Below are 57,671 nucleotides of genomic sequence, written 5' to 3' on the forward strand. Positions count from 1 at the left end.
CGACGAGTGCCTCAACGAGCACTGGTTCGAGACGCTGGCGCAGGCCCGGGTCGTGATCCAGGCCTGGGTACAGGACTACAACGAGGTGCGGCCGCATTCGAGCATCGGCCGCATGCCACCCAGGTGCTTCGCACGCCTTCAACGGCAGCAGGCTGTCGAGGAAGGTTCAGCTTCAACCGCCGCACTGGCGATACCCTTGACCCCCAGGGCTCCCTCGCAATGACTGGTACGGCGATTGGGGGCAGGTCAGAGCGACCCGGCTCCCGACTGCAATTGTTTCGGAGCCTGCGACGTGGCGCCGGCGTCGGGTGCGCCGTTTGCTGGCAGGGTGGTCGGTCGGACTGCGAGCGCATCGGGGCGGTCTTGCCGGGCCAGTTCAATCTCGCGAAGGGGTCGTAGCGAGGCCCGGTCAGAACGAGTGCGTCATGCCCGCGCCGTAGACCTCTTTGGTACCGGTGCCGAGCAGGCGCTTGGAGGCCAGGTCCGCATACACCGTGGTGCGCTTGGACAGGCTGTAGCCGGCGCTCACCGAGACCATCTTCTCCTTCTTCAGGCCGTCCACGTCGGCCTGGCCCCAGCCTGCCTTCAGCGTCGTGGCGCCCATCACATAGACCGCGCCCAGCGTCGTCACCTTGGCCTTGGAGCCGGCGACGGATTCGCTGACGTTGTACATGCCCATCAACGACAGCATGCCGAAGGCGGCACGCACGCCGACCGAGGTCTCGGTGGCGCCGGCGCTGTTCTTGCCGCTGCCCAGCATCATGCGCAGCTTGCCGTCGTTGTAGAGCAGGGTGGCGGCGCGCGTCTTCGCCACGGCGCCTGCGGGCGACTCGGGAGAGGCGCTGACGTGCAGCGAGACGTTGGCGAACTTCGGCGAGTCGTAGAAGACCGCGTTGGCCACGCGGCCAGAGCCGCCACCAGTCGGGTCTGCCGAGTAGTTCCAGTGCCACAGGTCCCAGGCGGGCGAGACGATGCGGTCGTAGTTGCTCCAGGCGTCGAAGGCCCAGTCCTGCGCCTGGATGGCGTCGAGCGCGCGGCCCAGGCGCAAGGCGCCGAAGCCGCCCTTGATGCCGACGGTCGATTCGCCGTGCCAGAACGGCCTGCCCGTGCCGGCCTCCGACGCGCCGGTGTCCGCGTCGAAACGGTGGCGCAGGCGAAAGGTCGCCGCCAGGCCGTCGCCAAGGTCCTCGCTGCCCGAGAACTCAAGGTGGCTGCGCTGGATGGTGCCGACGTTGGTGCGGCCGGCGGTGTCGCGGAACACACCGGCGTCGATGCTGCCGCTGATGGTGACGTTGGATTGCGCGTGGGCAACGCCGCCGCACAGGGCGGCGCCTGCGACGGCGAGAAGGCGGATACGGGTGAAAGCTGTCATGGATTCCCTCTTGTTGGTGGCTTGTCGGCGACGACGAGGGGCTGCAACTTCGAACCGGAAGCCGCACCGCTCGGTGCCAGGGCATTCCAGCACCGGGGGCTTTGCAAAGCTTCGCGTTGTGGCCGTCTGCAGCGGCACGAACTGCGGTTGTGATGGGCGCCAGCAGCGTGGTCTGCGCCGATGCCGAAACCGCGCGCCGGGCGCGTGATTGCTGCGGTTGGGAGGGGTGTCGCCGGCAGCGTCTGCGGCGTCGTCACGGTGCCGGCGCTGCAAAAAGAAACAGGCCCGCGGATGCGGGCCTGTGTGAATACGGGTGCGCTCAGCGCGTTTCGTGGAACAGCTTCTCGATCGGGCAATGCGTCTTCAYGAACGGCGACTTGATGACGATGTAGCTGAAGTACTTCTCGATGCCGATGTTGCGTTCGAGCAGGCCCTCGATGAYCTSCTGGTAGTGGTTSACRCCGCGYGTCAKGAAGCGCARCAGGTAGTCGTAGCCGCCGCTGACGAGRTGGCAYTCRAGGATCTCGTCGACCTCGCGGATSGCSGYCTCGAAGCGSRTGAAGTCYTCGCGGTGGTGGTCGGWSAGCGTSACTTCGGTGAACACCGTCAGCGTATCGCCCAGTTTCTCCAGCCGCAGGTGGGCACCATAGCCGCTGATGTAGCCGGCCTGTTCCAGCCGCTTGACGCGGATGAGGCAGGGGCTCGGTGACAGCCCGACCGCATCGGCGAGATCGACGTTGGTGATGCGGCCGTTCTTCTGTAGCTGGGCCAGGATGCGCAGGTCCAACCGATCGAGTTTGAGAGCTTCTGCCATGGTGGGTGCCCAAAGGTTGGCGAATGGCGCGATTGTGTGGCGCCGGTGTTCAGCCGCCGGCCATCGCGGCGCGTACGTTGGGCGCTTCCAACGCATCGTCCAGCACGCGGCGCAGGCGCGCGAATAGCTCATCGAGCTCGACCTCGGTGATCGTCAGCGCGGGCGCGAAGCCGAGCACGTGGTCGCCGAAGCTGCGGAACACCAGGCCGCGCTGGTAGCCGAGGGCGAACAGCCGGTCGGCCAGGCCGAGCGCGGGGTCGAACCCGCGCCGGCTGGCTTTGTCGCTCACCAGTTCCAGCGCGCCGAGCAGGCCGCGGTAGCGAACGTCGCCCACCAGCGGGTGCGAGCGCAAGGCCTCCAGCCCGGCGGCAAAGCGTGCGGCAACGCGCTGGGCGTTCGCGAGGATGCCGCCTTCCTCGTAGAGCCGGATCACTTCGAGCGCGACCGCTGCCGACACCGGATGCGCCGAGTAGGTCGCGCCGTGGCCGATCGGCTGGCCGGCCGGGGCGCCGTCGGCAATGCCGGCGTAGACCCGTTCGGACATCATCGTCGCGCCCATCGGCACATAGCCCGAGGTCAGCCCCTTGGCCATGGTCATCAGGTCGGGCTGCACGCCTTCGGCATCGCAGGCGAACATCGTCCCGGTGCGGCCGAAGCCGGTGATGACCTCGTCGACGACGAACAGGATGTCCAGCTCGCGCGCCGCGTCGGCCATGGCCTTCAGCCAGCCCGGCGGCGGCACGATGACGCCACCCGAACCCTGCACCGGCTCGCAGAAGAAGGCGGCGACGTTCTCCGCCCCCAGCTCCGCGACCTTGGCGCGCAGCGAGGCGACGGATGCGGCGATCAGGCCTGCGGCGTCACTGCCGTTTTCATGTCGATAGGGGTTGGGCGATGGGATGTGGTGCTGCGTGGCCAGCGGCAGGTCGAAGCCGCGGTGGAAGACCTGCAGCGCCGTCAGCCCCGCGCCGGTGGAGGACGAGCCGTGATAGCCCTTTTCCAACGCAATGAAATGCTTCTTSGMCGGSCGGCCKGTGKYGTTGTRGTACTGCACGATGAAGCGCACCGCGGCGTCGACSGMCTCCGAGCCGCCSAGCGTCAGGTAGGCGCGGGTCAGCGAGGCCGGCGTGATCTCGACGAGCTTGGCCGCCAGGCGGATGGCCGGCTCGCTGGCGAAGTGGAAGTAGCCGGTCGCATAGGGCAGGCGGCGCATCTGCTCGACGGCGGCCTGCACGACGCTCTCCTGGCCATAGCCGACGTTGACGCACCACAGGCCCGCGAAGGCGTCCAGCAGCTCTCGACCCTGGGCATCCTGCAGCCACACGCCGTGGCCGGAGCTCAGCACCATCGGGCCGCGCTCCTCGTGCCGGCGCCACGGCGCCACGGGGTGGATGAGATGCGCGCGGTCCAGGCCGGCCAGCGCGGCCTGCTGTTCCGGGGTGGCGATGGCGGCGCGGTCAGCGGTTTGGGCGAGGGGGAGGGCGGTCATGGGCGGCGTGTTGCAGTGGATGGCTGACGCTCAGTTTGGGCGTTCGGCCTCGCCGGCGGGTGCTGCATTGGCCGCTCGCGGCAGCGTCTTGCGCTGAACTGCGGGCCGCCACGGCAGAAGCTGCCGCTCGCGCTCAATAGCCTTTGCTGCGGTCCACCAAGCCCACCAGCTGTAGCCCCGCTTCGAAGCGCCGAACGTTGTCCAGCACCACCGCGGCCGCGGTGTCCGGCTGCGTCATGCTGGCGATGTGCGGCGTGATCTGCACGTGCGGATGGCGCCACAGCGGGACGTCCGCCGGCAGGGGCTCGGGATCGGTCACGTCGAGCACGGCTTCGCCGAGACGGCCGTCGTCGAGGGCGTGCAGCAGGTCGGCGCTCACCAGCTGCGGGCCGCGGCCAACATGAACCAGCGATGCGCCGCGCGGCAGTTCGTCGAACAGCGCGCTGTTGAGCAGGCCGCGCGTCGCGTCGGTCAGCGGCAGCAGGCAGATGAGGATGTCGCTGCGGCCGAGGAACTCGCCTCGCTCCGCTTCGCCGGCAAAACACCGCACGCCGTCGATGCTGTGCCGGCTGCGGCTCCAGCCGGCACAGTCAAAGCCCAGGCCATGCAGCGCGTGCAGCACGGCTTCGCCAAGTGAGCCCAGCCCCAGCACGCCGACGCGGCATTGCGCCGCGGTACGCACAGGCAGCGGCCGCCACTGCCTTTGGGCCTGCTGGCGCCGGTAGGCGGGCCGGTCGCGGTGCAGGTCCAGCACGGCATGCAGCACGTACTCCACCATGCCCTGCACGATGCCGGGCTCGACCATGCGCACCAGCGAGACGGCCGGCGGCAGCGAGGCGAGGTTGAACTGATCCACGCCGGCGCCGATCGAGAACAACAGCTTCAGGTTCGGGAAGCGCCGGGCCAGCTGCTCGGGCTGCTGCCAGGTGGCGAGGTATTGAACTTGGGCTGGATCGCCCACGTCCGGCCAGAGCCGGAAGTCCAGCGTTGGCGCGCCGCGCCTGAACAGTTCGCCCCAGCGCCGGCCGCGCTCGGCGTCGGCCATGTAGAGGAAGGTGGCCATCGGTGCTTCAGCCCAGGGCCTGCGTGACGATGGCGTAGCTCTTGGGCGCACCCGGCGCCGCCGGCTGCGCGGTCGGGCCGCGCTCCATCATCACTGGCGCGTCGACGCGCAGCAGGCCCATCGCTTCCAGCCATTCGGCCAGGCCGCTGTCCAGGTCGATGTCGATGCGCGTGAAGCGGCCGGCGTTGGTGCCGGCCAGATGGGCGATGAGCGCCTTCGCGCCTTCATCGTCCGGCGCGACGACCGGCCCGATGGCATGGCCGCGGCCGAAGCGGCGCAGCAGGCCGAAGCCGCGCACCGTGCCGCCGTCGTCCAGCACGACGGTGGACTCCGCCTCGGCCAGCAGTTCGTCCAGCAACGCATCGCGCGGCATGCCGCAGGCTTGCGCGTCGAGCGCCTTCAACACCGGCGCATCGGAAGCGCCTGCCGGCCGCAACCGCCAGCCGCTGTCCAGGGCCACCAGTGGCGCAGGTTGCGCGATGCCCTGGTGCTGGCGCAGCTCGCCGACGCGCACGAAGCCCAGGCGCTCGTAGAGGCCGCGCCCTTCGAGCGTGGCGTTGAGCCGAACGCGGCAATCCTGCAGCCCGTCGAGCACCGCGCTCATCAGGCGGTGGCCGATGCGCCGGCCCTGCTGCGCCGGCGCGACGATGACCAGGCCGATGGTCGCGTCCTGCGCCCCCCAGCGAAAGCGCAGGGCGGTGCCGACGATCTCGCCGTCGCGCTCGGCGACGACGCCCTCGGCGTGGTGGAAGACCTGCTTCCAGTCGGCCAGGCGGTGGGGCCAGCGCAGCGTGTCGGACAGGTCGTGAGCGGCCGCAAGATCGGCGGCGCTCATCTTGCGCAGCCGCACGCCGTCGTCGGCGGGAGCTGCATTCGTGGTGGCGGGGGCACCCATGTGGCGGGTTCTCCTGAAGGGCAAGGGGTTGCCGATGTTGCGGCCTTTCGCGGGTGCCGCGCCAGCCCAAATACGGCTTGCCACCCATTTCGGCAGCTTGCGCTGTGAGGCCCGCCGCGCACGGCATTCAATGCTGCGGCGGGCCAGTCTGCGATCACAAATTTCGCGGCGCCGTCCCTACCATCAGCGCCCATTCACCCATGACATCGCAGGTCAATCGCATGCAAGTCGCCCAGCCGCATTCGCCAATGCCCGCCCGTACTCCCGGGTTGCGCAGGGCCGATTTGCGGTCCCGCATTTGCGCCACCGGCTGGTGCCTCCAGGGTTCCATTGAAGGGCGTCCGTCCCCGTCCGAGTGCACGCCGCAGGGCATGCCGCCGAGCCGCCTTCGAACGGCAGTTTCAGCGCCTGCGACAGCCCGTTTTCCCCACAAACCACTTCACTGCACATGCTGCAATGAAGCCCTGATGACAACCCACTGAGCGAGACGCACGACATGAGCATCCGACCCAAGTACATCACCTTCGACTGCTACGGCACGCTGACCCGCTTCCGCATGGCGGAGATCACACGGGATATCTTCTTCGACCGCGTGCCGGCCGAGCGCATGGAACAGTTCATCGCCGACTTCACGGCCTACCGTTTCGACGAGGTGCTGGGCGACTGGCAACCGTACGACGTGGTGCTGAAGAACGCGGTGCGCCGGCTGTGCCGCAAGTGGAAGCTGCAATACCTTGACGCCGAGGCGCAGCGCTACGTCGATGCCGTGCCCACCTGGGGGCCGCACGACGACGTGCCCGCGGGCCTGGCCAAGGTCGCCAAGGAAATCCCGCTGGTGATCCTGTCCAACGCGATGGACCATCAGATCCAGTCCAACGTCGCCCTGCTCGGCGCACCCTTCCACCGGGTCTACACCGCCCAGCAGGCCCAGGCCTACAAGCCGCGGCTGAAGGCCTTCGAGTACATGATCGATTCGCTCGGCTGCAACCCCGAGGACCTGCTGCACGTGTCGTCCAGCCTGCGCTACGACCTGATGTCGGCCGACGACATCGGCATCGTCAACAAGGTCTTCGTCAACCGCGGCCATGGCCCGGGCTGCCCGGGCTACCGCTACACCGAGATCGCCGACATCGGCGGCCTGGCCGGCGTGGTCGGTCTCTGAACGTCGATAGCGGCCAGGCCATGAAACTCGATGCCTACTGGACCGACAGCGTGCCGGCGTTCGTGCCGGCGGCGCGCGAGCTGCCGCAGCGCGTGGACGTCGCCATCGTGGGCGGCGGCTTCAGCGGCCTGTCCGCCGCCCTGGCGCTGGCCAAGCGCGGTGCCACGGTGGCCGTGCTGGAGGCCGGTGCGCGCGTCGCGTCCGAAGCCTCGGGGCGCAATGGCGGCCATGTGAACAACGGCCTGGCGGTCGACTATGCGGAAGCCGCCGCGCGCCATGGCCGCGAGCGGGCAGCCGCCTGGTACCGCGCCTACGACGACGCCGTCGACACCGTGGCGCAGCTGGTGCAGCAGGAAGGCATCGCCTGCGATTTCAGCCGCACCGGCAAGCTCAAGCTGGCGACACGGCCGGCGCAGCTCGACGCGCTGCGCCGCAGCGTGGAGCGCCTGCATGCCGACGGCGTCGACACCGACACCGAGATCCTCGACGCGGCCGCCGTGCGCGCCGAGGTGCGCAGCGAGCGTTTCCACGGCGGCATGCTCTACAGGCGCAGTGGCCAGATGCACATGGGTCGCTTCGCCAACGGCCTGGCCGAGGCCGCCGAGCGCCAGGGCGCAGGCATCTTCACCGGCACCTGCGTGCAGCGGCTGGAGCGCACCCACGGCCACGCCCACCGCCTGCACACCACGCGCGGCACCGTGGCGGCGGCCCAGGTGCTGCTGGCCACCGGGGCGTCGCGCCACGGCGGCTACCGCAGCTTCGGCTGGCTGCGCCGGCGCATCGTGCCCATCGGCAGCTTCATCGTCGTGACCGAGCCGCTCGGCGCGGAGCGCGCGGCCGCGCTGCTGGCGGCGCGCCGCACCTACACGACGGTGGCCAACATCCACCACTACTTCCGGCTGACGGCCGACCACCGGCTCGTCTTCGGCGGCCGCGCGCGCTTCGCCATCAGCAGCCCGCAGCAGGACGCCGCCAGTGGCGAGGTGCTGCGCGCCGGCCTGCTGGAGACCTTCCCGCAACTGGCCGGCGTGCGGCTGGACTACTGCTGGGGCGGCCTCGTCGACGTGACGCAGGACCGCCTGCCCCATGCCGGCGAGCGCAACGGCCTGTACTACACGATGGGCTACAGCGGCCACGGCACGCAGATGTCCGTGCTGATGGGCCAGCGCATGGCCGCCGTGATGGGCGGCGATGCGGCCGCCAACCCGTGGGCGGACCGTGCCTGGCCGGCCATTCCCGGCCATGTCGGCCCGCCCTGGTTCCTGCCCGCCGTCGGCCTGTACTACCGGCTGAAGGATCGCCTCGCCTAGCCTGGAGCGGGCGCGGTCCCTCAAGACCCGCCCCGAACTCGTCAACCCCACAGAACACTGAACGAGAAACACACCATGAGCCATCGCCAACCCCTCGAAGCCCTTGTCGGCCCGCACGACAGCCAGCGCTTGTTCGAAGCGCTGAAACGCGGCGCCAGCCGCCGCGACATCCTCGGCCTGCTCGTTGGCGCCGGCATGCAGGCGGGCCTCGCCGGCACGCTGGCCGGCACGGCGATGACGGCCCATGCGCAGGCGCCCAGACGCGGCGGCAAGCTGCGCGTGGCCGGCGCCACGGCCGCGGCCAGTGACACGCTGGATCCGGCCAAGCAGTCCAACCAGGCCGACTACTCGCGCTGCAACATGCTCTACAACGGGCTCACGTCACTGGACGGCAGCCTGACGCCGCAGCCGGCCCTGGCTGAGCGCTTCGACACCAAGGACGCCAAAACCTGGGTGTTCACACTGCGCAAAGGCGTCACCTTCCATGACGGCAAGGCGCTGACCCCGGCCGACGTCGTGTTCTCGATCTCGCGCCACAAGGACCCCGCCACCGCCAGCAAGGCCAAGGTCCAGACCGACCAGATCGAGAGCATCAAGGCCAGCGGCCCGAACGAGGTGACCATCGTGCTGACCTCGCCGAACGCCGACCTGCCGGTCATCCTGGGCACCTTCCACTTCCACATCGTCAAGGACGGCACGACCGACTTCAACGCCGGCATCGGCACCGGCCCCTACAAACTCAAGGAGTTCAAGCCCGGCGTGCGTTCGGTCGTGGTGCGCTACGAGGCCTACTGGAAGCCCGGAAAGCCCTATCTGGACGAGATTGAGTTCGTCGGCATCAGCGACGAGAACGCCCGCGTCAACGCGCTGCTGTCGGGCGGCATCGACCTTGTCGGCGCCGTGAATCCGCGCTCGCTGGCACGCATCGCCGGCACGCCGGGCTTCGCCGTGTTCAAGACGCAGTCGGGCCAGTACTCCGACCTCACCATGCGGCGCGACACCGGCCCTGGCGCCAACCCCGACTTCGTGCTGGGCATGAAGCATCTGTTCGACCGCGAGCAGATGAAGAAGACCATTGCGCTGGACCAGGCCGTCATCGGCAACGACCAGCCCATCGACCCCACCAACCGCTTCCACTTCGCCGGCCTGCCGCAGCGCGCCTTCGATCCGGAGAAGGCGAAGTTCCACCTGAAGAAGGCCGGTGTGTCCAGCGCGGTGCCGGTGGTGTGCTCACCCGCAGCGCTGTACTCGGTCGAGATGGCGCTGATGCTGCAGCAGACGGCCAAGGAGGTGGGGCTGGACATCGACGTCAAGCGCATGCCGGCCGATGGCTACTGGTCCAACCACTGGCTCAACAGCGCCGTCGGCTTCGGCAACGTCAACCCTCGGCCGAGCGCCGACATGCTGCTGACGCAGTTCTTCAAGTCGGATGCGCAGTGGAACGAGTCGCGCTGGAAGAACGAGAAGTTCGACCAGCTGCTCGTTGCCGCACGCGGCGAGACCGACCTCGCCAAGCGCCGCCAGATGTATGCCGACATGCAGACGCTGATCCACCAGGAGGCCGGCATCGGCATCCCGTTGTTCCTGGCCAGCCTGGACGGCCACAGCACCAAGGTCAAGGGCCTGTCGCCGATCCCGCTGGGCGGGTTGATGGGCTACAACTTTGCCGAGAACGTCTGGCTCGCCGCCTGACACCCCCACCGCACAAGGCATCCTATGAACGGGATCATCCTCAAGCTGCTCGCGCAGCGCGTCGCGTTGTCGCTGCTGTCGCTGCTGGCGGTGTCGGTGATCGTCTTCGCCGTCACTGCGGTGCTGCCCGGCGACGCCGCCCAGGAGCAGCTCGGCCAGGACGCCACGCCCGAGGCGCTGGCGGCACTGCGGGCGCAGATGGGCCTGGACGCCTCGGCCCCTACGCGCTACCTGCGCTGGCTGGGCGGCCTGGCGCGCGGCGACTTCGGCAAGTCCGTCACGGCCTACCAGCCGGTGGCTGAACTGATCGGCTCGCGGCTGCCCAACTCGTTGCTGCTGGCGGCCATCACGGCGCTGTTCTCGGTGCCSATYGCGCTSGCGSCCGGCRTCGCGTCGGCGGTGTGGCGGGGCTCGTGGTTCGACCGYGCCGCGTCCACGGCCTCGGTGGGCATCGTCTCGGTGCCGGAGTTCCTGATCGCGACGCTGGCGGTGCTGGTGTTCGCGGTGCAGCTGCGCTGGCTGCCGGCGTTGTCCTATGTCAACGACATCGAATCGATGGGCCAGCTGCTGAAGGCCTTCGCCATGCCGGTGCTGACGCTGACCTGCGTGATCGTCGCCCAGATGATGCGCATGACGCGTGCGGCGGTCATCGACCAGCTGGAGGCGCCCTATGTGGAGATGGTTCGCCTGAAGGGCGCCTCGTCGCTGCGCATCGTCATGTGCCATGCGCTGCCGAACGCCGTCGGCCCGATCGCCAACGCGGTGGCGCTGAGCCTGTCCTACCTGCTGGGCGGCGTGATCATCGTCGAGACGATCTTCAACTACCCGGGCGTGGCCAAGCTGATGGTCGACGGCGTCGCGCAGCGCGACACGCCACTGGTGCAGGCCTGCGCCATGCTGTTTTGCAGCGGCTATCTGATCCTCGTCACGGCCGCGGACATCTGCGGCATCGTCGCCAACCCGCGGCTGCGTCACCGCTGAACGGAGCACAGGCATGACCGTCATTTCCATTCCCCTGCCGGCCGGGCGGCCTGCGGCCTGGCGCCGCCGGCTCGCGCAGTTCGGCCCGTCGGGTCTGCTCGGCCTCGTGGTCCTGACCTTCTGGGTCCTGGCCGCACTGTTCGGCCCCGCGCTGCTGGCCCGCACCGGCGCCCAGGGCGGTGGTGCCGTGTTCGCACCCATCAACGCTCATCACTGGCTGGGCACCGACTACCTCGGCCGCGACATGCTGGCCCGCGTCATCGAAGGCGCCCGCTACACCGTCGGCGTGGCGCTGGTCGCCACACTGCTGGCCAGCGGCACGGGCACCTTGCTGGCGCTGCTGGCGGCCGCCAGCGGGCGTTGGATCGACGGGACCTTGAGCCGCCTGCTGGACACGCTGACGGCCATTCCGAGCAAGATGTTCGCGCTGCTGATCGTGGCCGGCTTCGGTTCGTCGGTGCCCGTGCTGATCCTGACGGCCGCCGTCATCTATGTGCCGGGCGCCTACCGCATCGGCCGCTCGCTGGCCGTGAACATCAATGCGATGGACTACGTGACCGTGGCCCGCACGCGCGGCGAGGGCACCTGGTATGTGATGCGGCGCGAGATCCTGCCCAACATCCTCGGCCCGATGCTGGCCGACCTGGGGCTGCGCTTCGTCTACGTCGTGCTGCTGCTGGCGTCCTTGAGCTTTCTCGGCCTGGGCGTGCAGCCGCCGATGGCGGACTGGGGTTCGCTGGTGCGCGAGAACATCGGCGCGCTGGCCGATGGTGGCGCCTCGGTGATTGCGCCGGCCGGGGCAATAGCCAGCCTGACCATCGCCGTGAATCTGGTGATCGACAACCTGCCGGGTCGCAAGGCCCGCGAGAGGGGAGCACGCTGATGGGCAGCCTTGTTGAAGTGAGCAATCTGACGGTCACAGCCGGCGACGCGACGCTGGTCGACGCGCTATCGTTCACGATCCACCCCGGTGAAGTGCTGGCGCTGATCGGTGAGTCCGGCTCGGGCAAGACGACCACGGCGCTGGCCCTGATGGGCTATGCGCGTCAAGGCTGCCGCATCGCGGCGGGGCAGGTCCGCATCGGCGATGTCGACGTGCTCAAGCTCGACCCGCGCCAGCTGCGCGGCCTGCGCGGCCGCAAGGTCACCTACATCGCGCAGAGCGCGGCGGCGTCGTTCAACCCGTCGCGCACCATCCTCGACCAGGTCGTGGAGCCGGCGACGCTGCACGGCACGCTGTCGCGCCCGGCGGCTGAACTGAAGGCGATCGCGCTGTTCCGCGAGCTGGCGCTGCCCGACCCGGAAGGCATTGGCGCGCGCTACCCGCACCAGGTGTCAGGCGGCCAGCTGCAGCGGCTGATGGCGGCGATGGCGCTGATCACCGACCCCGATGTTGTCATCCTCGACGAGCCGACCACGGCGCTGGACGTGACGACGCAGGTGGAGGTGCTGCGCGCCTTCAAGCGGGTGGTGCGCGAGCGCCAGGTCACGGCGGTCTACGTCAGTCATGACCTGGCGGTCGTGGCCCAGATGGCCGATCACATCCTGGTGCTGCGCGGTGGCTGCATGCAGGAGCTGGGTGGCACCGACCGTGTGATCAGCCAGCCAGCGCATGAGTACACCCGCGAACTGCTGGCCGCCGCACGGCCGGTGGCGCGCGATGCGGGCCATGACGCCGGCAGCACGCCGACGCTGCTGGAGGTCAGCGGCCTGAGCGCCGGCTACGGCGCGCGGGATGCCCAGGGCCGGCCGCGGGTGTGCATCCTGCAGGACATCGACCTGCGGCTCGAGCGCGGCCAGGCCGTGGGCGTCATCGGCGAATCGGGCTCCGGCAAGACGACGCTGGCCCGCGCCGTCGCGGGCTTGCTGGGACCGAGCGCCGGCACCATCCGTTTCGACGGCCGGCCCCTGGCGCCAACGCTTGGCGCACGCAGCAAGGAGGACCTGCGCCGCATCCAGATCGTCTTCCAGTCGGCCGACACGGCGCTGAACCCGTCGCAGACCATCGAAAGCATCCTCGCGCGGCCGCTGCAGTTCTACCGCGGCATGAAAGGTGCTGCCCTGCAGCGCCGCATCGCCGAGCTGCTGGACCTGGTGAAGCTGCCGGCCAACGTCGCTGGCCGCCTGCCCGGCGGGCTGTCGGGCGGCCAGAAGCAGCGTGTCAACCTGGCGCGGGCGCTGGCCGCCGAGCCTAAGCTGCTGCTGTGCGACGAGGTCACCTCGGCGCTGGACACCGTCGTCGGCGCCGCCGTGCTCGACCTGATCGCCGAGCTGCGCCGCGAGCTGGGCTTGTCCATCCTGTTCATCAGCCACGACCTGCACACGGTCCGCGCGGTCTGCGACGAGATCGTCGTGATGCGGCATGGCTGCAAGCTGGCCCAGGTGGCGCGGGCCGACTATGACCGCGGGCCGCACCACCCCTACTACGAGCAGCTCGCGCGAGCCGTACCCGAACTGCGGCGCGGCTGGCTCGAGGAACTCGACCCGCCACGGCCCGTGCTGGTCGCCTGACAACGATGAAGAAAGGAAAGCTCATGATGAACACGTTCCGAATCGCCGCCATCGCCGGCGACGGCATCGGCAAGGAAGTGATGCCCGAGGGCCTGCGCGTGCTGAAGGCGGCGGCGGAGCGCTTCGGTTTCGCTCTCGAACTGCGCGAGTTCGACTGGGCCAGCTGCGACTGGTACGCGCAGCACGGCCAGATGATGCCGGACGACTGGAAGCAGCAGCTGGCCGGCGTCGACGCCGTCTATTTCGGCGCCGTCGGCTGGCCGGCGACCGTGCCCGACAACGTCTCGTTGTGGGGCTCGCTACTGAAGTTCCGGCGCGAGTTCGACCAGTACATCAATCTGCGGCCGGTGCGACTGTTCGACGGAGCGCCGTGCCCGTTGGCTGGGCGCAAGGTCGGCGACATCGATTACGTTGTCGTGCGCGAGAACACCGAGGGCGAGTACACCAACCTCGGCGGCGTGATGTTCGCCGGCACCGAGCGCGAAATCGTCATTCAGGAGTCGGTGTTCTCGCGCCACGGCGCCGACCGCGTGCTGCGCTACGCCTTCGAGTTGGCGAACTCGCGCAAGCGCAAGGCGCTGACCGTGGCTACGAAGAGCAACGGCATCGCCATCAGCATGCCCTGGTGGGATGGGCGCACCGACGAGATGGCGCGCCAGTATCCGGAGGTGCAGGTCGACAAGCAGCACATCGACATCCTGTGTGCCCGCTTCGTGCTGCAACCGCAGCGCTTCGACGTCGTCGCCGCTACCAATTTGTTCGGCGACATCCTCAGCGACCTGGGTCCGGCAACCACCGGCACCATTGGCCTGGCGCCAAGCGCCAACCTCAATCCGGAACGCCAGTTCCCATCGCTGTTCGAGCCGGTGCACGGTTCGGCACCCGACATCTATGGCCGCCGCATCGCCAACCCCATCGCCATGATCTGGTCGGGTGCGCTGATGCTCGACTTCTTGACGCAAGGGCAAGGTGCCGGCCGCGCAGCGCACGACGCCATCGTTCGCGCCATCGAGGACGTCATCCGAAGCGGGCCGCGCACGCCCGACCTCGGCGGCGACGCCCATACCGAAGACGTCGGCCAGGCAATTGCCAATCGAGTGAAGGAATTCTGAAATGCCATTGACGATTCAACATGACGACCTGCTCCCCGGCCGTAACTTCATCGCGGGACAATGGCGCGAGGCGCAGGAGGGCCAACGTTTCGGGGTGACCGACCCGGCGACCGACGCGGTGTTCGCCACCGTGCCGGACAGCGGTGCTCTCGACGCCGCTGCGGCGCTTGAGGCGGCCCACGCGGCGTTTCTGATCTGGCGTGCGGTGCCGGCCAAGCAACGGGCGCAGATCCTCAATCGCTGGAACGCACTGATCCTCGCGCACCAGGACGACCTCGGCCGTCTGATCTCGCGCGAGCAGGGCAAACCGCTGGCCGAAGGGCGAGGGGAGGTCGCCTACGCTTCGAGTTATGTGGAATGGTTCGCTGCCGAAGCCACGCGTGCCAACGGCGACGTGATCCCCGCGTCGGTGCCCGGCCGGCGCATGTTCGCGCTGAAGGAACCGGTCGGCGTGGTCGCCGCGATCACGCCCTGGAATTTCCCCGCGGCGATGATCGCCCGCAAGATCGCCCCTGCGCTGGCCGCCGGTTGCACCGTGGTCTGCAAGCCGGCCGAGGACACGCCGCTGACCTCGCTGGCGCTGGTCAAGCTGGCCGAGGAGGCAGGCGTCCCCGCGGGGGTGCTGAACATCGTGACAGCTTCGCGTGAACGCACGCCCGAGGTCGTCGATGTCTGGCTCGACGACCCGCGCGTGCGCAAGATCACCTTCACCGGCTCCACACCAGTGGGCAAGCATCTGGCGCGCCGCGCCGCCGACACGCTCAAGCGGCTGTCGCTGGAGCTGGGTGGCAACGCGCCTTTCATCGTCTTCGAGGACGCCGACCTCGATGCCGCCGTCGAGGGCCTGATGGTGGCCAAGTTCCGCAACGGCGGGCAGACCTGCGTGAGCCCGAACCGGGTGTTCGTGCAATCGCCCGTGCACGACGCCTTCGTCGAGAAGCTGGCCGCTCGCATCTCGGCGCTCAAGGTCGGCCCGGCCAGCGACCCGGCCTCACAGATCGGGCCGATGATCAACGCGAGGGCCGTCGACAAGATCGAGCGCCATGTGCAAGACGCCGTCGCGCGCGGCGCGGCCACGCTGGTCGGCGGCGCGCGGCTGCCGGCCCTCGGGCCGAACTACTTCGCGCCGACGCTGCTGGTCGGCGCTGACGGCGGCATGGCCTGCGCCTGCGAGGAAACCTTCGGGCCGCTGGTGGCCATCACGCGCTTCGAGACCGAAGCCGATGTGATCCGCGCGGCGAACGACACACCCTTCGGTCTGGCGGGCTATTTCTATGCCACCGACGTGCGGCGCATCTGGCGCATGGCGGAGGCCCTGCAGACCGGCCTGGTGGGCGTCAACGAAGGCGCGCTAGCTGCCGAGGCGGCACCGTTCGGCGGCGTCAAGGAGTCAGGCTATGGGCGCGAGGGCTCGGTGCACGGCCTGGACGACTACATGCACCTGAAATACGTGTGCCAGGGGCAGCTTTGAGGTCATACCTTTTCTGCAAGGCCGCCTTTCAAATGCTGTGTCCGGTGACGCCGGCACTGGCCGCAAAGATCAACGTGGTGCGTCTTTGCTCGAACGCCGCAGGAAGGTTTGCTATGGGCAGCAGCGCTCCTGCATGTAGCTGATCTGCAAGCGGCAGCAGCGTGGGCGGGGACGTGTTCCGATCGGCCGCGAGGGTGTTGTCTACCGCCCATGTCCCTGCGCGTCGATGAACTCGACGGCTTTGCCGACGCGGACGTAGTCCAGGACGGGTACCCGCCGTCAGGGTCGCAGCGAGGTGGCGTCTGGCCCGGGGAAGTCGGCCGGCAGCTGGGTGTCGGGGTTGCGCCCCGCCAGCCATTTCAAGGCACGCGGCATGACGGTCTGGAAGGCGGCGCAGCGCATGCCCGGCGATGCGCCATGGCCGAACCAGACATGCCCGTAGGCGGACACGAAGACGCGGCCCCGGCCGTACCTCACGGTCCATTCGACGGGGAACTGCCGGCCGTCCACGCCGTCGTGTGCATAGGCGATCACGTCGACGTTGCGGGCCGGGCCGCGGGCGTAGCGGTAGACCTCCATGTCGGCGGCCCGCCAGCTGCGCGGCAGGCCGGCATGGATGGGATGCTGGCCGCGTTGGTGCACGAGCGTGTCGGTGCGATCGCCGTGCCAGGTGTCGTCGCCGTCACCGGCCGGTACGGTCTGCAGTGTCTCGTCCTCGCGCACCAGCAGCGCCGAGCCGAAGTGCTTGTCGCGCCAGCCCAGGCCGATCATCTCGTTGTACTGGGGCCACTCGGCGAAGGCATTGTTCGCCTCGTGGTAGACGTAGAAGCCACCACCGCCGCGCACGAAGGCCTCGAAGGCGCGCTGCACTTCGGCCGGCCAGCCCGGCTTGCCGCCGAGGTTGTTGTAGCCCGACAGCACCACGTCGTAGTGCGTGAAGTCGGGCCGCCAGCGCGCCCAGGCTGCGGGGTCGCTTGCATCCGGTGGCGTGATGGAGACGTTCACCTCGAACGAGCCGTCGCGGGCGAGGATCTCGCGCACCAGTGCCAGCCGGCGTGGCCAGTCGTGGTTGCTGATGCCCTCGATGATGAGCACCCGGATGCGCGGGGCTTCGGCGGCGCGCGTCAGCAGTGGCAGGCCGGCCGCTGCCAAGGCCAGTGCGGTGAACAGGAAGGTCCTTCGGTCACGTCCCATGGAAGCACCCGACGGCCGCGCTAGAAGCGGTCGAAGAAGGCCTTGGTCTCGGCTGCCGAGAAGCCGGGCGGCCAATGCCCGCCGGTCGCGTGGCCGCACCAGACGACCGGCTTGCCCGCGCTGCAGCCCTGGTACTCCACGCAGCCGTTGGTGCCGATGGGCTTGGTCGTGGCGCTACAGCTGTTGCGGGCCAGGAAGGTGTTGCGGGCATCCTCGCCGGCAGAGTAGGGCACGACGTTGTCATCCATGGCGTGGTCGAAGATGGCGGCGACGCGATGCGCCGAGCTGCCGCATCCACTCCACAGCGAGCCGGACAGCGGGGCGATGGCTCGCACCACGTCACCCATCTGGCAGCCGATGGCGTTGGACATCATGCCGCCGAAGCTGAAGCCGGTGGCGAACACCCGTTGCGGGTCGGTGCACACGCCTTGCTGGACCTGGCTGATCATGCTGCGCATGAAGCGGATGTCGCGGTCGCCGTCGTTGGCCCAGCCGGCATCCAGGCCTTGCGGGGCGATGAAGATGGCGTTGTCGCCGTACAGCGGCTTCAGTCCGAAGAAACCGCCCCAGGTATAGACATCGTTGGCGCTGCCGCCGCGCCAGTGCAGGCCGATGACGACGGGATAGGTCTTGTTGCGGTCGTAGCCGGCCGGCATCTCGATCCAGTAGCTGCGCTGGACGTTGTCCGACGTGATCGACTGGAGGCCGGTGCTGAACTTGGCCGTGATGCCGCAGCCGGCGCTGCCGGTGGCGACTGGTGCCGGGGGTGGTGGCGTGGGCGTTGGCGTCGAGGAACTCTCGGACGCCGAGCCACCGCCGCAGGCGGCGAGCGCGCAGAGGAGCAGTAAGGCGCCCAGCACTCGCCGCGCCACCGTCGAATGCAGCCGTCTCATGGCTTGACGGGCTCCACCGTCACCAGCGCGATGTCGTTGCTGCGCATGGTCAGCTTCCACTGCAGCTTGCCGTCCTTGCCGACCTTGACGATGCGGTCCGCCTCGGGCTGGTCCTCGGTGAGGCTTTGCAGCTGGGCCAGCTGTTCGGCGCTCAGGTCCTTGGGAGCACCCATTTCGAGGTAGGCGGTGTAGGCGTCGTTGAGCTTGTGGCCGGTGCGGCGCACCAGCACGCGGTAGTTGCCGGCGCTGACGTTGCGCAGGTTCAGCGTGACGGCGGGTGCTGGGCCGTTGGGCACCGGCTTGCCGAAGAAGACGCCGTTGCTGTTCTTCTTCTGGTCGGGATGCTGCCAGTCCCAGACCACCACGGCGGCCTTGCCGCCATCCACGGCAGCCAGCACCTTGTCGTCCTTGCTGGGCACCTCCTTGCCGCGCAAGGCGTTGAGGTATTTGTAGGCGAACCACGCCGGCTTGCGCACGCCGTCGCGCGTCATCAGGCCGAAGCCGCCATGGAAGGCGCGGTCCGGCGGGCCCGGCTCCTCGAACAGGTCGCTGTAGGTCCAGTAGCTCATCGCCTGCGCGTAGCCGCGCGTGCCGCGCAGCTTGGTCAGGATCCACGGCGCGCTGATGTAGCTGTCGTGCACCTTGTCGCGCGGGTTGTAGCTGGTGCTCCACTCCGTGATGTACAGCGGGATGCCGGGGAAGGCCGAGGCCTCGATCTCGCTGCGGTTGCGGCGCACGTCGCCAATGATGGAGTTGGCGTCGGGGGCCAGGATGCGGTCGGATTGGCCGTATTCGTCGAGGAAGCCCTCGGTCACGCCGTAGGTGTGGGTGGTGACGAAGTCCACCGGCACGCCTTGCTGCTTGGCATAGGCCAGCAGCTCGGGCACCCAGGCCGCGCCGGCAGTGGACGGGCCGCCCACCTTCAGCGCCGGGTCGACCTTCTTGAGGGTGCGCGCCGTGTTGGCGTAGAGCTCGAAGTAGGCCTTCTGGTCGGCCTTCTCCCAGAAGCCGTCCAGGTTGGGTTCGTTCCAGACCTCGAACGGCCACTTGCGCACTTCTTCGGCGCCGTAGCGCTGGATCAGATGGCGCGCGAAGGCATCGATCAGCTCGGCCCAGGGCCCCGGCTGCGGGTGCGAGGTGTTGCCCTTCCAGTGGAAGATGGTGAGGTTGGAGGTCGTCATCACCTTGGGCGAGAAGCCCAGTTCGATGAAGGGCTTGATGCCGCGGACGAGCAAGGCGTCGTACACGCGGTCAATGCCGCTCCAGTCGAACACCAGCTTGTCGCCTTCCTTCTTCACGGTGCCGTAGACGTCGTGGAAGACGTCGTGGAAGCGCACGGAGCGAAAGCCCAGTTCATCGACAGCGGTCTTCAGCTGTGCGAGGTTCTCCGGGCGACCCGTGGTGCCGACATAGTCGGAGCCGACCGCCAGATCGAAGAAGCGATCGACTGGCGCCTTCGCGACAGCGATGTCGAGGTCGACCTTGCGTTCGGCCGGGCCGGCGGCGCCCGCCTGGGCGCACAGGCTCAGCGCCAGCACGGCGGCAGAGAGGGAAGTCAGGCGTTTGATCATGAGGGTGGGGCGGCGCGGGATGGCGTTCAAGGTTGGATGTCCCATTCGATGCTGTCGGTGGCGCCGCGCTCATCGCGCACGCGCAGGGTGGTGCGGCCCGGCGCCAATGGCACCGCGGGCCAGGCGGCGATGCGGTCGACGACGGGCACGGTGCCCATCGGCTTGCCATTGACTTCCAGGCTGGCCTGGCGGCCGTTGCTGTAGGCCTTCACGGCCACGGTGCCCGCGGGCCGCGGGCTGGCTCGGCGGTTGGCCAGATGCAGCACGGGCTCCCGCTGCCACCAGGCCTGCCAGAGCAGGAAAGCGTCCTTGCGGAAGCGCCGGTCGTAGGTGACGAGGCCCTTGTCGTTGACGCCGGGGGCGTCGCCTTCGTTGCGGCCTGCCGAGGCATGGTCAAAGCCCAGCCAGACGAAATGACCCCACAGGAAGGGGCGCGCCGAGAGCTGGCGGGCATAGGCCTCGTGGAAGAGGGCCTGGTACTGCTCGGGGTGCCAGCGCGCGCCCGGCTGCGGCCTTTTCGGCGGGTCTTCCTGCTGCAGCACGCTGGCGCCGGCGCCGTATTCGCCCAGGCCGATGGGCTTGGTCGGCAGCTTCTCGTGCAGGCGATCCGCCCAGGGGCCGATGTCGGTGAACTCGCCGTCGTACCAACCCCAATAGCGGTTGTAGGAGGCCAGGTCGGTCTGCAGCGCCATGGGATGGTCGTCCGGCGCGCAGCAGTGCGCATAGGTCGTCAGGCGTGCCGGGTCTTCCTGCTTGGCCAGGCGGTGCAGCTCGCCGAGCAGGTTGCGGATGGCGTCGTCGGAGCGGTAGACCTCATTGCCCACGCCCCAGACGGCCACCGACGCGTGGTGGCGGTTCTGGCGCACCAGCTCGCGCAGCTGCTGGAACAGGTTGTCGCGGAAGGCCGGCGCCTCGCTCATCGCCGCGTTGAGCGGGATCTCGGTCCACAGCACCAGGCCGAGTTCGTCGGCGCGTTCGTAGACGCGCGGTGGGTGCTGGTAGTGCACCAGCCGCAGCCCGGTGACGCCGAGCTCCATCAGGATGCGCAGGTCCTCGTCGACCTCGGCATCGCCCACGGCCACGCCGTGGCCGGGGCGGCCGGGGTGGAAGTAGTTGACGCCATGCAGCGGGTAGGGCTTGCCGTTGAGCAGGAAGCCGCGCTGCGGGTCGACGGCGACCTGGCGCAGGCCCAGCGGCAGCTGCACGCTGTCACGCACGCTGGTGCCCTGGAGCAGTTCGGCGCTCAGCCGGTAGAGGTAAGGGTCGAACACGCCTTGCCACAGGTGCGGCTTGGCTACGTTCAGCTGCACGCTTGCGGCGTCGGCTGCGCCGGCCGGCAGCTCCACTGCCTGGCTCTGCTGCAGCACGGTGCGGCCCGCGGCGTCGCGCAGTGTCAGGCGCAGCAGGCGCCGGGCGGGCAGGGCGGCGTCGTTGCGCAGCTGCACCCGCACCTTCAGCTGTGCGGCCGCGGAGGTCAGGGCCTCGGTGTCGACCTGGACGCCAGGGCCGCCATGGTCGAGCAGCTCGATGTGAGCGTCGTCGGTTTCAATGAGGCGCACCGGCCGTACCAGGCCGCCGAAGACGGTGAAGTCGCCGCCGAGCGGCGCTACATGCGGCAGCGCGCCGTTGTCTACGCGCACGGCAAGCAGGTTGCGGCCGGGGCGGAGCAGGTTCGTGATGTCGAAGCGAAAGCGCGCATAGCCGCCGTCGTGGCGGCCGGCGCGCTGGCCATTGACCCAGACCTCGGCGGCCATCGTGGCGGCGTCAAACTCCAGGAACTGGCGCCGGCCCGCGGCTGCGGCCGGACGCTCCAGGACGCGCCGGTACCAGGCGGCGCCGCGGTAGTAGGCGCCGCCCGCTTCGCCGTCGACGGCATTGAAGCTGTGCGGCAAGACGACCCGCGCCCAGGTGGAATCATCCAGCTCGGCCGCCGCCTTGGCGTCTCCAGCCTGGAAGCGCCAAGGCCCATCAAGCAGAAGCTGTTGACGCTGCGCCATCACGGGCATGGCTGTCAACATCACCGCCAAGGCCAGTGACAACTGCTGCATTGCCCGCCCCAACAGGGCGTGCCGAATTCTTCGAGACTTCGTCATGAGGTTCTCTGCAAGGGCCGGTCGGGCTGACCCTGGAAGCGCACCTTTGCTGACGCGTGGAAGAAGTTGGTCATCAACGAGGACATAAGTTTTTGATGGGAGCATCAGGAGCATGAACACAACAGGCAGCAAGTATCGGAAGTGTAGGAACCCAATTCGAAAGCGCTCTATCGCAACACCGCGTCAACCACCTGGTTTGGCGACAATGTGCATTATGTAAAATCAATAGCGTGCGGCGCCCATGAGGAACTTCAGCTTGCCAAATAGCAGCGCCAAGCACTGCGGCCCAAGTGCTCGCAGCAATGGCTTCATCCTGCGCTACCTCCCACAAAGGCGCCAAGAATTCGACGCACTCGGTCCCTCGCAGCGACTACTCCACTTATTTAAGCGCTTCCTTCAAGGTCTCCGCACCTTCCACGATCGTCTTGCCGTTGCCCGTCAGCACCGCTGCAGCGAAGTCGATGACGGCGCCAATCTTGGCGAGCTTGGCCTTGACGCTCTTGACCTTGGCAATCACCTGCTGTGCCGCGTCGACCGCCGACTTGATGTGCTCAGCTGAAATCTTCGCTTCACCTGCTTGCAAGAGGATGCTCAAGCCGGTGAGAGCGGTAGCTTTCGCTGCAAGGCGGTCTTGTGTCGCCAGGACGGCGTCGATGACCTCCTGCGCGGTCGCCTTCTTCAAATCCTCATTGAGCGCATCAAGCTGGTCGTTCAGGAACGTTCTCAACGAGGCCAGCGAGGCTTCGTCAAGCTGATCCCCGACCTGGGCTACCGCGATGAGTTGCTTCTCAGGCCCGGAAGTGCCTGTGGATTCATTGTTCGCTTCGGTGCTCATGCTCTGTTCCTGTGCTTAAAAGCCCGCCTCGATGGCATCCCGAGCCTCAAGTGTCTTGGTCCGGAAGTCGTCCAACTGGTTCAGCAGCGCACGCGGGTCCGACTTGAGCGCCTCTTGCTGAAACACCGGCACAGAGACAATCCAGGCGTCGATGGCGGCGACGATCTTGGTGGGCACATCGCCGGCTTTGCCCGCCTTGGCCAGGCGGGAGTCGATCGCCTTCGAAGTCACCCCGATCTGCCGGCGCAGTTCCGCTGTTCGGATGGGCTCCGCTACGGCCATGGGTTTCCCCATGCCCACACTGATCTCGCTGCCCCGCGTCACGCGCGCGGTCGTAGTCAGCCAGCCGTCGTAGTTGGACTGCTGGGCCTCGTCGACAAAAAAGCTTCGCAAGACGCGCGCGTTGGCCACGAGGTCCGGCCCTGCGGCCACCAGCCGCCGGATGCCGTCCTCTCGCTCGGCCTTCACAAGGACATCAGCGAGCAGCGACAACACGCTGGCGACAGCGGTGACCTTCTTTGGATTGACGATCGAAGCGCCGTCCTTGTCCTTGAGTGCGCTCAACTTCTTGGCCGTTCCCTGAATGGAACTGCGAACCTCGAACTGCTTGTCGTCAACCATCGCTAGCAGGGTCTTGGCGTAGAGCTCCAAGGTGTCGACAGTGACCTCCTGGAACGCAACGGTGGCGTCACCCGTCAACCCACAGCTCTTCTTGAGCGCCTTGGCACCTTCTACATCGCCCGTTGGCGTTGATTCCGACAGCAAGACGCGCACGYCCGCCGCGTCATTGCACAGCTTGGCGACCTGCTGAATCTCCTGTCGAACGGCACCCGTCATCTTCGTGGTCTCACCGGCGAAGTTGGTGATCGCCTTGTAGTTGGCGCAGCCTGCCAACGCCAGGACGGCCAAGGCCGCAATCGCACGCAATGGCACGCTCATGTCTCACTCCCCTTTGAGCCTGTAGGCCTGTGAATGATCGGCGGCGCTGGGGGAAGGCTCATCCCAAAAGTTAATGAGGCCGCCAACCAATTCCCCCGAGGCAAACTCATGCACCAGAAGGCGGCAAGCTCGACGCGCCGCAACAGGTGAATGGACGCCGCTGCACGTCGGAGCGCGATGCCGGCACGCGGTCCGGGCATCGCACGCTCAATGCCTGCGCGGACAGTTTTCGCCAGCCGGCGCCGGCGGGGTGGCCTCGGCGGTGCTCGCGGCCGAGGCGGACGGCGAAGGCCCCACGGTCACGGCCGCCGAGCCGCAGTTGTTGCTGTAGAACCAGTTGGCAATGTAGGGGACCGGCACGATGGCGTCGCTGAGGTACAGGAACAGCTCACCGTCGCGCGACGCCGTGAACGTCAGCTTCGCCTTGCCAGAGCCCTTTTCAATAGGCTGCATCTTCAAGGCCGGCTCGACGTTGCCGCGCTGGCCGATGCGAATCATGGGAACAAAGTAGTCGACATCCCATGAGCGCTTGATGAGCGCAAAGAGGTTGTGCGGCCAGCCCCGTGCCTTCAGCCCCGCCACGCTGGCCTCGACGCCCTTGTCGTACCAAGGCGGGCTGGCGCCGGTGTCCAGCTCGATTTCATACGACTGGTCCGCCTTGACGGAAAGGCCCGTGGCCCAGCAGACCTCGCTCGTGTCGAAACGCGCCTTAGGAGCAAGGGGACTGTCGCCGACGTCCCGTAAAGATTTTGAAGGCGTGCAGAACGCTCCCGCCGAGTCCGCGCTGCGCGCGACGAAGTGGCTGACGCCGCCCACGATCAGGTACAGCAGCGCCAACGCAAAGATCAGCGGCACGATGCCCCGGGAAATCAGCCAGGCCGCGCCAATCAGGAACGGGTTGTTGCGCAACACCCGGGCCACCTTCAGCGTGGGCGTGCTGGGCACGTGGCCATCGATGACCTTCTCGATCCGCCGCTGGACGCGCACCCGCCAGAGCAGGACCGCCAGCAGGGCTACAACCAGCAGCTTCAGAACCGGGCTGACATCGGCCCATGTTTGCCACTTGGTGTATGCAAGGACCACCACCACCACGACGCCCAGGAGCGCCGCCGCCTTGAGGGTGGAGTTCTTCGCCGAGTCGCGGACCCAGGTCACGTAGTCCTCGCGCCGGTCAGCATGCCAGGCAAACCAGGCACGGTCATGAACGCGCTGCCGAAGGAAGTTGCTGACCTGGAACAGGCCCCCCACCATCGCGATGACGACCAGCATCCCGAACGGCTGCTCGCAGAAGGCCTCGACCCAGCCTCTGGCCCAATTGGGCGCCAGCTCGCGCAACTGCGGCCTCCAGGGCTCGACGATGCCCTTCAAGGTCTCGTTGATCCCGTCCGATGTAGCCTCCGCGCGGCCGCCCAGCTGTTCGTTGGCCCGGCCAAGCGTTTCAAACATCGCCGCGGCGAATTTCTTGGCGTCCAACGGATAAATCACCAACGCCAACGTCGCGAACAAAAACGCGAAATACGCGACCCGGCGCAACCAGACCGTATCGCGGATCTGTTCCACCATGCCTTGCAAGGGCGCGCCGATCTTTTCGATGGCCACCCTGACCTTCTCGGTCCTTGATGCCGCCACGCTGGCCTGCGCCGTCGTGGACTTGGACAGCTTCATGCCCCGGTCCTCGAACCCCACCATGGGCAGCAGCGAGCCGTCCGGCGCCAGCACATCAAACTCGGCGGGCAGCGCGATCGGCGCGTAGGCATCCGAGCCGTAGGCGATGCGCGCGATAACGCTGCCATGCACGATGGCGCGGATGGGCTGGCCCGTGGTCTTGTCCATGCCCATGTCCACGCGCCGCGGCGCGTAGCGGTAGTACGAGCCTGCGCCCGCGCGGGCGTCGTACAGCCGGGCAAAGGGCGACTTTTCCTGGGCCACCTCCTGCACGGTTCGCGCGTCCAGCCGCAGGCCTGCATCACTGGCCTGGCTGATCATCCAGTCCAGCGTCACCAGCGATTGCTGGTCCTCCGGGTAGCCGCCACCCACGTTGGAGTGGGCGCCGGAGAACCACACCTGCGTCAACCGGTCCGGCGGCACCTTGTTCGCGGCGACCAGCGCAGCCTCGTGAGCCTCATCGAAGAGGATGGGATGGAAGGTCTGGCGCTCGTCATCCAGCGACAGCGCATGGCAGGCGCGCTGGACTTGCACGCTCAAGTGATGGTCCTTTGACACCATGGGCCATATCAGCAGCGAGATTCCCCACTTGAGCTCGTCCACTGGCATCCCATACGCCGCCACGGTGTCCCACAGGCCAAGGAAGCGGATAGGGACCTTGCGCCGCTCCGGCGGCAAGTCCTGAATGTGGCGCCTGCCGGCGAGCGTCGAGGGCAGCAGCAGCAGGTCGCGCAGCCGGCGGCCCAGCCAGACGATGGGGCTCCAGGACGGATAGGTCTCGTTGCGGTAGCGGCGGTACGCCGCCAGCGCGTGCGCATGCAGTTCAGACTCGGACCGCCCCTGCACCAGGCCCTGGCTCTCGATCAGTGCGACCACCACGCGAATGGTGTATGCGCCCCGGCTGAACCCGAAGCCGTAGATCTCGTCGCCCGGCTCCCAGACCCGGCAGACGAACTTGTAGAGGTCGATGACGTTGCGCTTGAGGCCGTAGCCGAACGCGCCGCCCAGGGCGGCCAGGTATTTGTTGGACGACGTGCCCACGCCGTCGTCATAGTGCGCAAGCTGGTCGGGCTCGGTCTGGTCCAGTGCCTGGAAGATGCGCCAGACATTGGTCTTTTCCGCCTTGGCGGAACTGTTGCCCGTTCCGTCCGAGCACAACACAAGTCTCTTTGGCATGTCCCCTCCCACTCCCAACAATGAATCGACGCCGGCGGCGCCACACACTGGCCTTTCAGGCCGCTGCGGCTAATTCGGCCACGCCTGCACGCGTGAGTCGCCGTTCTGCACGTGATAGTCGAACGCGAGTGCCACGCCCAGCTCCGAGACCAGCTGGGCTTCTTGGCCGTGGCCGCGGCCGGCACGAAGGAGGCGTCATAGGCGCGGTGCATCCGTAGCCGCTTCACGACAGGCGCTTCACCCAGCTGGGCGAAAGCATCTTTCCATTCGGGCGGTACGGAGGCCTTGTCCGGGCCGGAGCTGATACTGTGGGAGTCCAATCGCAAGGCCAACACCGAGCGCCGATTTCAGCGCTCGGAACTCCAAATTGCCCACGGCGCGATCTCTCAGTATTGCGTTCATGGCACTCCCCTCCCCTGGGCCTGATTTCATTCGGCCTCTCTCAGGAAGGCATCCCCAACACTGTGGAAGGGCTGGCGCGCTCCCACTACTAAACGGTGATGGGCACTCGCTGGCCCAAGCCAGCCGCGTAAAACGGCCGCGTGCGTCTGCTGGCGCACATACACCAGGCTGAGGGGCGTGCACGATGCCCGGCAATGTCCGCCCGCTGGGAACCATCATGAATGAAGCTGCGCTGCCTCTGACCGACGAGGACGACGGCCCCTTGTCGCCATGGTGGGTCCGCACCGTGTTGATCGTGATGGCGCTCGGCTTCGCCGGCCTCATCGCAGTCACGTTGCTCGCCTACCGCAATGCACCGCCCATCCCCGCGCAGGCGACGGACCTTGCAGGCTCGCTGCAATTCAGCGGCGACGACATCGCAGAAGGCCAGGCCGTGTTTCTGAAATACGGGCTGATGGCCAACGGCAGCATCTGGGGCCACGGTGCCTACCTTGGGCCAGACTACGCGGCCGCGGCCTTGCACCGAATGGGCGAAGTCACGGCCCAGTCCATCGCGCTGGCGCGTCACCAGCAACCCTTTTCGGATCTGACGCCGTCTCAGCAGGCGGCGGTGCGCGCCGAGGCGGCGGTCGAGCTGAAGACCAACCGCTACGACCCCGACACCGGGGTGTTACGGCTGACCGCCTCGCAAGCGGCGGCTCATCGAGAGCTGATCGAGCACTGGACCCGCTACTTTCACGACCCGGCGCTCAATGGGGGGCTCTCGGCCGACCTGATCACGGACCGCGCGGAGCTGAGGCAGTTCACAGCCTTCGTCAGCTGGGCCGCGTGGGCTTCCGTCGCCGTGCGGCCGGGCGAAAGCTATTCCTATACCAACAACTTTCCCTACGACCCGAACGTTGGCAACCGGCCGGTCGCCGGAGCCCTGTTCTGGAGCGCCCTGAGCCTCGTGGTGCTGTTGGCCGGGATCGCCGTGGTGCTGCTGGCCTTCGGCAAGTTCGATTACCTCGGCTGGGTCACCCGGGGCCACAAGGTCAGGCCGCAGCTGCTGCCGGGMCAGTCCAGCGACGGGCAGAAAGCGTTGGTCAAGTTCTTCGTGGTGGTCGCCGTACTCTTGCTAGGGCAGACGCTGGTCGGCGGCGGTGTCGCACACTACCGCGCCGACCCGGGCAGCTTCTACGGCTTCGACCTCGAACGCATCTTTCCCAGCAATCTGCTGCGAACCTGGCACCTGCAGCTGGCGATCTTCTGGATCGCGACCGCCTATGTCGCTGCGGCGCTGTTTCTCGGGCGTTCACTGCGCAAAGACGAACCGCGCTGGCTCGCACCGTTGACGCACGTGCTCTTCGCTGCGTTCGCCCTGGTGATTGGCGGCAGCCTGCTCGGGGAGTGGCTGGGAATCTCGCAGGTGCTTGGCGATTGGTGGTTCTGGCTCGGCAACCAGGGCTGGGAATACCTCGAACTCGGCAGAGTGTGGCAATACCTTCTGGTGGCCGGCCTCTTCGCGTGGTTCGCACTGCTGTGGATCCTGGTGCGGCCCAACGCGCTCGCGAACCCCACGGTGCGGCCCATCGTCAGGATGTTCCTGGTCGCCGCCATCGCGATTCCGCTGTTCTACATTCCGGCGCTGTTCATTGGTGCCAAGGCCAACTACACGGTGGTCGACACCTGGCGCTTCTGGATCATCCATCTGTGGGTCGAAGGCTTCTTCGAGTTCTTCGCCACGACCGTGGTGGCGCTCACGTTCTTCCAGCTCGGCCTGGCTCGCCGCAATGTGGCCTTGCGTGTGATCTATCTCGACGCGATCCTGTATTTTCTCGGCGGCCTGATGGGCACCGGCCATCACTGGTACTTCACCGGCCAGAGCAACTTCAACATGGCCTTGTCGGCCTTGTTCTCCGCCCTCGAGGTGGTTCCGTTGACCTTGCTGACGCTCGACGCATGGGACTTCGTGCGCACCACGCGCGGCGTACGCGACGCCACGGGCAAAGCCATCGAGATCCCGCACAAGTGGGCCTTCTATTTCCTGATGGCGGTCGGCTTCTGGAACTTCGTCGGCGCGGGGATGCTCGGCTTCCTGATCAACCTGCCGATCGTCAGCTACTACGAAGTCGGCACGCTGCTGACGCCCGCCCACGGGCACTCGGCCATGATGGGTGTCTTCGGCATGCTGGGGATCGCGCTGATGGTCTTCGTGCTGCGCCAGACCAGCGATGACTCACGTTGGCCTGCGATCGAAAGGTATGTCCGGGTCGCGTTCTGGGGCACCAACGGCGGCTTGGCGCTGATGGTGGGCCTGAGCCTGTTCCCGGCGGGGCTGCTGCAGCTGTGGGACGTCCTGCACAACGGCTACTGGCATGCCCGCAGCCTGGACTACATCGCCAGCGAACGTTCGCAGCTGCTCGAATGGATGCGCATGCCGGGCGACGTGGTGTTCATCGTGTTCGGGGCCGTGCCGCTGGTGATCGCGTCGGTCAAGGCGTACCTCGGCGTGCGGGAGGGCGCCAAGTCGATACGCCCATTGCTCGTCCCCGCGAAGCTGCCGGTGTAGTGCTTGTGATCGCGCCCGCCCTGCCCGCTGCAGGCATGACGGGCACGGTACGCGACCGTGCGACAGCGCACGGACCCGGACGATCGCACCGCACAAACTAGGGCTGACAGCTCCGGCCGCACAAACGCTTCGCACGACTTTGAAGGACCCCATGCAGATCTTGCTCCACACTGACCCCAACACCGACGGCAGCGCGGCGATGACCGACCATCTCGACGCGGTCGTCAATGCCGCACTCGGGCGCTTTGGCGAACGCGTCACGCGCGTCGAAGTTCATCTGTCCGACGCGAACAGCCGGGCCAAGTCTGGAACCGACGACATTCATTGCATGCTCGATGCACGGCTCAGCGGCGAAGAGGCCATCGTCGTGAACGACAGCGCCGCCAACGCGCACCAGGCCATCGCCGGAGCGGTGCACAAGCTCAAACGCGCAGTCGGTGCTGCGATTGCCAAGCATCATCCACGGCATCAACCCGTGCACCCCTGACGGCCTTCGCTTCGTCGCTGCCGGCGGCGAAGCGCCGACGCGGCGTCACGGACCTGCTCCTGATGCGTGGCGCAGAACAGGCTGTCCTTCATATCAGCGAGCAAAGCGTCGGGCCGTGGCGCTGTGGACACAGCGGCGACGCAGCGGCGACGCAGCGGGCTTAGATCATGTCGCTCACCCGAAATGCAACCATCATGACGAGTCTGAAGTGCCGGATTCATGCATCGAGCCGATCTGCGCCGCCCGCTGGCGGATCAAGATAGAGCGCCTCGAAGGCATCGCAGGGCAGTGGCCGGCTGAACAGATAACCCTGCATCTCATTGCAGACCAGCTCCTGCAACAAGCGCCGCTGCGCCTCGGTCTCCACGCCTTCGGCCACCACGTTGAGCTTCAGAGAGTGCGCGAGCGTGATGATGGTCGAGACCAGTGCCAGGCCTTCCGAGCTGGTGGTCATGTCGACGACGAAGGAACGGTCGATCTTGAGTGTGTCGACCGGCAATTTGGACAGATAGCTCAGCGACGAAAATCCGGTACCAAAGTCGTCGATGGCGACGCGAACGCCCATCGCGCGGATCGCGCGCAGGCTGCTGATGCTATGCAGCACGTCCTCCATGATCAGGCTTTCTGTGATCTCCAACTCCAGGCCGGCCGCTGCCTGCGGGTCGATGCTGATGGCTTGCTCAACCTCGGCGATGAAGTCGCGATTGCGCAGCTGCAGCGGCGACACATTGACGGCGATACGCACGGCTGAAAAGCCATCGCGGCGCCAGCGCAGATAGTCGCTGACTGCACTGCGCAGGGCCCAGCGCCCAACCTCGTAGATCAGACCGGTCTCTTCGAGGATCGGAATGAACTGGGTCGGCGGTACCAGACCCGTGCGTGGGTCATTCCAGCGTATCAAGGCCTCAGCGCCAGTCAGCAAGCCGCTGCGCAGATCGACCTTGGGTTGGTAGTGAAGTACGAATTCCTCGTTCTCCAGCGCCTGTCGCAGCTGGTTCTCCAGTGCCAGCTTGCTGGCTACGGAGGCGGTCATCTGCGGCGTATAGAACAGGTAGCGGTCACCGCTGGATTTGGCCTTTTTCAAGGCCGCCTCGGCGTTCTTGAACAAGCTCTCGGCGCTGGCGCCGTCGTCCGGGAACACCGCGACACCCACCTTGACGGAGATGCGGAACACCGCCTCATTGAGCGGGAAGGAATGGTTCAAGAACGCCATCAAAGTCTGCTCCAGCAGCTGCCGTACGCCGCCCAGGCGCGTGACACGCGGCAGCACCGCGGCGAAGCGGTCCGAACCGATGCGTGCCACCAGACCAGCATCGCCCATTTGCTGAACCAGCCACGCGGCGACCTGACGCAACAGTTCGTCGCCGGTCACCTGGCCCAGGCTGTCGTTGATGTTCTTGAAGCGTTCGAGATCGAACAGGAACACGGCCATGGGGTGGCCGCCGGCGATAGCGGCGAGCAGATGCCATGTCACCCGATCAAGGAACAGCGTGCGGTTCGCCAATCCGGTCAGCACGTCGAAATAGGCGAGGTACTCCAGCCGCTCCAGTTTCTCGATATGGTCAAGCGCGAATGAGATATCGCCGGCCAGCTCCTGCAATAGCTGCATTTCCTGCGCATCGAATATGCCGGCCTCGCCCGAAAACAGCGCCATGACTGCCCATGGCTGCCCGTGCAGCGTCAAAGGGAAATAGCCAAATGATCGGTAGCCCCCGCCCCGCAGCTCGGCGCGGAATGGCGCCATCGCAACATCGCTCTCGACATCGTTGCAGATCACTGGTTGCGATGATCGAAGTGCTCGGCAGGCCGGCCGGTCGCTGCTCGGTGCGTCTACGCGGGCACTCGGCTGGATAGGGTTGACATTGCCTGGCTCGCTGCCGTACGAGGCGACTGCCTTGCATTCCAGGGTCAAGGGATCCATGACACCGATCCAGGCCATCTTGAAAGCGCCGAGCTCGACCGCCAGCCGGCACGCCTCGCGGAACAACTCCTCGTGACCGCGCACGCGCACGATCAGCGCATTGATGCCACTCAACATCGCATAGACGCGGTTCAGGCGCCTGATCCTGCTTTCGCCGATCTTCTGCTCGGTGATGTTGAGGTGCATGACCACCACGCCATTCGGGCGCTGCTGGGCCAACGGCGTCACCGTCAGCAAAAACCACCTTTGCTCGGTCGTCGAGTCACAGGGGTACTCGATCGAAAAGCTCTTCGCTCCTTCCATCAGCACCGCACGTATGCCCGCTGAGACGATGGGCCCCTCGCTCCCTCCGTCGCCTATCGCGTCATCGCACACCTTCAGGTAATTGACACCGACCGCATAGCGTGGCCCCTGCAGCGCGTTCGCGGTGGCGAAGCAGCGCCACGCCTCATTCACCGCAACGATGGATCCCTGTGCATCGAGAACGGCGATATGGGCGGGCAGCGCATCGAGAATCGCGGCCTGCTTCACCGCCTCGTTGTGGCGTGAGTGCTCCTGGGAGCGGCGCAGCAGGGAGGTCCGGCCGAGTTGGTCAGTCACCGTGTCCACCTCGCCCCCGGTCAGTTCCTCCAGCCTTTGTTCGATCACGTGGAAAGATTCGATCAGCCTGGCGATCTCCTCGCTGACATCGTCAGCCGGCGGTAGCTCATTCGGCTTCACGGCTGCCGCCTTCCGGCAACCCCAGGGCCTGCAGCAAAGGCTGGGCCTGGCTGAGCGTGCCGACGATGCGGCGGGTCGGTGAAGGCGAGAGCTTGAACAGCGTCGGTGTCATCAATACGCCTGCCGCCATCGCCAGCTTGGGCTCTCGGAACACGTCGACCACCTCGATCTCATGCCGCTTCGGCAGATGGACGCGACATAGGGCTGACAGATTGTCGAGTGCCTGCGCCGAATTCAGCGCATCGCCGGCAACGTAGAGCCGGAACTTGAACAAGCTGCGGCGGTTCATAGAGTGCTCGCTTTCGTGACAGCCTTGGCTGCCGGTTTTGCAGCATCGGCACCGCGGAGTTCGCGCATGCGGGTGTGGCCGCGTGACAGTTCGCGCTCGCTGCTTTCGGTGGCGCTGGCCAGCAAGGCCTTTTCGACCTGCTTTGCAACCAGCTCGGTCTGCAGCGACTTCACTCGCACCTCCAACTCGGCCTCTTCGGCATCCAGCCTGACGCGCTTGAGTTTGCGGGCGACCTCGGCGGCGTCGGTCGACGAACGCTCGGCGCGTTCCTTTTCCCAGCGCAGCGTGCCCATCAGGACTTCACCACCGGCGGTATAGGTATCGGTCAGGGTCACGCCGGAGTCGCTGAGGATCAGCTCGCGCACCTGGTTCGAATGCGCTGTGCCGCGTGATTTGATGATGGACAGGCCACGATTGCGCTCGCCCGCCTGCACCAGGTAGTCGAGATGGATCCAGGTGTCCGCCACCGCCGAGATCTGCAGCGGTGAACCGCCCTCGGCCAGGCTGGACATCTCGCCCAGCAAACGGGTGCAGATCAAGGTGATGCCTTCAGATTTCGACCAATCGATCAACCGTTCGGCCACGCTGTGGGCGGTCAGGTAGTTGCCCGATTCCGACCATGTGGAGACCGGATCGATGACCAGGCAGCGAGCCTTGTGTTCGGCCGTCAGCGTCTTGATGCGCATCAGATAGGTCTCCGCGCTGCCAGCGATGGAGCGGGCCGAGACCATGCGCAGCAGACCGCTTTTCTTGTATCGGTCGAGGCGGATGCCCACCGATGCCAAGTTGCGCGCCACCTCGGAGCCATCCGAATCGAAGCTGACGAACAATGTGCGTTCGCCGCGCCCGCAGGCAGCCTCGGCGAATGCGCCGCTCAGCGTCGTCTTTGCGGTGCCCGAGAAGCCGGTGATCAGCACGCTGGCGCCACGGTAGTAGCCGCCGCCCAGCATCGTGTCCAGACGCGCGACGCCGCTGGATACGCGCTCGCTGCTGACTTTCACGTCACCGCGATCCTGCGCCCGCGCGACGGCGACCTCGAAGCCGCCATTGCCGATCACGAACGGCGATTCGTCCTCGTCGAAGCGCGAGCCGCGGTACTTCTGCACCCGCAAATTTCGCTGCGAAACACCTTGAACGACATCGTGATTGAGGATCACCGCGCAGTCGACCATGAACTGCATCAGGCCGAACGGTTGCGGGCCGCTCGAGTTGCTGTGACTGCTGTCATCGCCGCCGGCCTTGGCGGTGATCAGGCCAGTCAACTGGCGCGCCAGCAGCCACTCATGCAGCCGGTAGATCTCGCGCCGCTTGGCCGCCGCGTCGGGCAGCAATGCCAGCACGATGTCGAGGGCATCGAAGACGATGCGACGCGCCTTCATTTCGTCGGCCTTGGCCCCAAGAACCGCCAACATACCGCTCAGGTCGAAGTCGCCGGACTGCACCAGATCGGGCAGCGGCTGGGCATTCATGAAGAACAGCCGCTTGCGCTGAAGCTCGGGCAGATTCCAGCCGAAGCTGCCCGCGTTGGCGACGATGCGCTCGATGTGCTCCTCGAACGCGACAAAGATTCCAGACTCCTTGCAGGCCTGCGCGCCGTGCGCAAGGAATTGCAGCGCGAAAATCGTTTTGCCTGAGCCAGGCCCGCCGACCAGCAAGGTTGTGCGACCGATCGGCAATCCGCCGCCGGTGATGTCATCGAAGCCACCCACGCCGGTCGATGCCTTGCCCGCTGCGGCCTCCGTTCGCGCGACTCTCACAAGGCCTTCCGCATCAAGATCTGACGCGCATGGCACCGCGCGCGCTGCATGAAGGACCCTACGGCATGGTCAGCCAGATGGGCGCAAGAGAATCTTGCTGACATGGTCTCTCCCTGTCGATTTGAACGGGAATGGAGTCAGCCGAAGCAGCACTGCGCGAGCAATCCATGACATCCTGTTCGTTCAGGGGCATGACATCGGCTCCCGTTGGGAGTCCAGTCTGTTCGGTTTGTTCGTTAGCCTCCGTGCGACAACGCACATAAGGAAATGGCGACATCTGCGCCTCTCGGTAGGTAGTTGCCCCCTTCATCGGCTGCTGAGCATGCCCGCCGAGCTTGGATGCACACTCCTCATCGCCCCATCGCCACAAATATGTCTCATACCCATTGAGGATCTCTACGGCAGACATCCCACGATGAGAGATTGCGAATCCGCGCCTCTGCGCGGACTATGAAGCTCCTGATCAATCAAACGGTGTTGAACGCCCTGCCCCGGCCGAGTCGGTATTTGTTGTCGCTGCCAGTTCCAGGCAGTATTTGTTGTCACCACGCGGCGTCAAGAAACACCCTCTCCTCCTTCAGAAGTTATTGATTCCAAAACGAAAGTTTTGTCGACTGGGAAGGGTAGATGTTGTCGGACAGCTCCTCAGCCCGTGGCCCTCACCGACAAGTGCCACGGCTTGTCCGGCAGCCGCTTCACGCGCTGGAAACCCGCCTCCCGCATCGCCTGTGCCAGCCCGGCTTCGTCATAGCCGGCTTTGTGCACGTCCCACACCTCGGTCTCTCCGTCGTGCTGCCAGCCCCAGAGGCTGCCGAGCGCATGCTGGCGCTCGGTCCATTTCGCGTTTGCCGCGCTGCGTGGCCCGCTGCGCAGCAGCTGCGCGGCGTGGTAACGGATGTCCGGCACGATGAGGTGCAGCTCACCGCCCGGCCGCAAGACTCGCTGGAACACACGCAACGCAATGCGGCCCTGCGCGTAGGTCAAGTGCTCGAAGAAGTGCCGGCTGTAGATGGCCTCTACGCTGCCGGCCTCGACATGCCGGTCCAGTTCCCATGCGTTGCAGACGATGCCGACGTTGGGCAACGCCCGCACGTCGACGCCGACATGTCCTTCACGCAGCTTCGCGCCGCACCCCACGTCGAGCCGCAGCGGTGCCGCCGCGACCGTGCTCATGCGGCGCTCCTCACGGCAAGCCCGGCCAGTCTTGCCGCCAACTGCAGTTCGCCCTGCACCCAAGCTGCAAGGCTGCGATCCTTGACGCTCTCGGCCAACCGCAGCGCCGCCGCGCGCCAGGCTGGTTGCGCAGCGATCAGCTCCAGCAGCGCGTCGCCGAGCAAGGACGCGTCATCGACCAGGCGCCCGCAGCTGCCGTCGGCCAGCAGGGATTCAGACCAGCCCCTGCGCGTCGCGGCCACCGGCACACCGGCATGCAGGGCGTCGAAAAGCGGCCACGGCCCGGTATCAGGCCCGCCACCGATGGCAACGGCATCAAAGCGTGACAGCCATTCGCTGGCACTCGCCATCGCGAACTCACGCATGCCATGCACCCGGCAATCGACGCCGGCCGCGCGCAGCGCTGCGGCGGCGGCAGACAGCTTCTCGCCGACGAGCACGAGGTGCGCCCTGCCCTGCAGCACCTTCGCGCCGGCAACAAAGCCGTCCAGCCCGGAGGTGTCGACGCCGCCATGCACGGCTGGCCGGCCCACCCAGGCCACCCATGGCAACGACCCGTTCGGCCGCCGTGCTGCAGCCTTCCCGCTCCACCCAGGCGTGTTGAGCTGCCAGAGTCTTCGCGACAGGTCGATGCCGGCGCGCTCAAGCACGGCCTGCTGCGCCGGATGCGTCAGCGAGATGGCGCCGCAGCGCGCGACCGCAGCGCGCTCGCCGCCGGCCGCGTAACGCCCCTCGTCGAGGCCATCGTGGATCTGCACCACGCAACGTGCCGGTTCGGGCGCCAGCCCGGCTTCACGCGCGCGGATGAAGATCCATGCGCGCGCATCCCGCAACGGCTTGGGCGTCGCGGCGACGCGAAACTGCGGCATGTGCGCCGCGGCCAGCGCCTGCTTCCAGTGCTCGAACAACCAGCCCTTGTTCTCAGCAACCACGTTGATCACGGGCACCGACGCACGGCGCAGGTTCACCACGGCATTGCGCACCGGAACAGGCGCTGGCGGCGCGACGCGCGGGCGAACCGAGGCCAGCAGCTCGGCGACGCGCTGCGGGTCGCGCGCCTCATCCAGGCTCCATTGATGCCGGATCAGATGGTGTGCATAGGCACGCCGGCAGGCAACGGCCTCGGGCTCGGTCACGCTCGCGGACAGCTGCGACCAGTCCTTGGGCCACGTGGTCAGGAAGGGCGTGCAGACGCCGCTGGAGGGCCAGACATTGCGGCCGAGCACGATGGCCGGCACGTCCCACAGCAGGCCGTCGTGCGCGACGTTGCTGTTCAGCGTGACGATGCCGCGGCAGGCGCCGCCCTTGAGCATCTGGTGGATGTTGCCGCGCGACTGCGGCCACAGCCGGTCCTGCGGGCGGCGCGTGCGCAGCTGCAGGTGGCGGTTGCCAACTCGCGCATCGGCGGGGTGCTGCTTGAAGATCACCGGCCACGGCGGGTTGATGCGCGACACATGATCGACCAGCGCCTGCATCGTGCGAAGGCTGGCGGGCGCATGGCGCGCGATGTTGGTGTCCGATTCGATCTGCAGCGGCACCAGCAGGAAGTCGGCCGGCAGGCCGAGCGGCACGTCCTTGTCGGCCTGCATGTACTGGTAGTAGCCCTCGAAGCTCGCCGACTTGACCGCGGCAAGCCTGGCGTCGAGTGCGGCGGATTGCGCCTCGGTCAGCGGCCTGCCATCCCAGGCGAACGGCGCGGCATGCGAGTCCGCGTTGATGCCGCGCGGGCTGATCTGGTAGTCCGCGCGCGGCAGCCAGCCGTGCTCGCAGTACAGCGTCGGCCCCCGGCCGAGGTGGCCGCGGCCGTTCCAGACGATGGAGAGCACGCGCGGGTCCGCCGCGGTGCGGCGCGTGTCGCGCGTCACCGTGTGGCCAAGGCCGGCTGCGGTGGCCGCCAGCGTGTCCAGCAGGTCCGACACCAGGCCCTTGCTGCGTTTCTCGATGGAGATGTTCATGACTTCACTCCTTGCAATGCCGACGTCGTGCCGCAGTTCGACCGGAGCCGGGGCGGAGCCGTCGAGCCAGCCGTGACTGCAGCGCGGCAGCGAGCGCAGGCGGCTGCCGGCGCTCAGGTTGACGAGTTCGATACCGCGCTGGGCGAGTGCTGCGGCCAGCCGGCCGTACTGCGCGTCGATCTCCTGCAGGCGCGGCGCCAGCACGTGGCGCTCACGCCCGCCGAAGAAATGGCCATCGCTCAGGTCGACGCCGATCAGGCCGATGCGGCGCGCGCCCATCAGCGCCGCCAGCATCACCGCGACATAGGGCGAGTTCTGCGTGTAGTGCAGGGTCTCGCCGCGGCCGACGTCGGTGCCGGCGTACTGGCCCAGGCGAAAGCGCACCACGGGTGGCGCCACCGAGCCGAGCTCGAGCTGGGTGAACAGGGCCTGGGCGCGCGACGCCGCGACGAAGCGGAAGCGGTCACCCTTGAACTGGCTGGGCGGATTCACCACCACCAGATAGCTCGGGTCGAACAGCCGGCCGACGTCGTTGACACCAATCGTGACCCAGCGCCGCGGCTCGGGCAGCGTGTTCAGCGACGGCCCGCAACCGCAGACGACGATCGTCCCGCCGGCATGCCGGTCGCGGAACGATGCCAGCATCACGTTCACGCGACCGACAGTTCGGGCGCCGCCGTCGGGGCAGCCGGCTCGGGGGCCGCCGGCGACAGCAGCGCGTCAAGCCACTCGCCCTCGACGGCCTCGGCGCCAAGCTCGGCGCGAGCGGCCTTGAAGGCATCGGCCAGCACGGGCCACAGTGCCTCGGCGCGTGCGCCGGGCTGGGCGCTCAGCTCGCGCAGCGTCGCATGGGCTTCGATCAGCGCGCGGCTGCCGCTCAGCGCCAGCATGGCCTCCAGCGAAACCTGCGCCTCACGCAGCGCCTGCGACGGCGCCCCGAGCTGCTGCAAGTGCAATGACCAGCACTCGGCGAACAGCCGGTAGGTCACCGCCCTCGCCTCGCGATGCGGCACCGCCAGCCGGTCGCGGCCGGCCTGGCGGATGGCATGCGCGATCCAGCCGGCGCCGACCAGCCCGGCCGCAATGCCGATCGCGAGGCTGCGCGTCGCAAAGTCCCAGCCGGCGTAGAGCGAGGCCAGGTAGTCCAGGCTCAGCCAGGCGCCGAAGCCCAGGCCGGCCAGCAGGCCGAGGGCCACCACGAGGGCGGCGAAGGATCCGAGTGCTTTCTTCATGAGGTTCTCCTTCCGAGGAACAGGGGTGGCTCAGCTCGTGCTGGGGTAAGGCGGGATGTCGTGTTCGATGTCCTTCTCGCCCTCGACGCCGCTGGGCTTCTTGACGAGCTTGGTCGGATCGGTCGGGCTGGGGGCCATCTCGTACCAGCTGCAGGCGAACTTGGAGGCCAGCATCCTTTCCTCGGGCGCGACCTTGTACTTGTTCACCTCGGCCGGCGTCAGCGTGGGCCGTCCGGACGCATAGCTGACCTTCACCTCGTAATGGAACCAGCGCGGGTTGTTCTTGGTGCCGATGTTTTTCTTCAGGATGGACTCCACCTTGTCCGAGTGGCGCTTGTTCATGCTGAAGCTGATGGGCGTCAGGTTGGCCACCATGTCGCCCGGCCCGCCCAGCTTGTGGTTGAGCAGATGGCCCAGCACATAAAGGCGCTTGGTGCTGCCCGGCCGGCGGATGTTGACCTTGGTCCAGATGGGCATGGCGCCGGCGTCGGAAGGCGCGCTGCCATAGTCCGCGTAGTCCGGCCCGATGGGGTTGGCCACCATGCGCGTGCCGCCGCGGTTGGTGTTGGGCGGGTGGTAGGTGATCTTGGACTTGAAGCCGGCTGCGCCGTCGCCTTCGGCCCGCGTGGGTGTGCGCTTCTTCGGGTTGACCTCGCCAACCACGGTCCAGCGGTCGCCTTCGAGCTCGACATCCAGGCGCGTCAGGGCATGCTTGGCGCGGATCACCGCCAGCAGCGGCCGCAGCACCAGGACGCCGACCTTCTTGCCGGCATAGCGGTTGACCGCGGCCGTGCCTTCCTCGACACCCTTGTCCAGCCGCTGCTGCGGCGAGGCCTTGGGGTCGCCGCCCAGGCCCTTGCTGACCACGGCCTGGATCTTGGAGCCAATCCACCTGGCCACCTTGGCCAGCGTATCGTCGACCTTGCCGCGGATCTTCTGGATCACCCCGCGTACCTTGGCCGTGACGCCGTCCAGCTTCAGCAGCTTGGCAAGGAAGGCCACCACCAGCGCCAGCCCGCGCGCCAGGCCGTCCTCCATGGCCTGGGCCGCGCCGCTGACGTTGCCGGCCGCGATATCGCCAATGGCACCGAGGAAGTTGGCGATCATCTTCATGATCTGCTTGGCCTTCTGGATGAAGAAGACCACGGTGTCGTAGATGGCGATGATGGCCTTGATGATGCCGGCGCCGGGGATGAAGATGGCCGCGACGAACTTGATCGCCTCCTCGACGATCTTCTGCTTGACGAAGTCCTTCACCGCGTCGACGAAGGCGTCGCGCATCTCGGCGGCCATCTCCTTCAGCTGCTCCCAGGCCGCCATCGGCCCTTCGGTGACCAGCGTCTTCACCAGCGTGAAGGTCTTCTCCAGGCCGACGACGACCGGCTCGGTCAGCACCGTCACCATGTGGCGACGCAGATTGCCGTAGCTGATGCCGATCATCTGCAGCGCCAGGCCGACGATGCCCTTGAAGTCCCAGGTCTGGGGCAGCTGGACGCCCTCCAGCGAGCCGGTCATCCACTCGAAGATGGCGTCCTTCAGGTGCTTCAGGAAGTTCTTGCCGAAGTTCCTGAAGCCGGTGACGGCCGCATTCACCAGGTTCTTCACGAAGACGATGGGCTTGGTGAAGATGGCCTTCAGCACCGCCACGCCCTTGGCGATGATGCCCTCGATCTCCTCCAGGGAATAACCGAACTTGGTCAGCGCCCAGGTGAAGAACTTCTTGGCCGCCCACAGCAGCAGCTTGCCGAGCTTGGCGAGCGCGCCGCCCATCTCGTCCTTCATCTTCTCGATCTTCTCGTCGATGGCCTTGATCGCCGCCTGCTGCTTGTCCTTCAGCGCCTGCTGCAGGTCCTCTTCCTTCTTGGCGACGAACTTGTCCATCTCGTCGAGCTTGCCGGCCATGTCCTTGGCCGTCTTGTCGCCGATGTCCTTCAGCGCCGGGCCCAGCTTGTCGACGTAGTCCTTGATCTCCTGGCGTGCCTTGGCGAGCTGGTCCTTGCACTCCTGCACCACGCGCTTGTTGTCGGCGCCGATAACCTCCACCAGCTTGTCGACCGCGGTGACGAAGTTCGCCCGGTTGCGGTCGAAGATGGCCTTCACGCCCGGCAGGTCTTCCATGCCGAGCAGCCAGTCCTTGGCCCTGCGCGCCCAGCCGAAGAAGCCGGAATAGCGGTCGTCCTTGTAGGCGTCGAGGTCGCGCTTGACGGTGTCCTCGAAGGCCTTGGTCGCCTGGGCATTGCCGTCGTCGAAGCGCTTCATCGACTGCGTCTCGAGATCGGCCAGGCGCTTCTTGACCTTGTCCTGCGTGGTCTGGAAGAGGCCGTTGATGTGGGCGGCGACCTCCTCGCGCTTCTTCTGCAGTGCGCTCTTGGCGCTCTTCTGATGGGTGGCGGTCACGCCGAGGGCGCCGCGGCGCTTGGCGTGCAGCGCATCGCGGCCCTTCTTCTCCTCGCGCTTGAGGTCGGTGTCGATGCGCGCGGCCGTCGTCTGGACGAACTTCTGCATGGCAACCGGCTGCTCCTTGGCCGCCTTCTCCATGCCCTTCTTCTCCTTGTTGGCCGTGGCCAGGTCGCCGGAGTCGACCATGTCGAGCTGCTGCTGAGTGACGCCCTCCTCCTGCAGCTTCTTGTCGCCCTCCTGCGTGAAGCTGCTGAGGTCGGTGTGCTCCTTCTGCAGCGGCGCGATCGCGCCGGCGCCAAGGTCCATGCTGCCCGTGGGCGGGGCCGCCTCGGCCGGCGGCAGCTCCTGCGGCGTGTGGCCACTGGGCGTCGGCGGCGGCGTCTTCTCCATGTCCGCAAAGGTCGACACGACGGCGTTCTTGTCGCCCTGCACCACCTGCATGACGTCGGCGCCCATGTGCTGGGCCTTCATGTCGCGCTTGAAGTTGTCGACCTCCTCGATCTTCTTGGGCACATTGGCGGCCAGCGACTGCTGCAGCTGCTGCTTGCCCTTGTTCTCGTCGACGACCGGCCTGGGCTTGTTGTCGACCATGGTGACCTGGCCGGTATTGCTCTTGGACTGCTCGTCCGACACCGGGATCACCACCGCGGCGTCGGCCTGGGCGCGCTTCTCGGCCGCCTCGTCGTGGGTCTGTTCGTTGCGGCGCAGCTTGCGCAGCATGGCGCTGCCGCGCGCCAGCACGGGCTTGGCCTTGCCGAGCAGGAACATCGCGATCTTGCCCGTGCGCCCCACCGCCAGCGTCGCCGGTGCCGCGCCCGGCTTGCCGGCGCCACCCTTACCCGCGCGCCCCGCCTTGGCCTCGGCCTTGCCCTTGGCCTGCTTGGCTTCCTTCTTGGGCGCCTCCTTGAGCGGCGGCACCGGCTGCGGCCCGGGTCCCTTGCCGAGCTTGGCCTGGGCGGCCTCGGTCTCGGACTTCATGCGCACCAGCTCTTCGTCGCTGACGTCCTCGGGCACCTCCACCACCCGGCCCTCGGCCGTGCGCACGAAGCGCTTGCCGGCAATCGGCGGAATGCGCAGCGGCAGCGCCGTGCTGACCTGGCCGTTGACCTCGCTGGCGCCGCCGCGCCGCGTGCGGCGGCTGCCGCTCAGCACGGCCACCGCGCGCGCGACCATGCCCTTGGGCTTGTCCGGCGCTTTGGCGGGGGTGACCAACAACGACATGGCGCGACTCAGCCAACCTTGCGGATGTCGAACAGCAGTAGAAACAGGCGATTGGTATCGCCGCCAGCGCGGTAGACGCTCTCGGCATCGAGGATGTCCGCCGCCAGTGACGCCATCGTCCAGGCCTCGCCTTCGTCGCATTCGCCGAACGCGCCCTGCAAAGGCTCGACGCCATCGCACTCACCCCGTTCTCGAACTGCGCTCATCAGCGCCGACGCGGTTTGCGGGACCGAATCATTCTCCCATCCCCAGAGCCACGTCCGGGCCGCCGGCGCCCAGCTACCGGCCACCTGCAGGCGCGCATGTATCTGCTCTACATCGGCCGCATCGAAGAAGCGGATCGTCGTGCCTGGCAGGTCGATCTCGAATCGTGCAAACCGGCCGAGCCCGAACCGCTGCCCCGCGCCGGCCATGCGCTCGCGAGCCTGAGCTCGCGCCGCGCCGACCCAGCGCTCATAGTCGTCCTTTTTCATTCAAATCTCCTCACAGCTTGAACCAGTCCTTGATGACCGAGGCTGCAGTCTTCAAAGCCTTGGCATGAACCAGCAACAGCGCCTGCAGTTCGGCGGCCGCGCCGCTCTTGCGGTGCTTCTGCCCCTTCGCAGTGCCAGTCTTGGTCTCGACGTTGATCTTGGTGATCTTGGTCTCGGGCGGCAGGTCCTTCAGTTGGCCGCGCCACTGCCCGCCCATCGCCGAGTTCATGCTGCTTTCGATCATGGCCATGTTCTCCTCGGTGTCCGTGCCCCCCATCTGCAGTTCCTGCTGATGGTCGGCCTGCAGCTGGGTCATCAGCCCGCGGCAGGCGTTCCGGTCCTTGGTCACCGTGATCAGGTCGATGTAGGCATGAATCTCGGCGCGGAAGGCCTCCTGTCCGCCCTGGCGCAGGCCCTTGGTCGACTTCTGCTTCGTCTTGCTGCCCTTGGCGAAGCCGAGCGTCGCGGCCTGCTGGGCCGTCTTGCCCTGGGCCGCAGCCTTCATCGCATTTGCCTTGGACATGAACTCGTCGAGTGGCCATTCCGGTTGATAGCCGACCTCCATCTCAGCCGTGCTCTTGCCCGCCTTGACCTGCGTCTTGACGATCTTGACCGGGTTGATCTCGGCCTTGATCGACCAGTAGTCGCCCGTCTTGATCGGCACCAGCGTCGTGACGCGGTGGATCACCTTGATGCCGAACAGGATCGGCACGAGGATCGCCTCGCCGACGGCCTTGCCCGAGTACCTGGAAACTGCGGCCAGTGCGGCTGCGGCGGCCTTGTCGACCCGCTTCTGCTTCTCCTCGGGTGGCGCGTCCTTGCCCGCCAGCTTGTCGATGAAGCTCTTGACCATCTTCTTGACCCAGCCGATCAGCGAGTCCATGGCCTTGTCGATGGGCGCGCGCACCTTCTGCAGCACGCCGTTGATCTTGGCGGCGACCTTGCCGAGGCCGGCGTACTGCGCGAAGAAGTTGATCGCGATGGACAGGCCCTTGGCGAGGATGGATTCGACCTTGGAGACCGCCGCGCCGATATTGCCGTTGGCGATGGCGACGATGGAATCGATGAAGGCCGTGACGATGGCCCAGATGCGCTTGATCTCGTTCTTGATGGTCACGACGGTGTCGTAGATCGTCATGATCAGCCCGATGAAGCCGGCGCCCGGGATGAACATCGCGATCAGCTTGGGGATGCCCTTGGTCAGCACCGCTTCGATGATCAGGCCCTTGATGCCCTCGACCACCTGGTCCTTCAGCGCGGCCAGCTCGCCCTTGATCTGCTCCCAGGCCGCCGACGGCCCCTTGTCCATCAACGTCGCCACGACGGTCGCGCCCTTCTCCAGCGCCGCCACCGTCGTCGCGCCGAAGGCCTTGACCAGCTTGGGCTTGAAGCGCGCATAGGTCAGGCCGAGCACCGAGAAGGCGAACTTGATGATCTCGCCGAGCTCCAGCGCCTTGGGGATGTAGACGCCGTCCAGGGCACCGGTCAGCCAATCGATGAGCCCCTTCTTCAGATGATCGAGGAAGTTGCCCGCGAAGGCGCTGAAGCCGCCCTTGGCCGCGGCGATCAGGTTGCCGACAAAGGGGGCCGGGTCCATCAGGATGGCCTTCAAGGCGGCGCCGGTCTTCTTCACATAGCCGGCGGCCTCGGGCGACACCGCCTCGAAGACGATCTTCAGCAGCTCCCACATCGCCTCGCCGGCCCAGCTGACGAAGCGCCCGATGAAGCTGCCGAACACCTTGGCCAGCTTGGCAAAGGCCAGCGGCACCAGGATGACGTCGGCGATGGTCAGCGACTTCAGGCCCTCCATGAACAGGCCCGGAATCTCCGCGACGAAGCTCTTCAGGTCGGCCCAGGCGCCCTGCATCCATGCCCAGCAGCGGTCCAGGGCGTTGGACTTCTTGATGTTGTTGTAGACCTCGTCCTGGCCGATCAGCTTCATGAAGCCGCCGACGATGGCGTCGGCCTGGTTGTCGACGGCATCTCCCGTCACCGGGTCCTCGCCGAGCACGCCTTTGAGCAGGTCGTAGCTGTCGGTGCCCTCGGCCAGCTTGCCCAGCGGCCGCAGGATGGCCTCGCGGATGAACTCGAGGATGGCGTCGATGAAGCCGGCCGCCAGGCTCTTGATCTGGGCGATCGGGTCCTGGACCAGGTGCAGGCCGCGGCTGACCGCCTTGCCCGGGCTCAGCAGGTCGTCGGCGCCGAGGGACTTGACGAAGTCGAGGATGGCCTGGCCCAGCGACCCGAAGGCCGACATCACGCCCTTCATCTGGCCATAGGCCCAGTTGGCCACCTTGTCGAAGATGCCGGCGTTGCTGATCGCGTCGGTCACCAGCGAGGCGCCGGGGATGAACTCGACGATGGCGCGAAAGACATTGCCTGGCGAGCGGTCCACGCCGGCGCCGTTGATCGGGTTGTTGCCGAGCACGATGGTCAGCATGCGAAAGCCGGGCAGCACATTGGCCTTGTCGGCGAAGTAGTCCAGCGCCGTGTCCCAGCCCAGGCGCTGCACCTGCGGCGCCTCGGTGTGCGTCACCGCCGGCACGGCCTCCACGGCGGCGTCGCGGTGCACCTTGCCCTGCTGCGCCACCGAGCGCTGCTGGATGGTGTGCGTCAGCTCATGGGCGATCAGCTCGCGCCCGCCGGCGCTGTCGGGGTCGTAGGCGCCGCGCGAGAAGAAGATGTCGCGCCCGAAGGCAAAGGCGCGCGCGCCCAGCCGCGCCGCCAGACCCGCTGCGCGGCCGTCGGTGTGGATGCGCACCGCGCCGAAGTCGGCCTTGAAGCGCGGCTCCATGAAGTCGCGCACCTGCTGGGGCAGCGCCTGGCCGCCGCCCAGGCTGGAGCGAATCTCGGTGGCGACCTCCTGCCCCGCCTTCGGAGCCACTCCCCTGCCCTCACGCTGCACGCTGGCCGGCGCGAGCAGGGTCGAGTGCGCGCGCGTGCGGCCGCGCGCCGGCTCCGCAGCCTTCTTCTCCGCGGCTGGCGGCGGCGCGGCGGCGGCGGGCGGCTGCATGCGCACCACGGCGCTGGCCACCTGGACCGCCTCGCGCTCGGCCGGGTCGCTGGGCGAAGACACCCGCAGGGCCGCCGCCTGCACGCGCGGCGGCAGCAGGGTGCTGCTGGCGCGCGTGAACGACTGCTGCTGCTTGACGACCGTGATCGAGCGGTTGCGCGCCGTGCTCGCCTTGACCGCCGTCTGGCGTGATTTGGCCTCGACGGACGCGCGCAACGCGGCGGCGGGCGAGACGGCCATGGTTCAGCCGGCGACGCCCGCCGCGACACGCAATGGATCGGCCGGCCGCAGCGGGCAGGTGCCGCCGGTCTTGCGGTACTCGCGCTGCAGCGACGCGTGCAGGTGCTCGGTGCGCAGCACGCCGTCCTGCTGCAGCGCCAGCAGGCGTGCATGCGACACCACATTGCGCAGCTGGCCGCCGGTCAGCGTGCAGCGGCAGGCCATCTGCTGCAGCCAGTCGTCGTCGATGGCCTTGCCATCCCGGCCGTCTTCGCCGAGCTGCAGCTTCAGGATGTCGTAGCGCCGCCACTCGTCGGGCGGCCGAAAGTGGATCACCACGTCCATGCGGCGCGAGAAGGCCTTGTCAATGCGCTCGGCCGCATTGGTCGTCACCAGCAGGATGCCGTCGAAGGACTCGATGCGCTGCAGCAGGAAGTTGGTCTCGAGGTTGGCGTAGCGGTCGTTGCTGCTGCCGATGTCGGTGCGGTTGGCCATCAGCGCATCGCCTTCGTCCAGCAGCAGCACGGCGTCCAGCTCCTCGGCGGCGCTGAAGGCGTGGTGCAGGTTCTTCTCGGTCTCGCCGAGGTATTTGTTGACGGTGGCCGACAGGTCGACGCGATAGAGGTCCTTGCCCAGCGTGGCCGCCAGCAGGCGTGCGGCCAGCGTCTTGCCGGTGCCGCTGCCGCCGGCCAGCAGCGCGCGCACGCCGGCATTGGCCTGTGCGGCGCCGCCGCCCGTGGCCAGGCGCTCGCGGAAGCGGCAGCGCGAGGCCAGGGCCTCGAGTTCGTCGCGGGTCGGCGCATCGACGGCCAGCTCGTGCAGGCCGCCACGCCCGGGCAGGCGTGTCGCCAGCGTCTCCAGCCGCGCCGACTGCATGGCCCGGCAGGCCTGCTGCACGTCCTCGGCCTCGATGTGGTCGCGTTGCGCCAGGGCCGCGAGCCCGGCCGCCGTGCGCGCCACGCGGCGCACATGGCCGCTGGTCAGGCGCGCCGCCTCGGCGAGCGGCCGCAGCGCGGCTTCGCCCTGCTCGGGCAGCACGGCCCGCCAGTGCAGCAGCCGCTGCGCTGGGTCGGGCAGCGGCAGCTCGAGGGTCAGCATCGCGCGTGCATCGCCGCTGGACCAGGCGCCCTGCAGGCCGGTGGCGATGCACAGCGGCGCATGGGCGAAGGGCAGCGACGCGAGCATTTTGGTCTCGCCCGGCGTCAGGTCGCAGTTGACGACCGGCATTGCGTTCAGCAGCACGGCCAGCAGGCCGAACAGCCGCCAGTTCGCATCGTCGTCGAAGACAGCCGGCTCGGCCACCAGCAGCGAACGGCCGAGGGCCTGGGCGACCGCGCCGATCAGCGTCTTGCGGCCGTTGTGCAGGGGGCCGCGCACCAGCAGTACCGCGTCGGCCTGGGCTGCGAGCAGGGCCGGCAGCGCCGCGGCCCGCGCCTGCACCTCGGCGCCCGAGACGAAGGCCTCGAGCCGGCACAGCGAATCGTGCTTGTGGTGCTTGAGCCAGCGCAGCGACGGTGCATCGCCGCGCAGGCCGTCCCACAGCGAGTGCGGCACCGCCAGCAGCCATTCGGGCCGCGGCGCCTCCGGGTTGAGCACCTGCAGCAGGCCATGCTGCAGCAAGGCTAGCAGGCCGTGGCGCACGGTTTCGGCGCGGTCGACGCCATCGTCGGCGCTGCGCCACCACGCCAGCAGGCCGCCAAAGCTCGGCCGTCGGTCACGCCCCGTCGCCGCGGGCTCGAAGACCTGGCCGAAGCGCGGATCCTCCTCGATCAGGCCGGCGGCAAGCAGCAGTTCGAGCTGAAGCTCGGTCAGGCCGGCGCCCAGCAGCGCGCGCAGAGGGAGATGCTCGCCGCTGCGCGCCTCCCAGGCGGCAACGCACTCGCGCCAAGCCAGCCACGGCGACTCGGCGCCCTCGACATGCGGCGCGATCTCGGCGTCGTAGTCGGCGAGAAAGGGATGGGCCGCCAGCGCGGCCGGCATACCGCCGGCCGTGCAATGGCAGGCGATGCGGGAGATGACGCCGAACAGCACCAGGCGGAAGTGCTGGGCCGGCGTGTGCGCGAGGGTGTCGAAGTCGGTGCTCATCGCCGCCTCACTCGAAATGGAAGGCCAGGCTGCGGCCCGCTACGGGAATCCAGCCCGGGTCGCGGTCCAGGCCGGCGAAGCGCAGCGCCAGCGGTAGTTCGGCGAGTGACAGCGTCACGTCCACCGCGGCTTCGCTGACCGCGACGCCGGCGCGGTGGCGGCACAGGGTTTCGATCGCATCGTCGCGGCCGAGGGCGCTGCGCAGCCTCGCCTCGACGGCCATGCGCCAGTGCTGCAGCCAGCGCCGGCCGGGGTGGGTCTCGGCCAGGGCTTCGGCGCAGGCCACCGGCGCATCGTCGCGCGGCGCCCACTCGGGGGCATCGTCGAAATCGTCGCCGGGTTGAGCCGGCGGCTCGCGCCCCGACAGCTCGGCCAGCAAAGGCCATAGCGGGTCCTGCTCGAAGCCTTGGCCAAACCAGGCCTGGCCGGTCCAGGCCAGCAGATCCCAGGGCGGCAGGGAGATGCCCGGGGTGCGCGGCATCGTGAAGTCGCCATAGATGCGCCAGGCGAGCGCGATATTGAGCAGATAGAACAGGCCGCCGTAACCGGTGTGGAGCCGCGCTGCCGCACCAGCCTCGGCGCGGCTGGCGCTCACCGGCGGGCGCGCAGGCACAGGCGCCATGGCTCGGGCTTCAGGCCTGCCAAGCTGCGGGACCGGCGCAACCGCCAGCGCGTCGGCGTCCGGCGACATGGCCTCGATCCGCGAGGCCGATTCACGAACGGCTTCGGGCACTGCGGCCGGGCTGAGCGAGGACGCCGATCGCTGCGGCAAGGCAGGCGCAGCCGGGCTCCATGCAGCGGCCGCGGCGGGCCGCAGTGACAGGCGGCCCTGCGGCGCGGAGGGGGGCCGCACCGCCTCCCCCCTCGGCTCAATGGCTTCGTCAGCGCGAGGCCTGTCCATACCCGCTGCGTCGAGCTCGGCCACGGGGAAGGCATCGAGTTCGGCCAGGGCCTGCACCAGGGCCTGGGAGCGCGCCCAGCGCGGCAGCCGTTGCAGGGCCAGCGCGACCGCGAGCAGGCGCCGCGCCGGAGGCGTCGCAGCGAAAGAGCAGCGCAATTCGGGAACGACCTCGACCAATTGACTCAGCATGAGCGACTTCAGCGAGCGCCCCGGACGGTCATGCGCGGCGGTCGGCTGCATGCGCAGCGGCAGTGGCTTCGCTGCCTCCTGCCCCTTGGACGCCGGCGCCGATGCCACGCCATCGAGGGCAGGCAGGGCATGCGACAGCTGCACGGCCCGCAGCGCGACCGCGGCGTCGGCCGTGGCCAATCGCTGGACGCAGGCGAGCAGTTCCCCGCGTGTGGCCAGCAGCGCCATCACTGGCACCAGCCGGTCGCCGCGCGCGAACAGCTGCTCGCGCAGCCACTGCACCGGCGGCCTGTGCCTCAGCACCGTGCCCCACCACCAATGCGACGGCAGATCGCCACCCACCCAGTCGCGCCACAGGCAGGCCAGCAGCTCGGCCTCGTCGGCGAAGCAGACCGCCTCGGCGCTTGCCGCGTCACGCTGCAGCCAAGGCCGCCGCGCGGCGGCCGCGCGTTCGCGCAGGGCGCCCGACACCTGCCTCGCAAAGACACCGCCTTCGGCGCGTGGCGCAAAACCGCGCCGCGCATCGACGGCGATGCGCCGCACCAGCAGCAGCGCCCGCGGCCCGAGGCCGGCTGGCGACCAGTCGACCTCGTTCAGCATGCGCTCGACCTGCTGGCGTGCGCGCAGCGCGTCGCCGCCACCGTGCAGGCGCACCCGCCGCAGCGACGCGCCTTCGCGTGGGAACAGGCTCAAGTCCACCGTGGCCCCGCTTCAGAAGGCGTAGCGAAGGCCCAGCAGCAGCGACGAGAACGAGTTCCGCGGCGAGTTGCCTGACACTGAATGCAAGCTGTAGCGCCCTTCCAGCGACCATTGCGGCGCGAACTGCCATTGCAGGCCGGCGCCTATGCTGGCACCGAAGCGCGTCGACCCTGGATCGAAGGCGTACAGCCCTGCGCCGACGAAGCCGAACAGCCTGGTGGGTGACGCTGTGAGATAGAACTTGGCGTTGACGCCGAACTGGGTCATGTCGACATCAGGGTTGGCGCCCTTGCCGTCAACCGAGTGGGCGACCAGCACCGCCTCTATCGACAGGTCAGGGTTCAGCAGGTATTCGAAGCCGATGGCGCCGGCCGTCCCCCTTTTGTTGATAGCGGAGAAGCTGCCGCGCGGGGAGGCCGTACCGAGGGCGCCCCAGATCGCGTACTTGCCGCCGGCGCCGCTGCCGCCGCCCACTGACGGCGTGACGGTGTTGCCCGCATTCAGATCGCCCGGCCTGGGCACATAGCTGTCAAGGCGGATCACCGGCTGGTCGAGGAAGTGCACGGCCACGCTGGGCGCTGTCGTGCCGCTGAACGGGATGCGCGCGGTGTAGGTACCGTTGAGGTTGTCGACCGGCTTGACCGGCGGGCGGCCGGGCGAGGCGAACCAGAAGTAGTTCGCGTAGCCCGGCCCCATCTTGCCGCCTCGCACGTTGCGCGGCGTCATCGTGATCGCCAGTTGCTGGCCGTCCCCCGAGCCGATCGTGCTGATGGCGTACTGTGTACTGCCGCCGTCCGGCAGCGAGCGCACATGCACCGTGCGGATCTGCTGGCGGACGAAGCGGCCGCCGCTCTTGGAAACACCCTCGACGAAAAACACGATCTGGTAGTGTCCCTCGGTGTCGGCCGGCACGAGCGCGGAGTACTCGCCGTCATTGGCAGCGGTATCTCCACTCGCGGCCGCGCCGTCGTCGACCAGGGTCACCGCACCCGAGATCTTTGCCAATGCACCGGGGTTTGCCAGCAGCAACGCGTCCAGCTTGCGCTGGGCCGCGCTCGACGTGTCGCCGGGTGTGGGCCCAGACGGCTGGACCGTCGCGTCCGACAACACATCGCCAACGCTGCTCCCCGGCCGCACGACGAATGCCTGGACACGCGCGCCCGGCTGGGTACCGAGGTCGCGCAGCGCCGCGCCGAAGTCGTTCACTCGCGCGACCAACCGGATTTTCCCGCCGACCGCGTGTTCGGCGCGAACCACGCCGAGCGTCGTGTTCACCGCGGAATCGTCACCCAGAACGATCAGGTTGAAAGGCATTGGCTGGTTGCCTTCGCCCGCATTTTCGACACTCACCGTCCACAAACCACCCGCATTGGCGCCGTTGGTTTGCAGCGGCAGACGCACCGATCCCATGAGCGTTCCAGGCGTGTCCCCCGCAGCCGGAGTGAACACGATGGGTGCACCGGAGGGCGGTGTCAGCCGAACCCGCAAGCGGCCCTGCCGGGCATTCCAGTCCACGCCGAACGCGAGGCTGGTAGTGGTGGTGGTGACGGGAACTTGCGTGGTGAACAGTGCAGCCTGGCTCGTCTTGTCCGAGATCACGCGGAGTGTTTCAACGGTGGCGAACTTGTGAAAGTTCTGCAGCACCTGCAAGAAGAAGTCGTTGAGCAGGCTGTCGTCGACCTCGGTGTTCAGGTAGAAGCCGCCGGTCGTCGTGGCGAGCCCCTGGTTGATGGTCGGATCGACGGCCACACCCGTGCCGACCGTGACGCTGTAGATCTTCAATGGCGGCTGGTTCGCGAGGTTCACGCCATCAACCTGGACCTGTGTCGCTGCGAACGAGGGGTTGGGCGCCGTGTTGTGAACGCCGTCGCTCATCAACAGGATCACCTTCCGATTGGGGTCTCCGGCGAGGCTGGGCAGGGCCTCTGCCGCTTTCTTGATCCCCCCGCCGATCGACGTGGACCCATTCGGGTTGACGCTGACGATGGCAGTCTTCAACGGGCCCGCGGGCAAGGGCCCGAAGTCACTCAGCCCCAAGCCGGTACCCGACCCTGCGGCCAGCTCGGACAGCCACTTGATCTCATTGTCGAAATACACCACCCCGAGGCGATCCGTCGGCGCCTGGATGAACTGGGCGGCTTCATTGGCTCGCAGCAACTTCCACATGTCGACGAACATGCCGGCGGCCTTGTGCAGCTGGGCCATCTTGATCGGCGACCCGGCATCTGACGGGTTAGCCTTGCCATTCATGCTGCCGGAGCGATCGAGCACCAGGACAGCATCCGCCCCGACGCGCCCGCTGAGCACGTTGGCAGGGGGCGCCACGGTCGCCACAGGGTCGGAATTCAGGGGCGTCGTGCGGAAGGTGTTGCCGCAGGCCGGCGGGTTGGCGCTGGTCAGATCCTTGTCCAGCGTCTGCACCGCGACACCCACGATGCGCGCCGCAGGCGGGTTGACCGCGATCGTCCAGGTCTCGCTCGCGAGCATCGTCGAGCCGCATGACGCGTCAATGTTGTTGTCGAGCTGCAGCTTGAGGACCAGCTTGGGATCACCCAGAACCCCCGGGTCGGCGCCGGATTCTCCCGGCTTCAGCACGACAACCGAATCCGGCGACGGCGTGGGCGGGTTCTCAAACATGAAGAACCCGCCGGGGGTTGCGTTCGTCAGGTCGATGGCGCCGGTGGAGATGCTGCGGCTTTCGGTGTTGTTGGTCACCGTCAGGGTGATGGGGCTCGTGTCGGTCAGCAGCAGCGAGATCTTCAACGCGCTGATCTCCAGCTGGGTGGCCGTGAAGTCCCCGGTCGGCTTGGCCCCTGGCCGCTTCGGTACCGTGATCTGGAAACTCGACACGGGTGCTGCCTCGGCGGGCTTCGGCGCCCCGAGCGTGAGTGCCGCGCAGATCAGAGGCCCAACGAGGGTCCACAACAACGCGCTACGAGGGGGGCGTCCATTCAAACGAACTGCGAGGTTCATCGTCATCTCCTGTGGATTTCGGGAATGGACGTCACACCATCCGGCGGATGGTCACGTTCTGGGTGTCGACGTTGTTGGCGCCCGGCACCGTGATCTCGATCGTCGCTTGCGAGGTGCCGCCGACACTGGCGATCACGGCAGACAGGTTGGGTGGCATCGTCACGAGCAGCACCGACTCGGTCGGCGCGTTGTTGATCACCGAGGCGGGATCGATCGGCAATGACCCCCCCGCGTTGGGGGGGAACGCCGTCTGGCCCGGACCGGTGTTGAAGATCAGCCGGACGAGGTTGTTGGCCGCAGGGTTGGCGAACTGGATGCCCGTGATGCGGGCGTTCTGGCCAGAGCGCAGGATCAGCTGGCCGCTTGCCGCATCGACTGCGTTGGAAATGACCGGGTCGGGCAGCCCGGCGATCACCGGCAGCAAGGTGTACGGCCGCTCGCTGGTGCCCTGGCTGTTGCTCACGCGCACGATCACCTCCCGTGACGCACTCGGCACCGGGATCGATCCAGGGATCGTGACGACCAGTTGCGCGTTGTTGCTGCCCGCCTGGAACGCCGCAGGCGAGATCGGCACGCCATCGATCGACAGCAGGTTGGTGCCGAGCGGGAAATCGAAGCTGCCGAAGACCCTCAACGTGCGACCCGCGTTCTGCTGAAGCGGTGGATCAAAGCCCGTGATGAGCTGATTCGAGGGCCCGGCGCCACCGATGGCCGCATCGTGTTCGTTGAGCAACGCGATGATGCGATTGAGAAGGTCCGACGAGATCACGTCGCCGGGTCGAAGCGTATCGAGAATTGCGGCCATGGAACCTCCTGTGGAGCGGGTTAGGCGGCGCTGCCGCAGCAGTTCGCGTAGTTGCTGAAATCGAAGCGCGCCATGTCGAAGCGGGCGAGTGCAAGCTCTGGCAGGAGGCCGGTCGCGAAGACCAGCATGGGCTGCACCGGCACGCCCTCCGTGGCCGCCTTCACGTTCTGCCAGGGCCTGTAGAGCCAGATGAATTCCTTCTGCGTGAGGTCGATCGGCGCATGGGCCAGCGCCTGCTCCTGCAGCACGCTCATCAGGCGTGCGTCGATGAACTCGATGCCTTGTGTCGGGTCTCCGCCTGGCCGGCGCACGATGCCGAAGAGGAAACTGGGCTCGAAGAAGCCACGCAGCGGCAAACTCTGCAGCGGCACGGTGCCGAAGGGCGGCAGATGACGGAAATGGTCGATCGCCAACAGCGCCGTCGGGTTGGACGTGGCGGCCAGCAGGTCCGACAGGTGCTGCTGGAATTGGGCACACATGGCATGCGCCTCGACCAGGCGCCGGTCGCGCGCCTGGAACGCCAGGCTGTTGAGCGCATCCGGCGCCAACAGCATGCGCCTCACAGCCCAGGTGTCGACGAACTGCAAGCCGGCCGCCGTCCAGTACACCAACGCGAGCGGAACATCGCAATCAGACAAGCTGGTGCCGCGCAGCTCGTCGACCAGGCCGTATTTCGGCGGGTCGTTACGCCACGGGTCGAGGGCGTTGGCCGCGCGCGCTTCCACACCGAAGCAGCGGTAGGCCAGCCGGTTGCGAAACTGGGGTGTGCCCAGGTCAAGATCGACATAGCGCAGCGGATTGATCGACAGCAGGCGGAACTGCAAACCATCCACCGTGACGTCGGTGTTGCATCGCACATTGGTCGGATCCAGCCCGTTGGTCGGCGCGCGGCCTTCGGACATCTGGGCCGGCGCGATGGTCAACAGGTAGACGCCCGCGCCAGCGACATAAGTCCCGTCGCCCAGCGGGTTGCAGTTGGCGAACACGCAGTCGCAGGCGGTCGTGCCGGCAGTGTCGAAGCGCCGCGTCAGCGCAACGCTGGTGTCCAGGCTCAGGCGCAGCGTCTGGCCGGCGCGGTTGACCGCGAGGCCGGACTTGACCCGCAGTACCGGTGCGGCCGCGGTGTCGAGATCGGCGTCCCGCGCGGTTTCCAGCCCGAAGGCCACGCCGTCACCGATGGCCAGGCCCAAGCGCGCATCCCATTCGCGGCGCGCCTGCTGCTCGCGCGACATGTCCTTGCCGGTCAGCAGCCGGCCGTTGAAGAAGTTGACGCTGCGGATGCCGCCTTCCTTCAGCGGCTCCTCCAGCTGCAGGGCCTCGCCGCTCATGACGGCCTCCGGGTGCGCGGGTTGCTGGCGGCGGCATTGCCACCCACTTCGTACCAACGGCCGGCGCCATCCGCCACCACCGTCGCGGAGCGGCCGCTGGCGATCTCCAGGCTGGGCAGCTCGTCCAGCGTGTTGCGCGAGCGCGGGTCGGTGCGAAGGGTCAGCGTGCCGACGTTGACGTTCTTCACCACGTAGATGCGCCCTTCGTTGCCGGGCGACGAGCGCGGCAGCGTGATCGTCAGCGCGGTCGCATCACGCGCCAGCACATGGGAATGGTTTTCACCGAGCACCGTGTTGGCACTGACGCTGATCAGCGGCACGCGCAGCGGCTGGACCGCGGGCTGAATGGGCGGCTGAATGGGCGGCTGAATGGGTGGCTGAATGGGTGGCTGAATGGGTGGCTGAATGGGTGGTTGAATGGGTGGTTGAATGGGCGATGACAGCATCAGCCCACCACCGCCCATCGCCGGCGCGACGCCGAAACCGTCACCGCACTCGCAGCCGCACAGCGCCCATTCCTGCAGCAGGCGCAGATGGGCGAGCACCGGCCGCGTCGTCTCGTCGACATCGATGAGCGGCGGGCTGCCGACGATCTGCCAGGCGCCGGCCGGCGATCCGCCTATCCATTGCACATCGAAGCTCACCCGCGCCAGCAGCAGGCAGTCGGCATCGCGCTGCTCGACGCGGTGACAGCGCATCGCCATCCACAGCGGCCGCAGCTCGGTGACCCAGAAGCGCAGCGCGACGCGCAGGAAGTCGCACAGCTCGCCGCTGCCGATCACGACCGGTGCCGCCAGGTCGAAGAGATAGTCACCCAGCGATTCGAAGGACGCGGGCGGCGACAGCGGCGGCGAGGCCGCGCCGGCCTCGGTCCAGGGCTGGATGCCCGGGCGCAGGGCCTCGATCCAGATGCTGTCGCTGCCGCCCAGCGGCGGCGGGCTGCTGTCGTCGACCTGCACATTGGCACGCAGCCAACGCACGAAATCGCGCAGGGCGTCCTCCTCGGTCTGCAGCGGCGCGAACTCGCGCAGGTCGAGGCGGAAGTCGTCGGCGATGCGCGAGTCCGTCATCAGCTTGTCTTCCGAGCGGCAGGGCTCGCCGGGGATGGGCACCGGCCGCGTCTTGCAGTCGGCCCAGCACAGGGTCAGGAACAGCGACACCGTGCCTGCCGTGACGGCCGGCGGCGACACGGGCGGCGACAGCGGCGGCGAACCCGGGTTGAGCAGGCGGTTCACCAGGGCCGCGTTCTCGGCCTTCGCCAGCCAGCGGTTGATCACCGCGCACTGGTCGGCCGGCACGCAGATGTGGCGGCCGCTCGGCGTCAGCGCCGAGCCCGCGCCGACATGCAGGCGCGGCCCGTCGCTGCCGTCGATCTCCGCCATCACGCGCAGGCCGCTCAAGGTGCCGTAGCCGAGGGCGTCGCGCGCCTGCCAGCGGTCGCGCCCGTCGAGGTAGGTGAACTCCTGGACGAAGTCGTCGACGCCCAGCACCATGCCGCGCGCGTAGTTGACGTGCTGCGTCGGGTCGGGCGCGGTGCCCGTCAGCGTGCTCACCGGTTCATTGCAGCAGCCCATGGCTCGCTCCTCGGTTCGTCGGATGGTTCATGTCGTTCAACAGGCCAGCAGGCGCCGGTCGGGTGCCTGCGGCCGCAACGCCGTGGCCACAAAGCTCGCGCCGACGTAGGCGCGGCCAACCACCGCATCGGGAATCAGTTCGGGGGCGCGGCTGCCCGCGCCGATCTGCGTGTCCAGCCCCAGCCGCGCCTCGCCGATACGGTTGAAGGCCCAGAAGAAGCGCACGTCGAAGACCGTGTGCGCGGGCTTTTCCAGCTCGACGATGCGGCGCGCCAGGCCCAGCCTGTCCTCCAGCTCGAAGGGGTCGGCGCTGACGCTGTCCACCGGCAGCAGCACCGAAAAGCGGTGGGCCGTGCGGTGCATGGCGAGCAGTTGGCCCTCGAACTGCAGCCAGTCTGTCTGCGCCGTGCCGCTGATGGGCAGCACGTCGGGCAAGGCGACCAGGTCGAAGTCGCTCCAGTGCGTGCCGTGCGCGGTCTTCAAACGCTCGATGCGGCGGTAGCGGCGGGCGAGGAAGTCCTGCCAGCGGGCGCGCGTCCAGGCGCCGTCGCTGCGTGCGCAGAAGGCGGCCCAGTCGGCGGCGGCGGTCTCGTTGGCCGGCGCATCGACCGGCAGCGCGACCGCGGCCATGCTGGCGTAGGCGCTGCCATGCTTGGTGTTGACCGCTTCGAGGCTGCCATGGCGCGCCAGCAGCCAGGCCTGCCAGCGCGCCCTCTCCTGCGCCCCCGCCGAAGGCACGAAACCCAGGGCCGACGCGGTGAAGGTACGCCAGAGCAAGGCCTCGTCGGCATCGACCGGCGGCAGCAAGGGGAAGGGTGTCAGCTGTTCGGTCGGCGTGGCCACCCTGCCCTGGGCCCGCGCCCAGCGGTCCACCAGGCCGGTATTGCCTTCGGCCGGGGTCCAGAGCGTCTGCGTCTGGACGAGCTGCAAGGCGTCGCCCTGCAGCGCGGCCGCACCCGGGTCGCCGGCCGCCAGCGCGCCGATCAGGCGTGTCTGGTAGGTCTCGACGATGCGGATGCGGCGCGGCCCCTCGTCGCCGTCGCGCGGCGCCTCGAACATCGCCGCG

39 protein-coding genes (1 of these 39 running past the window's edge) are annotated in these 57,671 nt (G+C 67.6%); 11 read left to right on the forward strand and 28 right to left on the reverse strand.

The window, feature by feature from the left end:
- The coding region (locus ACXJKM_RS17155; protein WP_457353896.1) for an integrase core domain-containing protein at positions 1–223 on the forward strand (223 nt) is incomplete at its 5' end.
- Positions 224–409: 186 nt separating this feature from the next.
- On the opposite strand, the gene ACXJKM_RS17160 is transcribed toward ACXJKM_RS17155, so the two are convergent.
- The 5 genes from ACXJKM_RS17160 to ACXJKM_RS17180 all read right to left on the reverse strand — a co-directional run bounded on the left by ACXJKM_RS17160 (position 410) and on the right by ACXJKM_RS17180 (position 5,633).
- Positions 410–1,372: a porin gene (locus tag ACXJKM_RS17160; RefSeq protein WP_457353898.1), complete on the reverse strand. Its 963-nt coding sequence runs from the start codon at positions 1,370–1,372 to the stop codon at positions 410–412.
- A gap of 319 nt (positions 1,373–1,691) precedes the next feature.
- On the reverse strand, positions 1,692–2,186 hold the full coding sequence (locus ACXJKM_RS17165; protein WP_457353900.1) for an Lrp/AsnC family transcriptional regulator: 495 nt from the start codon (positions 2,184–2,186) through the stop codon (positions 1,692–1,694).
- A 49-nt stretch (positions 2,187–2,235) separates the two neighbouring features.
- Positions 2,236–3,675, reverse strand: a complete 1,440-nt coding sequence (locus ACXJKM_RS17170) for an aminotransferase class III-fold pyridoxal phosphate-dependent enzyme (protein WP_457353902.1) — start codon at positions 3,673–3,675, stop codon at positions 2,236–2,238.
- Positions 3,676–3,808: 133 nt separating this feature from the next.
- Positions 3,809–4,738, reverse strand: a complete 930-nt coding sequence (locus ACXJKM_RS17175) for a 2-hydroxyacid dehydrogenase (RefSeq protein ID WP_457353904.1) — start codon at positions 4,736–4,738, stop codon at positions 3,809–3,811.
- Positions 4,739–4,745: 7 nt separating this feature from the next.
- Complete coding sequence (locus ACXJKM_RS17180; protein WP_457353906.1) at positions 4,746–5,633, reverse strand: GNAT family N-acetyltransferase; 888 nt, start codon at positions 5,631–5,633, stop codon at positions 4,746–4,748.
- A gap of 496 nt (positions 5,634–6,129) precedes the next feature.
- On the opposite strand from ACXJKM_RS17180, the gene ACXJKM_RS17185 reads away from it, so the two are divergent.
- The 8 genes from ACXJKM_RS17185 (at position 6,130) to ACXJKM_RS17220 (ending at position 15,872) form a co-directional block, all read left to right on the forward strand.
- A complete protein-coding gene (locus ACXJKM_RS17185) occupies positions 6,130–6,795 on the forward strand; it encodes a haloacid dehalogenase type II (protein WP_457353908.1) in 666 nt (221 codons plus the stop codon).
- A 20-nt stretch (positions 6,796–6,815) separates the two neighbouring features.
- Positions 6,816–8,105 (forward strand): NAD(P)/FAD-dependent oxidoreductase, encoded by a 1,290-nt coding sequence (locus ACXJKM_RS17190; RefSeq protein WP_457353910.1) that lies wholly within the window; start codon positions 6,816–6,818, stop codon positions 8,103–8,105.
- Positions 8,106–8,180: 75 nt separating this feature from the next.
- A complete protein-coding gene (locus ACXJKM_RS17195) occupies positions 8,181–9,797 on the forward strand; it encodes an ABC transporter substrate-binding protein (protein WP_457353912.1) in 1,617 nt (538 codons plus the stop codon).
- Positions 9,798–9,821: 24 nt separating this feature from the next.
- A complete protein-coding gene (locus ACXJKM_RS17200; protein ID WP_457353914.1) occupies positions 9,822–10,778 on the forward strand; it encodes an ABC transporter permease in 957 nt (318 codons plus the stop codon).
- A gap of 13 nt (positions 10,779–10,791) precedes the next feature.
- Positions 10,792–11,661, forward strand: a complete 870-nt coding sequence (locus tag ACXJKM_RS17205) for an ABC transporter permease (RefSeq protein ID WP_457353916.1) — start codon at positions 10,792–10,794, stop codon at positions 11,659–11,661.
- Complete coding sequence (locus ACXJKM_RS17210; RefSeq protein WP_457353918.1) at positions 11,661–13,289, forward strand: ABC transporter ATP-binding protein; 1,629 nt, start codon at positions 11,661–11,663, stop codon at positions 13,287–13,289. Before ACXJKM_RS17205 ends, ACXJKM_RS17210 begins: the two co-directional genes overlap by 1 nt.
- Before the next feature lie 23 nt (positions 13,290–13,312).
- Complete coding sequence (locus tag ACXJKM_RS17215) at positions 13,313–14,401, forward strand: tartrate dehydrogenase (protein ID WP_457353920.1); 1,089 nt, start codon at positions 13,313–13,315, stop codon at positions 14,399–14,401.
- Position 14,402: 1 nt separating this feature from the next.
- Positions 14,403–15,872: an NAD-dependent succinate-semialdehyde dehydrogenase gene (locus ACXJKM_RS17220; RefSeq protein ID WP_457353922.1), complete on the forward strand. Its 1,470-nt coding sequence runs from the start codon at positions 14,403–14,405 to the stop codon at positions 15,870–15,872.
- 279 nt (positions 15,873–16,151) lie between these two features.
- On the opposite strand, the gene ACXJKM_RS17225 is transcribed toward ACXJKM_RS17220, so the two are convergent.
- From ACXJKM_RS17225 to ACXJKM_RS17255, 7 genes are all read right to left on the reverse strand, one after another.
- A complete protein-coding gene (locus tag ACXJKM_RS17225; RefSeq protein ID WP_457353924.1) occupies positions 16,152–17,066 on the reverse strand; it encodes a ThuA domain-containing protein in 915 nt (304 codons plus the stop codon).
- Positions 17,067–17,086: 20 nt separating this feature from the next.
- Entirely contained in the window at positions 17,087–17,959 is an 873-nt protein-coding gene (locus ACXJKM_RS17230; RefSeq protein ID WP_457353926.1) for an alpha/beta hydrolase family esterase, read from the reverse strand.
- Positions 17,956–19,530: a GH39 family glycosyl hydrolase gene (locus tag ACXJKM_RS17235; protein WP_457353928.1), complete on the reverse strand. Its 1,575-nt coding sequence runs from the start codon at positions 19,528–19,530 to the stop codon at positions 17,956–17,958. The genes ACXJKM_RS17230 and ACXJKM_RS17235 overlap by 4 nt, the downstream gene beginning before the upstream one ends.
- Before the next feature lie 26 nt (positions 19,531–19,556).
- Positions 19,557–21,623 (reverse strand): glycoside hydrolase family 2 protein, encoded by a 2,067-nt coding sequence (locus ACXJKM_RS17240; RefSeq protein ID WP_457353930.1) that lies wholly within the window; start codon positions 21,621–21,623, stop codon positions 19,557–19,559.
- A gap of 379 nt (positions 21,624–22,002) precedes the next feature.
- Entirely contained in the window at positions 22,003–22,458 is a 456-nt protein-coding gene (locus tag ACXJKM_RS17245) for a hypothetical protein (RefSeq protein ID WP_457353932.1), read from the reverse strand.
- 15 nt (positions 22,459–22,473) lie between these two features.
- Positions 22,474–23,397, reverse strand: a complete 924-nt coding sequence (locus ACXJKM_RS17250; RefSeq protein WP_457353934.1) for a hypothetical protein — start codon at positions 23,395–23,397, stop codon at positions 22,474–22,476.
- Between the two features lie 207 nt (positions 23,398–23,604).
- A complete protein-coding gene (locus tag ACXJKM_RS17255) occupies positions 23,605–26,286 on the reverse strand; it encodes a DUF2235 domain-containing protein (protein ID WP_457353936.1) in 2,682 nt (893 codons plus the stop codon).
- Positions 26,287–26,857: 571 nt separating this feature from the next.
- Between ACXJKM_RS17255 and ACXJKM_RS17260 the strand changes: the two genes are divergently transcribed.
- Positions 26,858–29,191, forward strand: coding sequence for a nitric-oxide reductase large subunit (locus tag ACXJKM_RS17260; protein WP_457353938.1), 2,334 nt, complete (start codon positions 26,858–26,860; stop codon positions 29,189–29,191).
- 151 nt (positions 29,192–29,342) lie between these two features.
- Complete coding sequence (locus ACXJKM_RS17265; protein WP_056197063.1) at positions 29,343–29,678, forward strand: HPF/RaiA family ribosome-associated protein; 336 nt, start codon at positions 29,343–29,345, stop codon at positions 29,676–29,678.
- A gap of 217 nt (positions 29,679–29,895) precedes the next feature.
- Here ACXJKM_RS17265 and ACXJKM_RS17270 read toward each other — a convergent pair whose 3' ends face one another.
- The 16 genes from ACXJKM_RS17270 to ACXJKM_RS17345 form a co-directional block, all read right to left on the reverse strand.
- On the reverse strand, positions 29,896–32,319 hold the full coding sequence (locus ACXJKM_RS17270; protein ID WP_457353940.1) for an EAL domain-containing protein: 2,424 nt from the start codon (positions 32,317–32,319) through the stop codon (positions 29,896–29,898).
- Positions 32,306–32,608: a circadian clock KaiB family protein gene (locus ACXJKM_RS17275; protein ID WP_056197060.1), complete on the reverse strand. Its 303-nt coding sequence runs from the start codon at positions 32,606–32,608 to the stop codon at positions 32,306–32,308. The genes ACXJKM_RS17270 and ACXJKM_RS17275 overlap by 14 nt, the downstream gene beginning before the upstream one ends.
- Positions 32,605–34,401, reverse strand: coding sequence for a circadian clock protein KaiC (gene kaiC / locus ACXJKM_RS17280; protein WP_457353943.1), 1,797 nt, complete (start codon positions 34,399–34,401; stop codon positions 32,605–32,607). The genes ACXJKM_RS17275 and kaiC overlap by 4 nt, the downstream gene beginning before the upstream one ends.
- Before the next feature lie 609 nt (positions 34,402–35,010).
- A complete protein-coding gene (locus tag ACXJKM_RS17285) occupies positions 35,011–35,538 on the reverse strand; it encodes a class I SAM-dependent methyltransferase (RefSeq protein ID WP_457353944.1) in 528 nt (175 codons plus the stop codon).
- Complete coding sequence (locus tag ACXJKM_RS17290; RefSeq protein WP_457353946.1) at positions 35,535–38,138, reverse strand: capsular polysaccharide export protein, LipB/KpsS family; 2,604 nt, start codon at positions 38,136–38,138, stop codon at positions 35,535–35,537. Before ACXJKM_RS17290 ends, ACXJKM_RS17285 begins: the two co-directional genes overlap by 4 nt.
- Positions 38,139–38,143: 5 nt before the next feature.
- Positions 38,144–38,725: a hypothetical protein gene (locus ACXJKM_RS17295; protein ID WP_457353948.1), complete on the reverse strand. Its 582-nt coding sequence runs from the start codon at positions 38,723–38,725 to the stop codon at positions 38,144–38,146.
- 30 nt (positions 38,726–38,755) lie between these two features.
- Positions 38,756–42,346 carry a phage tail protein gene (locus ACXJKM_RS17300; RefSeq protein ID WP_457353950.1) on the reverse strand — a complete coding sequence of 1,197 codons (3,591 nt, stop codon included), beginning with the start codon at positions 42,344–42,346 and terminating at the stop codon, positions 38,756–38,758.
- Between the two features lie 8 nt (positions 42,347–42,354).
- Complete coding sequence (locus ACXJKM_RS17305) at positions 42,355–42,819, reverse strand: DUF6882 domain-containing protein (protein ID WP_457353952.1); 465 nt, start codon at positions 42,817–42,819, stop codon at positions 42,355–42,357.
- Positions 42,820–42,829: 10 nt separating this feature from the next.
- The gene (locus ACXJKM_RS17310) at positions 42,830–46,072 is read right to left on the reverse strand and encodes an eCIS core domain-containing protein (protein ID WP_457353954.1); all 3,243 of its coding nucleotides are present in this window, start codon (positions 46,070–46,072) and stop codon (positions 42,830–42,832) included.
- Between the two features lie 3 nt (positions 46,073–46,075).
- Positions 46,076–48,136 carry an ATP-binding protein gene (locus ACXJKM_RS17315; protein WP_457353956.1) on the reverse strand — a complete coding sequence of 687 codons (2,061 nt, stop codon included), beginning with the start codon at positions 48,134–48,136 and terminating at the stop codon, positions 46,076–46,078.
- A 7-nt stretch (positions 48,137–48,143) separates the two neighbouring features.
- Positions 48,144–49,925: a hypothetical protein gene (locus ACXJKM_RS17320; RefSeq protein WP_457353958.1), complete on the reverse strand. Its 1,782-nt coding sequence runs from the start codon at positions 49,923–49,925 to the stop codon at positions 48,144–48,146.
- 12 nt (positions 49,926–49,937) lie between these two features.
- Entirely contained in the window at positions 49,938–52,898 is a 2,961-nt protein-coding gene (locus ACXJKM_RS17325; protein WP_457353960.1) for an outer membrane beta-barrel protein, read from the reverse strand.
- Between the two features lie 31 nt (positions 52,899–52,929).
- The gene (locus ACXJKM_RS17330; RefSeq protein WP_457353962.1) at positions 52,930–53,703 is read right to left on the reverse strand and encodes a hypothetical protein; all 774 of its coding nucleotides are present in this window, start codon (positions 53,701–53,703) and stop codon (positions 52,930–52,932) included.
- A 20-nt stretch (positions 53,704–53,723) separates the two neighbouring features.
- Complete coding sequence (locus ACXJKM_RS17335) at positions 53,724–55,031, reverse strand: hypothetical protein (protein WP_457353964.1); 1,308 nt, start codon at positions 55,029–55,031, stop codon at positions 53,724–53,726.
- Positions 55,028–56,605 carry a hypothetical protein gene (locus ACXJKM_RS17340; protein WP_457353966.1) on the reverse strand — a complete coding sequence of 526 codons (1,578 nt, stop codon included), beginning with the start codon at positions 56,603–56,605 and terminating at the stop codon, positions 55,028–55,030. The genes ACXJKM_RS17335 and ACXJKM_RS17340 overlap by 4 nt, the downstream gene beginning before the upstream one ends.
- Before the next feature lie 36 nt (positions 56,606–56,641).
- Positions 56,642–57,671 carry the end of a phage tail protein gene (locus tag ACXJKM_RS17345; protein WP_457353968.1) on the reverse strand. The gene runs 1,997 nt beyond the window's last position, so 1,030 of the gene's 3,027 nt are visible here — the last part of the coding sequence; its start codon lies off the right edge, out of view — the gene reads right to left on this strand; it ends in the stop codon at positions 56,642–56,644.

It is taken from the genome of Roseateles sp. P5_D6 (genome assembly GCF_054049415.1).

Excerpts from the sequence above, each read along its gene's own strand:
- ACXJKM_RS17295 (WP_457353948.1), bottom strand. The coding sequence starts at position 38,725 with ATGAAGAAAGCACTCGGATCCTTCGCCGCCCTCGTGGTGGCCCTCGGC.
- ACXJKM_RS17185 (WP_457353908.1), top strand. The coding sequence starts at position 6,130 with ATGAGCATCCGACCCAAGTACATCACCTTCGACTGCTACGGCACGCTG.
- ACXJKM_RS17330 (WP_457353962.1), bottom strand. The coding sequence starts at position 53,703 with ATGGCCGCAATTCTCGATACGCTTCGACCCGGCGACGTGATCTCGTCG.
- ACXJKM_RS17265 (WP_056197063.1), top strand. The coding sequence starts at position 29,343 with ATGCAGATCTTGCTCCACACTGACCCCAACACCGACGGCAGCGCGGCG.
- ACXJKM_RS17215 (WP_457353920.1), top strand. The coding sequence starts at position 13,313 with ATGATGAACACGTTCCGAATCGCCGCCATCGCCGGCGACGGCATCGGC.
- ACXJKM_RS17230 (WP_457353926.1), bottom strand. The coding sequence starts at position 17,959 with ATGAGACGGCTGCATTCGACGGTGGCGCGGCGAGTGCTGGGCGCCTTA.
- ACXJKM_RS17335 (WP_457353964.1), bottom strand. The coding sequence starts at position 55,031 with ATGAGCGGCGAGGCCCTGCAGCTGGAGGAGCCGCTGAAGGAAGGCGGC.
- ACXJKM_RS17195 (WP_457353912.1), top strand. The coding sequence starts at position 8,181 with ATGAGCCATCGCCAACCCCTCGAAGCCCTTGTCGGCCCGCACGACAGC.
- ACXJKM_RS17325 (WP_457353960.1), bottom strand. The coding sequence starts at position 52,898 with ATGAACCTCGCAGTTCGTTTGAATGGACGCCCCCCTCGTAGCGCGTTG.
- ACXJKM_RS17290 (WP_457353946.1), bottom strand. The coding sequence starts at position 38,138 with ATGCTGGCATCGTTCCGCGACCGGCATGCCGGCGGGACGATCGTCGTC.
- ACXJKM_RS17305 (WP_457353952.1), bottom strand. The coding sequence starts at position 42,819 with ATGAAAAAGGACGACTATGAGCGCTGGGTCGGCGCGGCGCGAGCTCAG.
- ACXJKM_RS17285 (WP_457353944.1), bottom strand. The coding sequence starts at position 35,538 with ATGAGCACGGTCGCGGCGGCACCGCTGCGGCTCGACGTGGGGTGCGGC.
- ACXJKM_RS17225 (WP_457353924.1), bottom strand. The coding sequence starts at position 17,066 with ATGGGACGTGACCGAAGGACCTTCCTGTTCACCGCACTGGCCTTGGCA.
- ACXJKM_RS17220 (WP_457353922.1), top strand. The coding sequence starts at position 14,403 with ATGCCATTGACGATTCAACATGACGACCTGCTCCCCGGCCGTAACTTC.
- ACXJKM_RS17210 (WP_457353918.1), top strand. The coding sequence starts at position 11,661 with ATGGGCAGCCTTGTTGAAGTGAGCAATCTGACGGTCACAGCCGGCGAC.
- ACXJKM_RS17190 (WP_457353910.1), top strand. The coding sequence starts at position 6,816 with ATGAAACTCGATGCCTACTGGACCGACAGCGTGCCGGCGTTCGTGCCG.
- ACXJKM_RS17240 (WP_457353930.1), bottom strand. The coding sequence starts at position 21,623 with ATGACGAAGTCTCGAAGAATTCGGCACGCCCTGTTGGGGCGGGCAATG.
- ACXJKM_RS17300 (WP_457353950.1), bottom strand. The coding sequence starts at position 42,346 with ATGTCGTTGTTGGTCACCCCCGCCAAAGCGCCGGACAAGCCCAAGGGC.
- ACXJKM_RS17205 (WP_457353916.1), top strand. The coding sequence starts at position 10,792 with ATGACCGTCATTTCCATTCCCCTGCCGGCCGGGCGGCCTGCGGCCTGG.
- ACXJKM_RS17160 (WP_457353898.1), bottom strand. The coding sequence starts at position 1,372 with ATGACAGCTTTCACCCGTATCCGCCTTCTCGCCGTCGCAGGCGCCGCC.
- ACXJKM_RS17180 (WP_457353906.1), bottom strand. The coding sequence starts at position 5,633 with ATGGGTGCCCCCGCCACCACGAATGCAGCTCCCGCCGACGACGGCGTG.
- ACXJKM_RS17245 (WP_457353932.1), bottom strand. The coding sequence starts at position 22,458 with ATGAGCACCGAAGCGAACAATGAATCCACAGGCACTTCCGGGCCTGAG.
- ACXJKM_RS17340 (WP_457353966.1), bottom strand. The coding sequence starts at position 56,605 with ATGGGCTGCTGCAATGAACCGGTGAGCACGCTGACGGGCACCGCGCCC.
- ACXJKM_RS17175 (WP_457353904.1), bottom strand. The coding sequence starts at position 4,738 with ATGGCCACCTTCCTCTACATGGCCGACGCCGAGCGCGGCCGGCGCTGG.
- ACXJKM_RS17310 (WP_457353954.1), bottom strand. The coding sequence starts at position 46,072 with ATGGCCGTCTCGCCCGCCGCCGCGTTGCGCGCGTCCGTCGAGGCCAAA.
- ACXJKM_RS17315 (WP_457353956.1), bottom strand. The coding sequence starts at position 48,136 with ATGAGCACCGACTTCGACACCCTCGCGCACACGCCGGCCCAGCACTTC.
- ACXJKM_RS17275 (WP_056197060.1), bottom strand. The coding sequence starts at position 32,608 with ATGAACCGCCGCAGCTTGTTCAAGTTCCGGCTCTACGTTGCCGGCGAT.
- ACXJKM_RS17235 (WP_457353928.1), bottom strand. The coding sequence starts at position 19,530 with ATGATCAAACGCCTGACTTCCCTCTCTGCCGCCGTGCTGGCGCTGAGC.